Source organism: Photorhabdus sp. CRCIA-P01 (assembly GCF_003545805.1).
Classification (GTDB): domain Bacteria; phylum Pseudomonadota; class Gammaproteobacteria; order Enterobacterales; family Enterobacteriaceae; genus Photorhabdus; species Photorhabdus antumapuensis.
On the sequence record NZ_NMQR01000025.1, the window covers coordinates 1 to 57,671 of the forward strand.

Sequence of the window (57,671 nt, forward strand, 5' to 3'; positions counted from 1 at the left end):
ATTAAAAACTATAAAAGAATAATGTTATTAACTTTACATAAAATTAATCTCTAAAATTAATTAACATTATTTCTTATATAATACAGACATATATTAAACATATTATGAAAAGTAAAAAAACTTATTTATTTTTTATAATAAAACAAAAATAAGAAATTAATAAATTAATTTACAAACAAAATATAAAAATTAACCATCATACTGATTTAAAAGAAAAATAATTATATTTTTATTTTTAAAATAATAATTTTCCAATAACTTGGACACCATTAGAATGACTATAACCGACTTTTCTAATCAGCATGACACATTCACCCACCGCCCCCACTATCTCACTCAATTCAGCAATAAAAGAGAAAATAAAAAAATTTATGTTCCCCTCTTGACCAGAAACAATAATTACATTAATTTTATTTAATATTAGAAAGAACATCATTAAACTTCATCACTTCAGCACTGTAGTGGAACTGAATGAATTTAACATAAATTTATAACAATAATTGATTATATACCTAATAGATTTCGAGTTGCAGCGCGGCGGCAAGTGAACGAATCCCCAGGAGCATGGATAACGATGTGACTGGGGTGAGTGAAAGTAGCCAACAAAGCAGCAGCTTGAAAGATGAAGGGTATAGTAATAGTTAATTAGCTAGAACTAGCATTAACTATTCATTAATTTTAAAGAGATTTTAAGGTTAATCGCTGACATCAAAACAAAAAACATAAAATATTCTAACATCTTAAAGCATTTTTTCTCATCAGGATTATCGAGGATTTCCTGACAAGTTAATAACACCTCTACCGTCTTTATTCATCACCATTAACCCTAAAATAATCAAAACATTATGATGGAGGTAACTGCAAATGAAATGGTATGTCAAAGAAGCCCTCGAAATCAATCAGGCTATACCATACGAGGAATCAATCAATATCGAAGCGGGTTTTGGACCAACAGGGCTTCCACACATAGGAACTCTTTGTGAAATCCTCCGTGCCAATCTCATCAAAACTGAATTGGAGAAAGCAGGCAGAACAGTTAATTTTTATCTCATTTCAGATGATTTGGACCCTTTCAGAAAAGTGCCATTGAATATTCCAAATGCTGAACAATTAACGCCTTATCTAGGTCAACCGATAAGCAGGGTGCCGGACCCTTTCGGAAATTTCCCGTCATTCTCTGAAATGGCGGAATATCAACTCATGGAACTTGCCAGAGAATATGAAATAGAGTGTCAGCTAGTCAGAAACTCTTTAGCCTATCAAAATGGCGATTACAATGACGAAATCAAACTATTCCTGCAAAATTTCTCAGTGCTAAACCAAATATGCAAGGAATCGACTGGATCTTTAAGACAAAGAACCTACAGCATGATCATGCCCATTTCCGAAAGAACTGGCGCCGTACTGGAACATATTATCGTCACAGACGTGAACCCTGCTTCAGGAGAAATAACCTATTACATACCGGGTGATGAAGTCATTAATAAACCCGGTTATGAATATGGAGTAGAAATTCAGGAACTCTATAAAAATGAAATATTAGATCAAGAGCAAACTATTTCGGTACTAAACGGTAAATCTAAACTCCAGTGGAAAGCTGACTGGGGTATGCGTCTCCTTGCCAGAAACATTCATTTTGAAATGCATGGTGAAGATTTGCTAGTTTCTGCCGCTGTTGCTCGCCAGATCGCGGGAGCACTAAACAGGCCAATTCCACGTTTTTACAAATATGGGCTTTTCCTTGATGATTCAGGTAAAAAAATATCGAAGTCGAAAGGAAATAGTTTCTCTTTAGATGATATTCGCCATCTGCTGACACAAGACGCAATTCGTACTTACCTCTCAAAAGAGCCACAGAGATCGTCTAAATTTTATGTAGCGCTGGCCCCACAGCTAAATGATCAAGTTAATATTTCGCAAAAAGAGGGAAAAAGACTGTCTTTTTCGAAGATAGCAAGAATATTACACGCTTCAAAACCGGCAAGTAAACTTGCGGCTGAAAATTTTCTAAATCACTATAAAAAACCGGGAGAATCCATTTCAGGTCAAGAATTAGAAATAAGTTATAATTATTATATCAGGACATGTAAAAATGAAAATCAAGGGTTACAAAATATTAAAGAGGAAAAGTATTTCTCAGCCATTGCCAACTCAATAAGTTCAGGAAAAACATTCACTAAAGATCAACTTTTCCAGCATATAATCAGTACATATGAAGACCATTTTTCAGATGATGAATCATCCCAAATATGGCCTCTGCTCTATCGAGGGTTATTTGGTGATACCAAAGGCCCGCGAATTAAAACATGGTTAGATTTAAATTGCATGCAGCATATTTTAACCCATTTTAACAACCCATATAAAAACGCATACCAAAAAAATGAGGAAAATATCGTTAATAACGAAATTAACAAATCTCAAAAAGAGAGATTAATAAACCATAGCATCGAGGAGAACAAAATACATATGACTAAGTTATACAGTAAGATTAATTTCACCGAAATCAGGAGAAAATGTGACGAACTTTCCTCAGCTTTACAGAAGAATAGTGAGGTGTTAGTTGAAGCACTCTCTGGCTATCAGTGTAAAAACGTCACTGAAGATGAAATTCTCCGTTCAATAGATGTCTTGAATAATATTGATAACAACAGAGAATATTTCAGAAAGAAAATTTATGGTGTAACATCATTCCTGCCACTTAACCAACCCATTTACGCTTCTGTATGTTTTGGTTTTATCCCTTCACTTATGGCAGAAAACGTGTGCATACGCCCCCCGACAGCAATGCATACACATTACAAAAAATTTGAGGAGGTTATTAATTTATCCGCATTTTCTCCGACATTATCTATTTCTTATGAAGATAAAGAGCTATTTTTAAGTCAACGAGTAAAAATAACTGATGCAGTGATCTTTACGGGAACGCCAGAGAATGCGCTCAAAGTACGTAAGCATTTCAGAAAAAACACCTTATTTATTCTTAATGGCGCTGGTCATAATCCACTTATTATCTCAAAAGATGCAGACATTAATCTGGCTGTTGAAAGTGCAAAACGAGTTGTGCTTTACAATCAAGGGCAAGATTGTGCTGGTCCAAACGCCATATTAGTACACAATGATATATACGATCTATTCAAGCAACGATTAATCTCTGATTTGAAGAATATTGAAGATAGAGTTGGACCTTATAGTGACTATAAGAATATCGTCGGTCCCAATAGCGATATTGATCACAGTATAAAAATTGCCTCAGTATTTAAAGCCAATAGACCCTATTGCACCTATGGAGGAGAAGTTAATCCCATTAATGGCATGATAAAACCGACGATTTTCGAGAAAGAATTATCGTTAGGTGGCAATTATAAAGAATTTTTTGCCCCGGTTTTCTTCTTACAAAGATATTATCAGGATCAAGATTTAATCCATTATTTTTCTGATCCTTTGTATTCTACTAATGCTATGTATATATCTCTGTTTGGTACCAGTGACTATATCTATCATCAACTTAGCGAACGCCTTCACCTGCCAGATAGTATTCTGAGTAATACTGACTTACATCTGGAAGAACACGGTTATCTTCCCTATGGTGGTCAAGGGTCCGCCGCTTCATGCCTTTGGTATGAAGGTAATAGGATTAGCGGCAGTACGTTGCCACAACGTGATATATACCATTATTTAATTGAACCCTTTGATACCCTTCCCACGCCAAAGAGTGAAAAGCGCCACTGTGTTCAAGCAGGAATTTGAACTACTCCGGTGAATCCTCACTTCATCGGATGACCCTGACAGCGCCGTACTTCTAAAAGTAAGCACGGCGTGTCTCAGCGCTTGATGGAGATATAATGCCAATTAGCCGCAACTGTTTTAGCCCAGTTCGATGAGCTATAAATACCTATACCTTTAAGAGAAAAGCCGCCAATCCGAATAATTGACACAAGAGACTAGGGCTTATCTCTATGATTCGCTATCATGCTGACTTATGTTTGCAATGCTCACCGATTCATTGAGCAAAAAATATGGGGTATTTTTATGTTGTGGTTCAAAAATTTAATGATTTACCGTTTAAACCGGGAAATTTCACTTTCCGCGGATGAACTGGAAAAACAATTAAGCCCGTTAGCATTCACCCCATGTGGCAGTCAAGATATGGCGAAAACAGGTTGGGTGCCGCCAATGGGTTCACACAGTGATGCCTTTACCCATGTCGCGAATAATCAAATTCTGATTTGCGCCCGTAAAGAAGAAAAGATGTTGCCTTCACCGGTTATCAAACAAGCACTACAAGCAAAAATTGAAAAACTGGAAGGAGAACAACATCGCAAGCTTAAAAAAACAGAGAAAGATTCTCTGAAAGATGAAATATTGCATACCTTGCTACCACGGGCATTTAGCCGATTCAGCCAAACTTATATTTGGATCGATATCGCTAATAACCTGATTGTTGTTGACGCTGCCAGTGCTAAACGAGCCGAAGATAATTTGGCATTATTGAGAAAAAGTCTGGGTTCTTTACCTGTTGTTCCCCTGACATTTAAAGACCCAATAGAATTAACCCTGACAGAATGGGTACGTTCCGGTGACTTACCAACAGGTTTTGCTTTAATGGATGAAGCTGAACTAAAAGCCATGCTGGAAGAGGGCGGCGTGATCCGTTGTAAAAAACAAGATTTGGTTTCTGACGAAATCGCCACCCATATAGAGGCTGGCAAATGTGTCACTAAACTGGCGCTTGATTGGGAAGAGCGTATTCAGTTTATGTTGTCAGATGATGGCGCTTTCAAACGCATAAAATTCAGTGATACTTTGCGTGAACAAAATGATGACATTGATCGAGAAGATTTTGCCCAACGGTTTGATGCTGACTTTATTCTGATGACCGGTGAATTAAGTGCATTGATTAAAAGCACCATTGAAGCACTCGGCGGTGAAGCAGAAAAATAATCACACAATTCATACAATAATCGCCAGTCTATTGCTCGTTCCCCCTTACTGGCGATAATATCAACCTATTTCCAGCGCCAATAATAACGTTAAAGCTATCCACGGTAAGCCAATTAAGGTATGCAATGAATTCAGCTAAAAAAGGCCATCAACCTCCTTTCTCAATTACAGCTAAAATGATCCAATTAGTTGCTGAAATTAGCGAGAATATCGGGCGGTTAAGTACAGAACAGGAACAAATAAAAACCCTGCGATTAAGACGTATCAATCGAATACGAACGATTCACGGCTCACTGGCAATTGAAGGTAACTTACTTAATGAAAGCCAAATCACCGCCATTATTGAAGGAAAGCGAGTCATTGCGCCAATCAGTGAAATACAAGAAGCGCGTAACGCTATCTTAGCTTATGAAAAGCTTAACCATTGGCATTTCACATCAGAACAAAACTTACTAGAAGCCCACTATATCCTGATGAAAGGATTGCTAGATGATGCTGGCAGTTATCGACACGGTGGAGTCGGTGTGATGGATGGAAAAAAGGTCATTCATATGGCACCACAGGCAAATCGGGTTCCAAAGCTGATGGGTGACCTTTTTCACTGGTTAGGCTCTACTGATATTCATCCACTTATTACCAGTTGCGTTTTCCATTATGAATTTGAATTCATTCATCCGTTTGCGGATGGAAACGGCAGAATGGGCAGGTTGTGGCAGACACTAATTTTAAATCACTGGAACCCATTATTTGAATTTATCCCCGTTGAAAGCCTGGTTTATGAACATCAAGCTCATTACTATCAGGCAATTAATCTCAGTAGACAACTCATTGATTGTGCGCCATTTATTGAGTTTATGCTGCACATGATCCGTGATGCAATTCTGACATCTACCCATCAGGCTACCCATCAGGCTACCCATCAGGCTACCCATCAGGCTACCCATCAGGCTACCCAACAAGTTAAACAACTAATTATGGTATTGAAAGGGGAAATGAACCGTGGGCAACTGCAATCAGCCCTTGGATTAAAAGATCGTAATTCATTCCGTCAGCGCTATTTGCAACCCGCTCTAGAAGCGGGATTAATTGAAATGAGCCATCCAGAAAAACCTAGCAGCCCATTACAACGCTATCGTTTGACAGAAAAAGGGGTGAATTTAAAAACTCACCACAAATAGCGAAAAGTAACCAATCCCTACCCTATCGGAGACTTCGATGAAAACCTGCACAAATAAAATAGGACTATAATATTTACTTAAATATCAATATATTAAAAAAATAATTCAACCACATCAGCGAAACACTTACTCCTTTCACTATTTCGGCCAAATTCATTAAGTAGACATCAAAACCATAAATATAGTGCTTTAATGTCCACTTAAAATAACTATAATCAAGTGAACATCAAAACCACAAATAAATAGAGTTATTGTCTAGTTATGGATAGATCTACTGCACTTAAACGTTTTATTGACTGGGACAAAAAAGGGCGATATGTCTTCACCTTTGCCGATCTCAGAAAAATCTTTCTTGAAGATAGCCCCAAAACACTCCAAGCGGGCTTAAATCGTCTAGTTAAAGAATCGATGCTTTCACGACCTGTACGCGGAGTTTATCTGTTTAACTTTGCTCATAGTCACGATAGTTACACCATTGAACATATTGCCAAAGCTCTACGACGTGGTGAGTACAATTACGCATGGTCCGATGCAATTGCTGCTGATGAAACCGGGTTGGATGTTTTTCCTGAATCCTGTATCTGGAATATGGAGCAGATTTTATCCCAAGATTTCTATCCAGAATAATCTTACAAATTTATTGAATACACGAATTATTAATGCTAGGTAAAGCCGATGTTAATAATGTACCTTACTTTTAGCCATATTTATTATATATACCCGTCATCTTTCAAGTTGCCTCTTTGTTGGCTGCTTGAAAGATGAAGGGTATAGAATTAATGATGAATTAGCTCTAATGAATACAGTGTTACCGTTGAAGGTTTCGCGCCTTTATCTACCAACGTTAATTTATTATTAGCTATAGACACATTAATCTGGCTGGTCACCTCTGGTGGTGTCATTTTTTCCAGCGGTCCGCCTTCTTGAATACGATACGCTTTAATTTTAAATTTCTTGCAACCTATATGATCAATCACCACTGTAACGCCCTGGTCGCTATCAGTATAATCACGAGTTTTAGGTCTTAAAAGAGAATCTTCAGGAAGTTGCTGTACCGGATCCTTTTGCACTACCGCATTATTAGATTGAATGGTTGTCGGATCAACACCACCAAACCATTTATCCTGACTACAGGTATCCGTCAATTGATCTAATGTTCGGCTCGTATCCAAATAGTATTGCCGATATAAATCCGCAGGAACTGGCGCTACATTACCATCGGAGAAACTCTTATCCACTTTATAATTTGCCGCGAGGATATTAATTTTATTACCCGATTTATTTTCGGCAGCCAAAACCGTTAAGCCGGTTGCAAAATCTTTCTGACCACTTAATATATAAGGTGTTTTTAATATTTTAGCAAAAAGACCAAAAGATTGAGCTGAATAGGTACAGAAATTTCTAACGCTTGGGTTTTTAGGATTAGGCTGATCATTAAACAAACCAAAAGATAAACCATCACCCCGATAATAATGAGCCAGGTCAACTTTGGTATATTGCATATAAATCAACGAGGAAGCGATATAGGCTGCGTTTTTAGGACTCTGCACTTTTGTAAATGTATTTCTCGACCCAAAAGGACTAGAGTTCCACTCAGTACAAATACTCTCTGTTTTAGTAAAGTCATAAGTATGCAAACTTTTCTGAATCGTATTACCCATATCAATAATGTTTTGCGGGTCTCCAGTATCAACGTATCCATGCCAAGAAAAGAAATCTAACGGTACATTATTATCCCGACAATATCGGAAAAATCCATCAATATAATGTCCTCCTGCATGATTACTAAACGAAATACCTGCACCACCAACTTTAGCATCAGGATCAATCGTTTTAATTAATCTCACTACTTTTTCATATAATTGATAATACTTTTGTGGATCATCAGTATTCCAGAAAAACAGTAAATCAGGCTCGTTCCAAATTTCCCAATAGCTTATTTTTCTCGGCAATCCAATGCTGGCATAGTTTACACCATAACGATTCACCAAGGTTTTAACTAATATTGCATAAATATCAAAATCCTCTGGTATTTCATAACCGCCATCAAGTGAACGCCCAATACGAAACATAAGTTGTCGCTGAATATTATCTGGATTAAGATCTGCTTGATTATTCAGAACATCACGCAGATAAGCATCCGTCATTTCATAATTGGTATCTTTTAATGCAAGACTCACATCATGATTTCTCATTCCGATAGCCGCATTGGGAAAAATAGTTCTGACATTTGCAATATCAGCAACAAGCTTTTTAGCTGCGGGTTTATTTTCCTCTGGCACATTGACAATCATTTGATTTTGATTATTTTTCCTATCCACCTGGAAATAATTATCCATATCCCCAATACCAAAGCCGTCATGAAGCCGGACATGTGTAATTCCCATCTGATTAAATTCATTATCTAAATCAGGGAAACCCGGCGCCAGAGATTTAGGAAGACCATTGACACCATTAACCGCTTTAAGACGTGAGTTATACCCTGCTGATAAATCTCGATGATTTTTATTAAATGAAAAAACTTTAGTCATAATACCCTCTATATTAATTAAGAAATTGTATCCCTATAAACCAAAAATAATATCAAAGAATAAATACATTTCTCTGACAACTCAATAACAATAAATGAATGGAAGACTTATATAATAGTTAAATATCACTTTTAACTACGCCTTAAAATTCCAAGCTATTACTTTGAATTTATTAAATTAACCAAACAATTACATTAATACCCTTCATCTTTCAAGCTGCTGCTTTGTTGGCTGCTTTCACTCACCCCAGTCACATCGTTATCTATGCTCCTGGGGATTCGTTCACTTGCCGCCTCGCTGCAACTCGAAATCTATTAGGTAAATACAATTATTTTCGATAATAAAATTCACTCTGCAACTTATTTAACAACATCAGCATCAAAAGAGAAAAACAATATAAAAATCAATCATAAACTGATATTAATAACAATAGTTAAATAGAAAGCAATAAAATCATATAGAGAGAAAACCATATTAAACAATATCGCAAAAAACCATCAATATATATTATAGACACATTTTAAATCATATAAAAATAATAAAAAAATCCGAAAATTATAAACAAATACATATTAATCAATAAATTATTATTAAATAGGCTCTTTTTAGAGCCTATCAAATTAAAATGATTTTATTTTTCATTGATTAATTGATCGGAGGGGATAATTTACTATAATATTTCCATCACATATAAAATCAATTATTATCTAGCTCTAATGAATATAATGTTACCGTTGCAGGCTTTGCTCCCTTATCCACCAACGTTAATTTATTATTAACTATAGATACATCAATCTGGTTAGTCACCTCTGGTGGTATCATTTGTACCAGAGATCCACCGTCTTGAATACGGAATGCTTTAATCTTAAATTTTTTATAACCTATATGGTTAATGACTACGGTAACACCCTGGTCGCTATCAGTATAATCACGACTTTTAGCTCTCAACATATTATTATCCGGAAATAGCTTAACAGGCTCATGTTGCACTACCGCATTATCAACGTGAATGGCTGTCGGATCAACGCCACCAAACCATTTATTCTTACTCCAGGTATCTGTTAATTGATTCAGTGATCGGCTAGCATCCAAATAGTATTGTTGATATAAATAATCAGGAGCTGCATCACCATCGGCAAGACTCTTATCAACTTTATAATTTGCGGCAAGGATATTAATTCTATTGCCCTCGGCATTCTCGGTTGCCAAAACAGTTAAACCTGTGGAAAAATCCCTATTACCGCTTAAAATATAAGGTGTTTCGAACATTCTGGCAAACAGGTAAAAGGATTGAGCTGAATAGGTACAGAAATTTTTGACACTCGGATTTTTAGGACTGGGCTGGTTGTTAAATAAACCAAAAGATAAACCATCCCCTCGATAATAATAAGCTCTGTCGGCTTTTATATATTGCATATAAATCAACGTAGAAGCGATATATGCCGCATTTTTAATACCCTGCACTTTTGTATATGTATTTTTTGTCCCAATAGGACACGAAGTCCATTCAGTACAAAAACTTTCTGTATCGGTAAAACCATAAGTATGCAAACTTTTTTGAACTTTATTCCCCACATCAATAATGTTTTGCGGATCTCCAGTTTCAACGTATCCATGCCAAGAAAAGAAATCTAATGGTACATGATTATCTCTACAATACCGTAAAAACCCATCAAGGTAATCTTCTTGTGCTCTATCAGCAAACGCAATACCCGCACCACCAACTTTAACCGAAGGATCAACCGCTTTAATTATCCTTGCAATTTTGGCATATAATTCATAATATTTTTTAGGATCATTATTATTCCAGAAAAAAAACAAATCAGGTTCATTCCAAACCTGCCAATAGGTTATTTTTCTTGGCAAACCGATTCTGGCATAGTGTAAAGCGTAGCGATTCACCAATACGCTGACTAATATTGCATAAATATCAAAATCCTGTGGTATTTCATAACCACCATCACCGGAACGCCCAATACGAAACATGATTTTTCGCTGAATATTATCAGGATTCAGATCGGCTTTATTATTCATGATATCGCGCAGATAAGTATCAGTCATTTTATAATTAGCCTCTTTTAATGCAAGGCTAATATCATTATTTCTCATCCCGGCAGCCGCATTGGGAAAAATGCTTCTGATATTTGAAATATCAGTGAGCAGTTTTTTAGCCGCAGGTTTATTTTCCTCTGGAACATTAACAATAATTTGATTTCGATCACTGACTCGATCCACCTGGAAATAATTATCCATATCGCCAATACCAAAACCATCATGCAGCCGGATATGGGTAATTCCCATCTGATTAAATTGATCATCTAAATCAGGGAAACCAGGTAACAAAGATTTAGGGACACCATTAACACCATTAACCTCTTTAAGCAATGAGTGATGCCCTGCTGATAAATCTCGATGATTTTTATTAAATGAAAAGATTTTAGTCATAATAAACCTCTATATTCATTAAGAAATAATATTGCCATAATTAAAAAATAACATATAAGAATAAATATATTCCTATGGAAACTCAACAACAATAAATGAATCGAACACTTAGATAATAGTTAAATATCACTTTTAACTACTCATTAAAGTTATCAGTTATTAATTTAGATTTGGTTTATTAACCAACTAATTACATTGATATAATTACCAACAACAATAAGAACAACACTGTAATCTACTTGATAATATCAGAATTAAAATAATCACAAAAATAAAGTTCCTAGTAAGAAATTGATAATAATAATTATAAAATAGCACAAAGTAAAACCATATAGTCAGTAAACTTTACCAATGAATATATAATTGCAAGTCATTAATATATGCTATAAATATACTTAAAGTTTTAGTCATTTAATAAAACCCCTTGCAATTTTAAATTATTTATTACCAAGCAATATTAAAAAATAAAAACAAATAACTACATTCATAAGAATCGCACTGCTAATTTTATTATCTATAGAAAAAATTATCAGATAATAATAAAAAATACCAAACAGTTARTATATGTGAAATATATTCTTGCATTTTATGCAAAGCACTTATACGTTAAATATAGATTTACAAAGTTAAAAAAAGAATGAAATATAAAGCTCACACATAATGAGGTAACAATAGTGATGACCAAGAAAAATGCTTTATTGACTGGTGCAACAGGTTTTATCGGTGCATATGGGCAGGGAGCGTGAAACAAACAGCCTTGGAATACCAAGGCCGTTTAGAGTGCAGTTAAATAACCAGTGCCTTCTGGTCAATTAAATTAAGTATACGCAATGCAGCGCCATTAGGTTTTATTTCACCTCGCTCCCATTTCGATACGCTTTCTTTTGTCATGTTTAATATCAAAGCAAGCGAAGATTGGGAAATGTTGTGTTGAGCGCGGATCCGCTTAATATCATCCCCTGTCATAGAGAGTATATTTCCGTATTTTTCTTTTAGCTCTCTGTCTTTAATTCTGGCTTCAATACGGCGAACTGACTCACCATCTGTTAAACCCGCAGCCTCAATTTCCTTAGCGAAATCAAGCAGTTCATTCATTTTACTGGTCATCTTTAACCTCCACCAATAGTGATAGCTCAATCATTTTATTAATTTGGGTATCATTAAAATCTAACAAATCCTTAGCAAGGTCTTTATAGGAAGCCAATACATCATCTTCAATTTCCTTTGCGCCTTTGGAGCTTAAATCAGATTTAGCCCAACCATCTGCAAAGAATAGATGCTTTCCTACTTTGAAGAAAATGATTGTTCTCGCACCACCGCTTTTGCCTTTTCCTAAAAGAGGTATTCTCTTTTTAATTACCCCACCACCCAAATTGGCTTCATAACTGCCCGCCATAACCTCATGCGCCGCTTTTATCAGTTCTGAGCCACTCAGATGAATTTTTTTATCGTTCTTCTTATTGAATATTTTAGTTTTATAAACGGCCACAAAACACCCATACATCAGTAAGTATTACTATAGTAAATTTTACCACAAATTGAAGCTTAGTAAATAGATTATTCATCGACATCCTCCCCCACCTTCACAGGCAAATACGGCATGCCCTGCCGCTAAAATATTACGAGCACCGTTTACATCGGCATTCGTGGTATATCCACATACCTGACTCTCGAACTGACTTTGTGACAGGCGATTTTCTTTTGCTGTATGACCACAGTAACCGCATCGCTGACGGGTATAGGGCCAGTTCCAGCTGTTAAAAAAGCCTTAGCAATATCTGGAACAAGAATTGAAGACATGGATGTTATCGAAATCAATGAAGCTTTTGCTGCACAGACTCTGGCTGTAATGAAAGAGCTTAATATTCAATGGGATGCATCATGTCAACTGTAACGGCGGTGCTATCTCTCTGGGACATCCATTAGGTGCATCTGGGGGACGGATTTTAGCGAATGCCGTCTATCAATTACACCGCCAACAAGGAAAACTGGCCTTATGTACTATGTGCATTGGCGTTGGACAAGGAATCGCGATGATCCTTGAGAAAGTTTGATCACTTTTCTATTAACGCTAAATCGCCTTGGCAAGCCACTCCTGCAATAGTGATATGAATACCGTTAATTTTGCTGGCGGGTGCGCAAGTGCCCGTAATAAATACCATCCTTACGTTCATCAGGATCATTGAACAATGCAATAAGCTCCCCAGAACGAATATCCGATGAAACAACCCAGTTAGGAAGAAGCCCTACTCCAAATCCATTGACGGCGGCCATTCTCAATGTATCAAAATCGTCACTGCGAAAAATCCTATTCTCATTGCTGAGATTGATAGCATCCTGATAGTGTGACCAGCAAATGCCAGCAGGATCATGATGTTTATCAAGCAAATAATGGTTAGATAACTCAGAAAGTGTTGTCGGAGCCCCGTACTTCTGGATATAACCTGGACTGGCGCAAACAACCCAAGTCTGTGTGGCGATCCGTTTTGAATAAAGCGAACTATCTTTTAATTCACCAATCCGAATAACCGCATCGAGACGATCCCTAACGGGATCAGTCAATCTCTCTGTTTGATCAAGTTCAACCTGAATTTTGGGATATTGGGTGAATAGTTCTTCCAGCATGGGAATTATATGGTGACGCCCAAACGTTGGCAGACAGGCGACACGCAGTACCCCTTGCGGTTCTCCATCCAAAGCCGCTAACTCAGCCTGGATATCGACAAGATTATCGATAATATCTTGCGCTCTTGAAAACAAAATCTCGCCTGCGTCAGTCATTGATAAACCACGGGTAGAACGCAAGAAAAGTTTTACCTCCAACATCTGCTCAAGGCTGTCTATCTGACGTGTAATAGATGAAGCTGCCATGCCCTGTAGACGAGCAGCAGCTGAAAAACTCTGTGAACGGGCAACATTAACGAATGTTGCCAGAATATCGGTACGTAACAAATCTTTCATCATAGATTTTACCTATATATGATTAAACGTATCTGATATTACAAGCAAGGTATGGAATTTGATAGCGCTATCAATTTTGCATTCTATGCAAAGCAATTTCGCTTGCCATCTTTATTCCCGCAATCCTGAGATAGTGGCAGAATTCTTTTACGGTAATACAGATCAAATGCTGGAGGTTTTCGTGTCAAACACAGCAATCAAACTCGATCCTACTTCTTCTATTTCTCTCATATTGTTATCTGCCGCTTGCGGTTTTGCTGTGGCTAATCTTTATTATAACCAGCCATTATTACCGGCAATAGGCATAAGCTTTGGCATTGATGGCGCAACATCCGGTTGGATCGCCACGTTAACGCAAATTGGTTACGCTGCGGGGCTTTTCTTTTTTGGCCCTCTTGGGGATACATTAAGTCGTCGTAAGCTTATTTTCTGCCTACTAATCGGCAATATAGCCAGCCTTATCTTATGTGCCACCGCACCGAATTTTATATGGTTTTTGACCAGTAGCCTGATATTAGGGCTAACCTCTATTTCAGCACAAATTATCATTCCGGCAGTATCTGGGTGGGCAGCGCCAGAAAAACGTGGCCGGGTTGTAGGAAATCTGATGAGTGGCCTTTTCGCGGGAGCACTGCTTGCCAGAACCTTGAGTGGTGCAGTCGGAGAGCATTTCGGCTGGCGTGAAATGTTTTTACTGGCAGCTTTAATAGACCTGTTCCTGTTTTTTCTGGTCTGGTTTGTATTGCCACAAATAGAAACACCACCCACGATAACTTACAGCCAACTTCTTATTTCACTCGGTAAATTAGTAAAGCAACAATCCCTTTTGCGTGAAGCGGCATTATCCGGTTTTTTACTGTTCGCCGCTTTTAATACGTTGTGGGGTTCTCTGGCCTTATTGCTTTCTCAACCACCTTACGGATGGGGAAGCGATATTACAGGTCTCTTTGGTTTGACGGGAATTGTGGGAATGCTAGCTTCACCAATAATAGGTTCATTGACAGATCACTTTGGTGGGAGAGCTATTGTTGCCACAGGTGCTTTATTAGTGACATTAGCCTTGTGTCTAATTAGCGGCACGAGCCACAGTATTCTATTTTTATTCGCCGGTATTATTCTGTTGGATCTTGGTAGCCGAGCGTGTTTAGTGGCAAATCAAACACGGTTATATACATTATTACCTGATGCCCGCAGCCGACTAAATACCGTATTTATGACCTGTTATTTCGCCGGCGGCGCAATAGGTTCCTCTTTAGGCGCTGTCGCCGCCTGGTATTTTTCTTGGTATGGCGTCGCTTTCAGCGGCGGAGGATGCGCATTATTAGCCGTTCTGAGGGTTCTGTTTAGCTCAAACAGCAGATAGAAGTTACGTCAGTGAAAATCATACATCCAATCATAACCCATAAGTTATACATAACTCTTGAGTTATGCCTCAAGATGCGATATAACCTCCTCCGTTAAAGGAGGCTGAATGTTTGAGTTGATATTTCACCCTGATGCTTTAAATGAAATTCGGGCGCTCGATAAACCAATGAAAGCAAAAGTATTAACGGCACTTGATAAACTAGAAGCAAAAGGCAATGCATTACGTTATCCCAATACTGATATTATTCGTGAGGGATTATTTGAATTGCGAGCTGGCAAGAAAGATATTACGCGAACTTTTTTTGCCTTCGCCAAGGGAAAGAAAATTTATATCTTACGTACATTTATAAAGAAAACACTAAAAACACCACCCACCGAAATAGCCATAACCTTAAAAAGGCTTGAGGAGTTGAATGATGAGCATTAAAGGTGTCCCATATTCCGACGTTAAAGCTGAACTGCTTGCTGATCCAGAAGTTCACACCCTTTATATGGCTGAGAAAAAAGAAGAAGAGTTGAAGGAGCTTCTTCTTAATATGCGTAATCAGGCAGGATTAAACAGCACCCAAGTTGCCGAACGGATGGGGATCACTCAACCCGCTGTAAGCAAACTGGAAAGAAATGCTGGGAAGGCCAGTATCTTAACACTTGAGCGCTATGCTGCTGCTTGTGGAGTCAGTTTAAGTATTAGCTTTCAAGTCTAATTGAAAGGGCAGGTAAAGTTGCTACCCTTAGTTACTGAACCAAGTTATTAGCAATCCGAGCCCAATGATGAGGTTTATCTGTTCCCACCGAAAATTTCATTTACCACTTTTTTCCACCAATGCTTCCTAATCTCAACCGCGCTTTCCAGCGCGGTTATTTCGTGGAAGAATCTCTAACCCGATGAAACCGCTTCCATCCCTACCAAGCCCACTTTCAGATAGCCCGATTTACGCAAAGAATCCATCACACTCATCAGTGTTTCATAATCCACGGTTTTATCAGCTTGAAAGAAAATGGTTGTCTCTTTATTGGATTGGGTGGTCTGATCCAATACCGCCGCCAAAGTATCATAATCGACCTGTTGATCTCCGACATAAAGCTGGCGATCAGCTTTAACCGTCAAGAATACCGGTTTTTCTGGACGCGGCTGCGGTTTTGCCGACGAAGCAGGTAGATCCACTTTAATATCAACGGTTGCCAGTGGTGCTGCTACCATGAAGATAATCAACAACACCAACATCACGTCAATAAATGGTGTGACGTTGATTTCGTGCAATTCGCCGCTATCGCCCAGATCTTCATTAAGACGTATTGCCATAAATCACCTTGTCTTGCTATTTGCTAAATCCAAATCACGGCCAAGCAGTAATAATGACTGTGCCGCCATGTCACCAACCTGACCACGGTAAGCCGAGATCATACGGGCGAAGATGTTATAAATTACAACGGCAGGGATCGCTGCGACCAAACCAAGTGCTGTCGCTAACAAGGCTTCCGCAATACCCGGCGCTACAACCGCAAGGTTAGTTGTCTGTGAGTGGGCAATACCAATAAAACTATTCATGATGCCCCACACCGTACCAAATAGCCCAACGAAAGGAGAAATCGCACCAATGGTTGCCAGATAGCCATTACCACGCCCCATATGGCGGCTGATAGCCGCAACGGAACGTTCCAGACGGAACGCGGCACGTTCTTTCGTGCTATTCAAGTCAGTGCTCTCAGAAGATAATTGACGTTCTGCCTGTACTTCACTCAGCAACAAGCGGCTGATACTGTGTTTGCTGAAACCTTCGGCAATTTCCGCAGCCTGATCAAGGCTATTCACGTTCGTTAAAGCAAATTGCTCTTTACGTAAACGACGGCCAGCAGCCAGCAGTTCAGTACCTTTTGAGAAGAATAGAGCCCAAGTAATAACAGAAGCAATCACCAGGCCGATCATAACAGTCTTAACCACAATATCAGCGTTCTGATACATGCCCCAAATAGACAGATCGGTAGCAAAGCCACTGGAAAGGCTAGCTTCATCAGCAGTAACTTTAGCTGCAACCTCATCCGTTGCAACCGGCGTAACTTGGGTGGATTCTGTCGCGGATGCCGTTTGCGGCGCAATCTGATTTGCAGATAGTGCAGTTGCATCCGTCGTTGCCGAGGTGGTAGCCGGGGTAGATCCTACAATCTGTACAGCTTTTGCCGTGGTATTGTTATCTGTTGCAGATGCTGGTGCTGTATCAGCCAATGCTGAACCTGTCAGCCCGAACGCTAATATTATTGAAGCAGTCAAATTTCGCATCAGTTGGCCTTTACTCCCTTTGCTATAAACCTTGTTATTTAGCAGTGAATTACTTTTCGTCATCTCACTAACCTTATTTGTACTGAGTCTTCACTCATCTTCACCAGACTGAATGAACATGCAGGCTGATAATATCAAACATTAAGTGATTTGATAGTAATTATCATTATTGTTTAATAAAAAAGTATTACCCCTTCACAAAATAAAGTTAGAGAGCCCCTACTCACAGGTAATGAGATGAATTTTCGTCAAGTTGTCTTAATCCCTTTGTACAAAAAGGGCTAAATCTTTTAACGTGTTAACTCTATTTTTTTACACCATTTCAAAAATTGAAGTGTTAAAGGCGGCAATGGATCATGGCAGAAAAAAAACTGGAAACTTTACTGGTCAATGCAGGTAGAAGCCAAAAATTTACTCAAGGCGCAGTCAATCCCATCATTCAGCGAACTTCATCGGTAATTTTCGATTCTGTCGCCGCCAAAAGACATGCGACGCAAAACCGGGGCAAGTGCGAACTGTTTTATGGCCGTCGTGGTACACAGACTCATTTTTCTTTCCAAGCAGCAATGGCTGAACTGGAAAGTGGCGCAGGCTGTATGCTTTACCCTTCTGGGGCTGCCGCGATTAGTCATGCCATTCTCGCTTTTGCCACCGCCGGTGATCATATTCTATTAACCGGTTCAGCTTATGACCCGACGCAAAGCTTCTGCGATAAAATATTGTCACGGATGAATATTACCACCGATTATTTCGATCCTATGATTGGCGAAGAGATTGCTGATCTGATTAAGCCCAATACCAAAGTGGTGTTTCTTGAATCCCCTGGCTCTATTACGATGGAAGTACAGGATATTCCCGCGATTGTCCGTGCGGTACGACGCGCCAATCCAGATATTGTCATCATGATCGATAATACTTGGGCGGCAGGTGTGTTGTTTAAAGCGCTAGAATTCGACATCGATATTTCGATTCAATCGGGCACCAAATATATTATTGGTCACTCAGACGCAATGTTAGGTATTGCTGTCGCTAATGAACGTTGTTGGGCGCAACTGCGAGAGAACTCCTATTTGATGGGACAGATAGCAGATGCCGATACGATTTATATGGCCAGTCGAGGATTACGTACTTTAGCCATTCGTCTGAAACAACATGAAAAAAGCAGTATTGAAATAGCACGCTGGCTGCAACAACGAACCGAAGTGGCCGCTGTCTATCATCCCACTCTGCCTTCCTGCCCCGGTCACCATAACTTTATCCGTGATTTCAGTGGCAGTAGCGGCCTATTCTCTTTTCAATTGAAAAAGAAGTTAACTCCCCAACAATTTACGGATTATCTGGATAATTTTCACCATTTTAAAATGGCATTTTCATGGGGCGGTTTTGAATCCCTCATTCTGGGTTATCAACCAGAAGAGATAAAAATAATACGCCAGTACGGTTCTCCACCAAGAACAGGCACCCTGTTTCGCCTGCATGTCGGTCTGGAGAATGTTCAAGATTTGATTGATGATCTCGCTGAGGGGTTTAAGCGAATTTCTATTTATTAATCTTATTGTTATTCAATGCAATAAACTGAAAAACTTAACGTTTAGAAGTCATAATGAAGTGATAATATAGATATATTGCCAGTACAATGCATTTGCATTACACTTCGTTAAACAGATTCTCAAATCAGCATAACGAGGTAAAAATATGCACGCATTACCACGTGTTGAGTTCGAAGTTGGTGCCGAATCCAAGCTTACCCGTCGCAACCAGACAACTATCCCAACGTCTGTTCGTAAAGCGCTTAAGCTAAAACCAGGCCATGACAGTATCACATATAAGATTTTATCTTCTGGTGATGTACTTATTAGTCGTAAAAACAGCGAAGAAGAAAAAGATCTTGTCATGGAGTCATTTCTGAACTTTCTGGCGAAAGACATTAAGAAACATCCTGAGCAAGTACAACAATTGGATGAACAACTCATTAACCGGGCGATGTCACTTACCGCTGGAATAGACATAGATCTGAACAATCCATTATCCGATGACGATGAGTAAAGAACTATGTACGAGCGAGTATGTGTAATAAATGGATGGGCTCTTTTTGCTCATCCGTGCTTTATAGAACAATTAAAACAAGCAATAGATAAGGTAGAACAACTTCAACAGAAATATCCAAACGACTACCTGAAAAAAAATGATACAAAACGCTTGGCTGCAATCATAAAACTGGTTACTGAAATTATTCCCAGTAACCCTGCTAATATAGCCTTTCGTTTGGGTGACACATTAGGTGGAAAAAGAAAACACTGGTTCAGGGCAAAATTTTTCCAACAATACCGTCTTTTTTTCCGTTTTCATGCCGAGAGTAAAATTATTATCTTTGGCTGGGTGAATGATGAGAGCACAAAAAGGGCATATGGCGATAAGCATGATGTTTACAAAGTATTTGGTGAAATGCTTAATGCGGGACACCCGCCAGATGACTGGAGTTCTCTTTTAAAAGAATCTACTGATTCACCACACTTAACTAAACTTATTAATGAACATCAGCCATAGTTTCTCCCAATAAGGGATAAAGCCAAGCCATGCTTAAGCTTTTACTGTAAACTGACTTTATATATACAGATGCAATAAATTTATCTTATACCTAATAGATTTCGAGTTGCAGCGCGGCGGCAAGTGAATGAATCCCCAGGAGCATAGATAACTATGTGACTGGGGTGAGTGAAAGCAGCCAACAAAGCAGCAGCTTGAAAGATGAAGGGTATATAACAGTCACAGGATAAGCAATGGAAGTACTAAACGGGATCATGCAAGCATTATGGCAGCATGACTTTTCTAAACTTGCCAACCCCGATGTTCTCTGGATTATCTATGGCATTCTATTCGTGACACTGGTTCTGGAAAATGGCTTATTACCTGCCGCTTTTCTACCCGGGGATACTCTGTTAATCCTTGCCGGTGCATTAATTGCCAAGGGAGTCATGAGTTTTATTCCAACCGTTTTTATACTAACCGCGGCGGCAAGTATCGGTTGCTGGCTCGGCTATCTTCAAGGGTTATGGCTTGGTGATACCAAACGAGTTAAGGATTGGCTGGCACAACTTCCTATTCAGTATCGCCAACGAGCTAACGAGCTGTTTTTCAAACATGGTTTGGCCGCTTTACTGATTGGCCGTTTTTTGGCTTTTGTCCGCACTCTGTTACCAACATTGGCGGGTATATCCGGCCTTGACAGTAAACGCTTTCAAGTTTTTAACTGGTTGAGTGGCCTGCTATGGGTTGTCATCGTGGTCGGTTTTGGTTATCTCCTCAATCAGATCCCGTTTATTAAAAATCACCAAGATCTGGTGATGAATATTTTGATCATTTTACCCATAGTGGTGTTGTTAAGTGGTTTAAGCGCCTCTCTATTAATGTACTGGCGCCACAAGAAAATCTCGGCGGCAAAACGTAAATAAAAGTCATTATGGTTTACAAGCAGCAACAGGATTTTTATCCTTAACTTAATGTACCAGTATTATATGAACCAAGGCTCAGCCACTAAGTGATATTCTTGGTATTGATGCGTCACCAATCCGGTTAATTCATGTATTTAGCCATGTATTGACATAATACATGGCTTAGATCACGCCAATTGTATTACTTTCTTCAATTACGCTTAATATCAACTTAATATCAATCGCCATAATTTCAACTGATATTTTAAGTCTATCTTTTTATAGGAGTTAGTAATGGATAATCAACCTATTATCAGACTTGCTGATGGGAATCACATGCCACAATTGGGGCTTGGATCATGGGCCGCAGATGACCAACAGATAGCAGAAACAATCCATGCCGCACTGGGTATCGGTTATCGGGCAATTGATACCGCCGCTATCTACAACAATGAGAAAGGCGTGGGCAAGGCGTTACAAGAAACAGATATCCCCCGTGCAGATATTTTTATTACAACCAAATTGTGGAATGACAGACACCTTGATGCCCGCGCTGCCTTGGCTGAAAGTCTAGAGAAGTTGCAACTGGATTATGTTGATCTTTACCTCATTCACTGGCCTGCACCACCGCAAGATCAATACGTTGGTACTTGGCAACAATTGATTGAATTGCAGAAAGAGGGGCTTATTCGCAGTATCGGTGTTTCTAATTTCCAACCTGAACATATCCAGCGACTGATCAATGAAACCGGTGTTCATCCCGTCATTAACCAGATTGAGTTGCACCCGCTGTTACAGCAACGTCAGCTTCATGCCTGGAATGCCACACATAATATCGTTACTGAATCCTGGAGTCCGCTGGCACAAGGCGGTGAAAACGTATTTGATAATCAACTGGTTCAACATCTGGCACAAAAGTATGGCAAAACACCCGCGCAGGTTGTTATCCGCTGGCACATTGATAACGGCATGATTGTGATCCCAAAATCAACCACGTTATCGAGAATTAAAGAGAACTTTGATGTGTTCGACTTCAAATTAGAAAAAGAAGATTTGACCGCGATGACTACGCTAGATATCGGTAAACGTCTGGGACCAACCCCTGAAACATTCGTTGATTTCAGTGAATTCATTCAGCTTCTTGATCAAAATAACGCTAATAATCAGTGCTGAAAAACGGCTGATAAAATTGATAGGGTGAAATTGATAGGGTAATAGCGGGCAAAGCCGAGTTAAAACGTGCGCGGCATCAACGCCGCGCCCTGATTTTGCTCAACTATTTTCATGGTTCTACCGATTATCACTCACCTGGGCTCGCATTTATTGATTGGCCGGTATAGTCACTAACTGCCCAACAGAGCCGCGATCGGCCATTTCCAGAATCTGGCTGTAATACAGGAATGGGAAGTGTTCATAAGATGGCTGGTTCATGTAAACCAGTAATTCCACTCGCCCATCAACCCAAACAGTATCCTTCCAACCATAATCTTGCGGTTGAGGTGCCTCACCGTTGTGGTTAATCACCTTAAACTGTACACCTTCAATATGGAATGGTTGTGGAGCAGAGGCATTTACGATCCAACGCTCCCACGTTCCTTGCTGGCTAGTAATATCCACCCGATTCATATCCCATAACGCACCGTTTATTCCAGGCGTATTGTCATCAAGATAAATTTCCCGGTTACGGATTACATTGGACACTGGCGTAATATCATCAACCAGACGAGATGGGAGATTATCTGTCACCAAAGATAATAAACCGGTTGCTTTAATGGTCAGAACAGTGCTGGAAATCAACACCGTGGATGGTTCAAACAACCCACGTAACTTATCAAGTACCCCGGCTGATTCACCGGCGGTAACAACTACTTCATCCTCTTTGGACATATCAATTAATACCTCACGCCGTTCTCCTGGCGCAAGGGAGAGTTGCTGAACAGCTATCGGCGCAGGTAACAGCCCCAAATCAGCGCCTATCATATAGAAAGGACGGCCATCACCGATCTGTAACTGATATCGACGGGCATTGGATGCATTGAGTAAACGTAAACGGATCCAGCCACGAGATACCTCAATAAAAGGATTCTGTACGCCATTAACTAACAGAGTATTACCGATAAATCCACTATCAGAGGCCGACTGATACTCAGGAACCCCAAAGTTATCCAACCGTTTATCTTGAAGAATAACCGGGAAATCATTAACACCATAGTGTTTCGGCAACGGCAAATGGCGGCTGGTTTCATCTTCCACCAACCACATGCCAGCCAACCCCTTATAAACATGTGGTGCCATCCGATTAGGTGTATTGGCATGATACCAGCAAGTTGCCGCCTGCTGACGAATAGGCAACACTGGCGACCAGTCAGACCCCGGAGAAATCTGACGGGCAACCCCACCGGTCAACGTACCCGGTAATTGTAATCCGCTGACAGTCATCGAAACCGGTTCAGCTAACCGATTACTGTATATCAGTTTGACATCATCGTTTTTATGAACCCGTACAGTCGGACCAAGGTATTGGCCATTAATTCCCCATACACTGGTTTTATATTGTCCATCAAAAGTCCAATGCGCTTTTTGTAAAGTCAGAAATAGCGGCTGCCCACCACGGGATTCCAATAAAGGGGGAACCGGCAAAGCAGTCTGCTGATTTTTGCTGGCCCGAACCAATAGAGGAGCGGCTCCGATACACATCGCCAAGCCTGATACCTGAATAAATTGGCGCCGACTAAATGACATATTTTCTCCGCGACAAACCTAATTAAATTCCGGGTTTATATGCCTCAAAAATAGTTGAGACACTGCAATCATTCACCCCGGCAGCGAATAACTCATTATTGAAGTTATTAAAGCTTATTATCCTTTTGATTGCGCTTAACAAAAACATTATTTATCAAGCGCTCATCATAACGCGAATATGAAGGGAATTAAACTATCTGAATGCATTACACGAATCTCTCCCTGTCAGTGATCAGTACATGTCATTTCCGACTAATAATAAATTGTGGTCATGGACAACGAACAAAAATCCTCACATATACTAAATATGTGAGGATTAAAGTACGCTTAAAAGCTATCGCCTTTGTCAGTCCCACACTTTATTATGAAAGAGTGGTCAAAAATAACCTATTATGAGTACTTGCCCTGCTTCTCCATTGCGGCCAATTCCTCATCCAACGCTGCTATTTTAGCTTTCATCACTTTATGACAATATTCTGCCAGCTCACGCACCTGCTCTTTGGTATATCCAGAAGTATCAATGGGGGGCAACATTTCAACAATGACGGAACCATTATTCCAGCGATTCAGCTTAATATTGCCATTAGTGATGGAAGAAACGCAGACCGGGACAATCGGCACTCCCGCCGAGATCGCAGCATGGAAAGCGCCGGTTTTAAACGGCAACAAACCACGACCACGACTACGTGTCCCTTCCGGAAACATCCAAACAGAAAGACGACGATTTTTAATCTGCTCCACAACCTGGGTAATCGTCCCATGTGCTTTAGCGCGGTTAGCGCGATCAATCAGAATATTGCCAGCCAACCAATAAAGCTGACCAAAAAATGGGATCAGCACCAAAGTTTTTTTACCTACCGTCACCGTGCCCGGCTGAACCGCATTGGACATGGTTATCATGTCATAGTTGTTTTGGTGGTTACCAATGTAGATACTCGGACCATAATGCCTGGCTTCAGCAGGAATACGTTCAATAATTTTGACACCAAATATTTTCGACAACCGGCCAAACATATTACCAAACACCATAACATGGTCAGGGTGACGTGGTCTGAATAAACAGTAAATAGCACCAGAGACACACACTACAATCGAAAACAGAATAACAATAATGCCGCGAATAATTGCTAACATAGTCCCCTCTTATTTAACGGGCCCCTTTAGGCCCGTTAGGTATATTTAATCCCACTATTTAGTTACGCCAATAGCAGATGGTGTTTCAACCTGAACCCGTTCAATATGCTGCAACCCACGAGGCAGAGGTGTTCCCTTACGACCACGTTCTCCACGGAATTTCTGAAGATCTTCGGGACGCAACGTCAATTTACGTTTTCCAAAGTAAAGTGTAATAGACGATTGTGGCGATAGTATCAATAACCAACTCAACAGGTCATTTGCCGCGGTTGACTGAACAGAAATTATCTTATTCCCTTTCCCTTTTGAAAGTTGCGGCAAATCTGCAACCGGGAACATTAACATCCGGCCTGCGCTGGTCATTGCCAGTAACATATCATCCTGCGGGTTATTAATTTCCAGCGGCGTCATGACGCAAGCATTTTCCGGCAATGTAATCAGTGCTTTACCCGCTCGGTTTTTAGCAACCAAATCACTAAAATTACAGATAAAGCCATAACCGGCATCAGAAACCATCAGAAACTTCTGTTCATCCGGCGCCATCAGTACATGTTCTACCGTTGCCCCGGCGGGTAAAGTCAATTTGCCCGTTAGTGGTTCCCCCTGCCCTCTGGCAGAAGGCAAATCCCGCGAATCAAGCGAGTAACTGCGACCTGTTGTATCAATAAAAACCACCGGCTGATTGCTCTTACCACGAGCCGCACCACGGAAGCTATCGCCTGCTTTGTAATTTAGCCCGGCCGGATCGATATCGTGGCCTTTCGCACTACGTACCCAACCCATCTCGGACAATACGATGGTCACCGGCTCACAAGGTGTGATGTCATGCTCACTCATCGCTTTGGCTTCATCACGCTCTCTCATTGGAGAACGACGCTCATCACCATAAGTGGCCGCATCAGCCACGATCTCTTTCTTCAACAGCGTGTTCAGTTTGCGCTCAGAACCCAGAATCGCCTGTAACTTATCGCGCTCTTTTGCCAGCTCATTCTGCTCGCCACGGATTTTCACCTCTTCCAGTTTAGCTAAGTGGCGTAATTTCAGCTCAAGAATGGCTTCCGTTTGCGTCTCACTTAAACCAAAACGTGACATTAATACCGGTTTTGGCTCATCTTCACTACGGATAATGTGAATGACTTCATCAATATTGAGAAATGCGATCAGTAAGCCTTCCAGCACATGTAAGCGCTTAAGGACTTTTTCCAAACGATGGTTCAAACGCTTACGAACCGTTTCCCGGCGGAATACCAACCATTCGGAGAGGATCTCAACCAGCCCTTTCACGGTCGGACGGTTATCCAATCCGATCATATTCAGGTTGACGCGATAACTCTTTTCCAAATCCGTGGTCGCAAACAGATGATTCATCACCTGCTCCAAATCAACCCGGTTTGTACGAGGGACAATAACCAGACGAGTGGGATTTTCATGATCAGATTCATCACGTAAGTCATCAACCATAGGCAGCTTTTTAGCCCGCATTTGGTTAGCGATCTGTTCCAATACTTTGGCACCAGAAACCTGATGTGGCAGCGCGGTGATCACCACATTGCCATCTTCTTTTGACCAAACAGCTCGCATCCGTACCGAACCACGGCCACTTTTATAAATTTTACGGATATCTTCGTGCGACGTGATGATCTCCGCTTCGGTCGGATAATCAGGACCTTTAACATGTTCCATCAGATCATCAAGGGAACTCTGTGGCTTATCCAGCAGCATAACCAGTGCATTCGCCACTTCACGGGCGTTATGAGGCGGGATATCCGTCGCCATCCCCACCGCAATACCGGTGGTGCCATTCAGCAGAATATTTGGCAAACGCGCCGGCAACATTTTCGGTTCCTGCAACGTGCCGTCAAAGTTCGGTACCCAGTCAACAGTGCCGTGACCTAATTCCGTCAGCAACAATTCTGCATATTTGGACAGACGGGATTCGGTATAACGCATCGCGGCGAAAGATTTAGGATCATCCGGCGCCCCCCAGTTCCCTTGTCCATCCACCAGCGGATAACGGTAAGAGAATGGCTGTGCCATCAGCACCATAGCTTCATAACAGGCACCATCACCATGTGGATGGTATTTACCCAATACATCACCCACGGTACGGGCGGATTTCTTAAATTTAGCGGTATTGTTCAGCCCAAGTTCTGACATGGCATAAACAATACGGCGCTGAACCGGTTTCAAACCATCACCGATAAAAGGCAGCGCCCTGTCCATGATGACGTACATGGAGTAGTTCAAATAGGCGTTTTCAGTAAACGAGTGGAGCGGCAAACGCTCCACGCCATCGTGAGTTATCTCACTCATTCATTAATTTCCTCAGAATCTTCTTTGACTATCCCTGTGGACGCTACACTTCAATTTCCACGGTATCACCCTTATCTTGCAGCCAGTTACGGCGATCTTCTGAACGCTTTTTCGCCAGAAGCATATCCATCACAGAGAAGGTTTCCTGATAATTTTCATCATTGATAGTCAATTGCACCAGACGGCGGGTATTCGGGTCTAACGTCGTTTCACGCAGTTGCAGTGGGTTCATCTCACCCAACCCTTTAAAGCGCTGTACGTTAGGCTTACCCCGTTTGCGGCTTAGGCGATCCAGCACCGCCATCTTCTCTTCTTCATCCAGTGCGTAATACACTTCTTTGCCCAAATCGATACGATATAAGGGCGGCATTGCCATATAAACATGGCCATTCTTAACCAATGTTGGGAAGTGGCGGACAAACAATGCACACAACAGCGTCGCAATATGCAAGCCATCTGAGTCGGCATCCGCCAGAATACAGACTTTACCATAGCGTAACTGGCTGAGATCGTGGCTATCCGGGTCGATGCCAATAGCGACTGAAATATCATGGACTTCCTGTGACGCTAACACTTCATCCGAAGAGACTTCCCAGGTATTCAGAATTTTCCCTTTCAACGGCATGATCGCCTGATACTCACGATCACGGGCCTGCTTCGCCGAGCCGCCCGCAGAATCCCCTTCCACCAAAAATAACTCCGTGAGATTCAGATCCTGTGATGTGCAGTCAGCCAGTTTTCCCGGTAACGCAGGACCACTGGTCAGTTTTTTACGCACAACCTTTTTCGCGGCGCGCATTCTGCGCTGTGCGCTGGCGATCGCCAGTTCAGCCAACTGCTCTGCTTCCTGAACGTTCTGGTTCAGCCATAAGCTGAAAGCATCTTTGACAACACCAGAAACAAAGGCGGCAGATTGGCGCGAAGAGAGGCGTTCTTTCGTCTGACCAGCAAATTGCGGATCCTGCATTTTTACCGACAGAACATAAGTACAGCGATCCCAGATATCATCGGCAGAAAGCTTCACACCGCGTGGCAGGATATTGCGGAATTCACAAAATTCACGCATGGCATCCAGTAACCCTTGACGCAGCCCGTTTACATGGGTACCGCCCTGCATCGTCGGGATCAGGTTCACATAACTCTCAGTCAGGAGATCCCCCCCTTCCGGCAACCAGAGCAGCGCCCAATCAACCGCTTCGGTCGCACCACTGAAAGTACCGACAAAAGGCGCTTCCGGCAATGTTATCAGGCCATTAACCGCAACCATTAGATAGTCAGTCAGACCATCGGCATAACACCATTTCTGTTCGGTATCGTTAATCTTATCTTTAAAAACAATTTCCACTCCCGGACATAAAACCGCTTTCGCTTTCAACAAATGGGTCAAACGGGAAACCGAGAAACGTGGGCTGTCAAAGAAACTTTCATCAGGCCAGAAGTGAACACTGGTACCGGTGTTACGTTTACCGCAACTGCCAATCACGGCCAACTCTTGTACTTTATCGCCATTTTCAAAAGCAATCTGATAAATTTGGCTGTTACGGCGAACGGTGACTTCAATCCGCTTGGACAAAGCGTTAACCACCGAGATCCCCACACCGTGGAGACCTCCAGAAAACTGATAGTTTTTATTCGAAAACTTACCACCGGCATGTAAGCGGCTCAGGATCAATTCAACCGCTGAAACCCCTTCTTCTGGATGAATATCAACCGGCATGCCACGGCCATCATCAATGACCTCCAGTGACTGATCGCTATGAAGGATCACTTCAATATGTTTAGCGTGACCCGCTAAAGCTTCGTCCACGCTGTTATCAATCACTTCCTGTGCCAAATGGTTCGGACGCGTTGTATCAGTGTACATTCCCGGACGACGGCGAACCGGTTCCAGACCACTGAGAACTTCAATGGCATCTGCGTTGTAACTAGATTGAGTCATGTTGTAATTCTGTTGGTTGCTTCTTGATTAAAAGGCTAATCAGTTTTGTATACTGGTGATAATACCAGTCGTTCAAACATTTTTGGCAAGTTTTTTCTCGCCATCACTAGAAAGCCCAAGAAAGTTGATGATTTGTGGGAAATAGTGTTCAAATCCGATAAAGGCATGATTACCACCAGATTCAATAGTTTGCTTACATAATACCAGATAAGCCACCGCCTGGCGGTAATCCAGCACCTCATCTCCGGTTTGTTGCAATAACCAGATGAGATCCGGTGACTCCAGCGGTTCAATCCGCATGCTTTTGAGATCATGAATATGGCGCGGTTCCAACGTATATCGTTGGTTAGTATAGGGGTTAATATTTTCCCCGAGATAATCCCGCAGTAATTCAAACGGACGCACAGCTGGATTGACAACCACAGCGGGCAAGCTGAAACATTGTGAAAGCCATATCGCCAAATAACCACCGAGAGAAGAACCAACGATACCCAAATCATCCCCGGCATGCTCCATCACCAGATTTTCTAGCAGCTCGGCCACTTCTTCAGGATAAGGGGGTAACTGAGGCACCAGCATGTCAATTTCAGGATGATGCTGATGCAGCCACGCTTTTAAGGCATTGGCTTTTGCAGACTGCGGGGAACTATTAAAACCGTGCAAATAGAGTAACGTTGACATCAGGCCGTGCCCCTCGATTGTGCATAAATACCACCGGCCACTATGCTCCCGTGCGACACGCCACAGATGGTGAGGCTTAGCAAATCCAATAAGCAGAGAGTAACACAGCAACACAAGGAGACAAACACAACCTAATATCCATCCGAATCTAAATCAGGGCAGAACTCATTACTTTCCAGTCTATAGACCTGAGTTGTCAAACTAAATTCGCCATTATCGGCAACAGACAGTTCGAGATAACGCCATCCCGGAGCAACGGTATCAAGCATAAAATTGGTACAATGTGGTTTGAATTGCACACAGGTTGATGGTGTCGCCATCATACGGATGCCATTCCAATCTAGATCCATCTCCTGATGTATATGCCCACAAAGCATCGCCTTAACCCGTGAATAACCTCGCAAATATTGTGCCAGAATATGTGAATTGCGCAAACTATGCTGATCCAGCCAGGTACAACCTGATGGTAATGGATGATGATGAAGCAGAATCACCGTGTAACGTTCAGGATGCCTATCCAGGCACTTTTTCATCCATTCAAGCTGATATTCCGACAACTCCCCGTGAGGAACGCCCTGCACCTGACTATCAAGCATCAAAAGTTGCCAGGGCTTACCGACTAAAATCTGTTTCGACGGAGAAACGCCAGCCGCCGCCAAGGCATCCACCATCGCAGGCTGGTAATCATGATTACCGGGCAACCAGACACAAGGTGCCGGTAAACGGGCAATACCATCAGCAAAATGTTGATAAGCTTCCAGCGACTGATCCTGCGCCAAATCACCTGTCGCTACGATTAAATCAATATCAGCATTTTGCTTGAGGATGGCATCCAACACCGCTTGGTAACTGCGATAAGTATTGATACCCAATAAAGTATCTTCTTTGCCGGCAAAAAGATGCGTATCTGTTATTTGCAATATTTTGGCTGTGGTTCCCTCTACCACAGGCAGTTCAAACTGGCTTTCCAAATGGTTTCCTTGTCCTATAAGTCATTGGCGAGCATCATAACTCGTTTTAACGCAAGAGATCTGCTGACTGGCACACACTTCCCTTTTCTCGGTTAAAAATTAGGAATTATCTGAATTCCATTCTTTTTTTAACTTTTCATGGTGTAATGCCAGCCATTGTATCGCAATAACTGAAGCAGCATTATCAATAATTCCCTCTTCCGTCCAATGATAAGCTTGTTCACGACTGACTACATGCACCCGAATATCTTCATGTTCACCAGATAATCCATGAATACCAGTAGCTGTCGTGGCATCCACTTCCCCCACCATCACAGAGATACGTTCCGTTGTTCCTCCAGGGCTGGAGAGATAACTCAACACCGGTTTGCAACGTTTAACTTCGATTCCTGCCTCTTCCATTGTTTCGCGGCGCACCACCTGTTCCACATCTTCGCCCTCTTCAATCATACCGGCAACAATTTCCAGTAACCACGGTGTTGCTTTCGTCTCTATTGCCGGAATACGTATCTGCTCTATCAAGACAACCTCATCACGACGTGGATCATAAGGCAACAGTGCACCAGCATGGCCCCGTTCAAAAACTTCACGGCTAACCTCTTCACTCCAACCACCGGCAAACAGGCGATGACGGAAACGGTAATTTGTCAGTTTAAAGAATCCATTGTATAAATTTTTTTTCGTGATAATTTCTACATCCTGTTTACCTAACATAGCTGGCATTGACCACTTTTTATTCATAAAATTTTCCTAAATAGTTCCTGACTTGCTAACCGCTAAGATGATATTAATCAAGCAGAGTTAAAAAATTCATCCTTTGGTGGTGTAAAGTTAAATTAAATTAAGGCAATATGGCACAAACAGCTATCTTTGGCTGATAGCATACTCTGCTAGAATCAGTGATATTTCGTTTTTCATCAAGGCAACTAAGCAAAATAGCTGCACAACAAGGAATGCAAATGAAGAAACTGCTCTCCCTTTTTATCGCTATGAGCCTAGCGGGATTTAGTTCGGTTAGTCAGGCTGAAGATCTTTTACAGGTTTATAAGCGAGCAAAAGAAAGTAATCCTGAACTACGTAAATCGATGGCTGAACGCAATGCAGCTTTTGAAAAAATTAATGAATCCCGTAGTTCATTATTACCTCTGTTGGGATTAAATTCAGGATACACCTATAACAGTGGTTACCGCGATAAACGTGATACAGAAAGCAATACATTGAGCGCGACACTTACGCTGACTCAAACCATTTTTGATATGTCTAAATGGCGCCAATTGAACTTACAAGAAAAAACGGCAGGTATTGCTGATGTTACCTATCAAAGCAGTGAACAAAAACTGATTCTGGATAGTGCAACAGCTTATTTCAAAGTACTGCGTACCATCGATACACTCTCTTACATTGAAGCCCAGAAAGCGGCCATTTATCGCCAGTTGGATCAAACGACTCAACGTTTTAACGTCGGTCTGGTTGCCATCACCGATGTCCAAAACGCCCGCGCTAACTATGATAATGTGCTGGCTCAGGAAGTTGCCGGTCGAAATGATCTGGACAACGCATTAGAAGCCCTGCGTCAAGTTACGGGTACTTATTACCCACAGTTAGCCTCGTTGAATATCGATCATTTCAAAACACAGAAACCAGACGCAGTGGATACCCTGCTTAAAGAGGCGGAAAAACGTAATTTGAGCCTGCTATCTGCCCGTTTAGACCAAGATTTAGCTCGTGAGCAAATCAAAGCTGCCCAAACCGGCCATATGCCAACCATTGAACTAGGCGCTTCCACCGGCGTTTCAAACAGTCAAATTCACGGCTCTGGCTATAAGGGCAACAAACCTGGCAATTCCTATGATGGCGACAACAGCGTTGGCCTGACACTTCGCCTGCCAATTTATAGCGGCGGTGCAACCAGTTCCCGCGTTGAACAGGCACAATATGGTTTTGTCAGCGCCAGCGAACAATTAGAGAGCGCCTACCGCAATGTGGTACAAATTGTCCGTTCTTCCTTTAACAACATATCTGCTTCCATCAGCAGTATCGACGCCTATAAACAACTTGTTGTTTCCGCGCAAAGCTCGCTTGATGCAATGGAAGCGGGTTATCAAGTTGGTACACGTACCATTGTTGATGTACTGAATGCGACTACGACGTTGTACGATGCCAAACAGAAGCTGTCCAATGCCCGCTATGATTATCTGATTAATCAACTGAATATCCAGCACGCAATTGGTACGCTAAATGAGAAGGATTTAGTTGCTCTAAATAATACGCTAGGTAAACAGCTCCCAACTTCCGCTAACAGCATTGTTCAGGAAACGGCAACGCCAGCAACCTCTGGTCGTAACTGATTCAAACCTTCACTTTCACTAATTAACGGCCCGCCATCAAGCGGGCTGTTTTATTTATTACCCACTACAATTGAGCTCTGAAAGAATAATCAGATATTTTTCTTAATATTCATTACGGCACTATTTTTCTAAAAAATAGATATTTTTTCAACATTAAAACCAGATTAAACGAAATACCAGATAATCAATATCCAACAACCTCTTTGTCAGACAAAAAATCAAGCGAGCAATTCGAAGGTTTATGCTTTAATTTTGTTCATCTTTCCCCTATCCTTAGAGCTATTTCATTAAAGAATCACAGACACCTAAAATCTGGGTATACGACTATGACAATAAAGCGGACCAAAAATATTAACCACGACACATTCCGTAAAGCCTGGCGCAGTTATCGCCTTGCGCCTGTGGCAATCGCTGTCAGTGCGGTTTTCATGTTATCTGCCTGTGAACAGAGTGATGAAACCGTCTCTCTTTACATGAATGCAGATGATTGCTCTCAGGCAAACCCATCACAAAGTGAACAATGTAATCTGACTTACAACAACGCGTTGAAAGAAGCGGAAAAAACAGCGCCTAAATATGCGACCAAAGAAGACTGTATCGCTGAGTTTGGTGAGGCACAATGTACTCAGGCTCCGGCACAGGCGGGCCTTGGCAACAGTGCACCGGATGGCTCCAGCACAGCTGCGAATAGCAATGCACAAGCCCAACCGCAGCAAAGTGGCAGCTTCTGGATGCCTCTGATGGCAGGTTTTATGATGGGGCGTCTGATGGGCGGCGGCGCAGCACCATCACAACCGCTATTTAGCTCCAAATCTGCCACCAGCCCGGCAAACGGTAAATTTGTTGATGCGACAGGCAAAAGCTATGGCCCTGCAACGGCTGGTGGCCGTTCCATGACGGTTCCTAAAACCGCTATGGCGCCAAAACCCGCCACGACAACAACTGTCACCCGTGGCGGTTTCGGTGACTCTGTTGCAAAACAGTCAACCATGCAACGCAGTTCCTCTTCTGGCTCCACTTCACGTTCAATGGGAGGCTAATCACGGATGAAACGCATTGCTATCACTGAGCGCCCGGACTGGCGCGAGAAAGCGACAGAATATGGTTTTAATTTTCACACCATGCATGGCGAGCCATACTGGTGTGAAGATGCTTATTACCAGTTTTCTCTTGCTCAAATTGAAGAAATCGAGAATACCACTGCCGAGTTGCATCAGATGTGTTTGCAGGTGGTAGAGAAAGTCGTCGACAGTGAAGCACTGTTGACTAAATTTCAGATCCCAAAACATTGCTGGGATTTTGTCCGCAGTTCCTGGATTACCAGCCAGCCGTCACTCTATTCCCGGTTGGATTTGGCTTACGATGGTAAAAGCCCGGCAAAATTGTTGGAAAATAATGCCGATACGCCAACTTCACTGTATGAATCCGCTTTTTTCCAATGGATCTGGTTGGAAGATCAGATGAATGCCGGTTTGTTGCCAGCACATGCCGATCAATTCAACAGCATGCAAGAACAATTGATTGAACGCTTTGCTCAGTTGCGTGATGAACATGGTTTTGGCTTACTGCACATGGCCTGCTGTCAAGATACGCAAGAAGATCGCGGTACCATTCAGTACTTACAGGATTGTGCGCTGGAAGCCGGTGTTCCGACTGAATTCTTGTTTATCGAAGAGATCGGTCTAGGTGAGAAAGGCCAGTTTACTGATCTGCAAGACCAGGTGATCAGCAATCTGTTCAAACTCTATCCTTGGGAGATGATGTTTCGTGAGATTTTCGCTACCAAACTGGAAGATGCCGGCGTCCGCTGGTTAGAACCTGCCTGGAAGAGCATTATCTCCAACAAAGCATTACTGCCAATGTTATGGAAGATGTTTCCGAATCATCCAAACCTGTTACCCGCTTATTTTGCTGATGATAACCATCCAGCAATGGACAGCTATGTTATTAAGCCGCTGTTCTCACGGGAAGGGGCGAATATCCGTATCATTGAGAATGGTAAGGAAATTGCCAGTGCTGATGGCCCTTACGGTAAAGAAGGCATGATCATTCAGCAATTCCATACGCTACCAAAATTCGGTGACAATTATACGCTAATTGGTAGCTGGCTGGTAAATGATCAGCCTTGCGGTATTGGTTTGCGGGAAGACAGTGAACTCATAACTCAGGATTTATCTCGCTTCTATCCACATATTATTTTGGATTAATATCCAGACAAGGGAGGAATGAGGAAGATCGTAAAATACCGCAAATTCCTCCCTTGAAAACCCGATGAAAAAACATTGTACCCTTACAAGCTTATAAAAAAGGATAAATAATATGGCGAACACAATATATTTAACCATCACAGGTAAAAAGTAAGGGCTGATATCCAGCGGTTGTTCTACCTATGATTCCATCGGAAATAAATATCAAACTGGTCATGAAAATGAAATTTATGTTTACTCATTTGATCATGATATCAGCAGGTAACAAAATGTTAATCACTCACCTATTTCAATCACTAAACCAATAGATAAATCCTCACCGCTATTAGGTAATGAAATTTTTAGTGGTGGAACATCAATACATTTTCACGCAATAAGCAAGCAAAGCTCTGTCACCTATCATGCCTTAAAAAGCAAAGAATCTGACCGTTATTGATGCCATAGTGGTCAATAACGATTATTGGGAGTTCTTATGTCCATATCAGCAAAACAGACGATTACCGCGCAAATACCTATCAAACTAGCTACAGCCATAAACGACTTAGCCAAAGAGTTAGACCGCTCAAAATCGTGGATCATTAAAGAGGCTCTTACCTCAATGATTGAGGAACGTGAGCGTCGCCACCAAATGATTTTGTCTGGCCTTACGGATGTCGATACAGGCCGTATTGTTAGCCATTCAGATGTTATTAATTTCGCATCCAAGCTAAAAACATCATAAGCATGGAAATTTATTGGACACTCAAAGCCCAAGAGGATTTGGAGCGCATCTACCTCAACAAAGCCTGCATCCATTAATTTATGGGCGCAGCCCTTTCCGCGGACAAGGTGGCGATGATCTCGCCGCCGGAGGTCCTAACAAAAGGGTAAAAAACTTCAACCAATACAGCACAAAAATTGACTATTTAACCAACTTGCACAGATAACATACTCAATGACCCGGACTCAATACCATCAACAGGAACGGAAACCGTCTCTTTTCCATCCCACGTCCCCATGATATACAGCAACGGCAAAAAGTGCTCAGGAGATGGGTTCGATAATAGGCCATCTTCTCTGTCCAATGCATGAATCAAAGGGTAAGGTTGCTCATAACTGGTAAGGTTATCACGCACATAATGGTTAAATGATTCCGCCCAAAGGTATGGTTCAGCATGAGGTTCCTGCCGCTTCGTGGCACGAAGATTGTGTACAACATTACCACTCCCCAAGATCAACACACCTTCATCTCGCAAAGCAGACAACTTTTTGCCTAATTCGTAGTGGTACGTCGCTGGCTTGGCATCATCTATACTCAGTTGAATCACAGGAATATTGGCCTGAGGATACATCTTAATCAGAATACCCCAAGTCCCATGATCCAATCCCCACTGATGATGATCGGCATAAACTTCCACAGGTTCCAGCATCTCTTGTACTAAAACCGCCAGTTCAGGTGATCCCTTCGCCGGATACTGAGTTTCATGCAATTCCTGTGGAAAGCCACGGAAATCATGGATAGTCTTCGGCTGAGTCATGGCTGTTACCGCTGTACCATTAGTGTACCAATGAGCAGAAATCGCCAGAATCGCTCTGGGTACAGGCAGCCTTTCACCAAGTTCACGCCACACATTAGTATAGCGATTTTCTTCCAGTACGTTCATTGGGCTGCCATGACCAACAAACAGTGCCGGCATTCTGGAAATATTCATAACGACCTCTCACACCAAATATATACCCTTCATCTTTCAAGCTGCTGCTTTGTTGGCTACTTTCACTCACCCCAGTCACATCGTTATCTATGCTCCTGGGGATTCGTTCACTTGCCGCCGCGCTGCAACTCGAAATCTATTAGGTATAGGTAATTTTAATACTTGCGGACAGGTTACGCCTTTCAGATAAGTAAAACAGTGGGCTAAAGATGATAGAGTTTTTCAAAAAAACTGAAAAGCCACAGCTTGCGCAAACTGTGACTTTAGAGAATGCGTACGTTATAACCGATATTTCAGCCGATTATCAGATAATTACGTTTCAACTGGCTTTCTGATCCACTGCCTGACAATAAGCCACCAAATCTTCAATGGTTACCACCGGCATATCATGCAGTTTCGCAAATTGCACCACCTCAGGAGTACGTGCCATTGAGCCGTCATCATTGGTTAATTCGCACAATACACCTGCTGGTTTAAAACCGGCCAAACTGACTAAATCAATGGTTGCCTCAGTATGCCCTTGACGAACCAACACACCACCTGGTTGGGCACGCAGTGGAAACACATGTCCCGGTCGGTTCAAATCACTTGGCTTGGCATTATCTGCAATCGCTGCACGAATGGTCGTGATGCGGTCAGCCGCGGAAACCCCCGTCGTTACTCCCTGAGCGGCCTCAATGGTTACGGTGAATGCAGTCTGGAATGGGCTAGAGTTATTTTCTACCATCATGGGCAATTGTAATTGCTGGCGGCGCTCTTCTGTCAGACATAAGCAGACAATACCACTGCCATGACGGATAGTCAGCGCCATTTGCTCTACGGTCATTGTTTCGGCCGCAAAGATGATGTCACCTTCATTTTCACGATCTTCGTTATCCAGCACCATCACCCCCTTTCCATCACGCAAAGCGTTAATGGCGTGTTCAACACGTTCTGATGATGTGCCATATTCAGAAAGTAGCGTCTGATTCATGGTAAAGAAACCTCATTAAAATTTATGGATTACCAGAATCAGGGCGGTCTTGAGGAGTTCTCGCCATGGCACAATATTCATAACATAATATTCATAACACAATATTAAATGTCATAGCCGGAACAACAGACGAGCATAGAGCTCGACAGATGCCGTTATTCTCTCCCATCCGGACTATCACCGTCGGCTCCAGAATTACACTGGATCTGCTGACCTCCGCTTTATCGTGAAGATAACCACAAACGGAGCGCTCGCGGGCTTCACCATGCCACCCGAAAGATGGATTGATGTTTACCGCCGGTGGGGACTTTCACCCCGCCCTGAGATAAGCCAGTGAACTATAACGCTAATATTTGCCGGCGGCAATCAACAAAATCAAATGTGAAACCTGGCTCACAATGGTTTGTGGTTTTACTATCTGGTATTACACTATTCGGAAATTATTTATGTCATAAAAAAGGATGCATCATGCTCGATCCCAAAAAAATTGAACAAATTGCCCGCCAGATCCAAGATTCTTTACCAAAGGGGGTTAAAGAGTTTGGTGGTGATGTAGAGAAAAAATTACGGATGATTTTGCAATCCCAACTTGGCAAGCTTGATTTAGTGAATCGTGAAGAATTTGATATTCAAACTCAGGTTCTGTTACGTACCCGTGAAAAATTGACCGCGATGGAACAGCGTTTAAATGCACTAGAAGCGAAGTTTGAGAATAATAATGCTCCATCTGCTAATAACACAGCAAAAGAAGAGTAATTATTACCACACATAAAAACAACCGTGATAATGAGCAGATATCACATTCTGCTCATTATCACATCCACATTAATTAGAGATTAAATGCTGTTCTTTACCATAATGCGCAGAACGTGGGCCATAAAGCAAACTATGACTACCACCAGCTGTCAGTAAGCGATTACTTGTAATGCCAGCAATCTCATGACCTTTATCCATAATGGTATTAGCAATTTGTGAAACTACAGCAGATACCAACATGCCAATAAGGCTATTCGAACTGCTTTGATTTTCAGTCGATGAGGCAAATGCCCGTCCATGCCACAATTGTTTTCCATTACGCAAATCCACCAGCTTCGCTGAAGCCGCTACACGAGTATCGCTGTTAATAATCTGATATTGCGTACCATATTCTTCAATATCCAAATAGAGCGCCGAATCCGCACCAAAAATATCATGCAACTTTTTATAACTAATATTCTGAACATCCTGTGCCGCTGTCACACCATTTTGCTGAAATGTCTCTTCCACAACAGCAACCGGAAAAACGTAATAGCCCGATTCCGCTAATGGATATGTCACATGAGAAATTAGGCTGTGCCCTGCTTTAACTTCCAGAGATTTGTTTACCGCCGGCAGAACCAGAATGGATTTGGGTTTGCTTTCTTTAAATGCAGTGTAATCATAAGGGACAGATTTACTACACCCTGTCAGCACAAATGCCGCCAATAGACTTAATGCGACGAGAATACGGTTCATTGCATAGTTCCTTTATTTTTACTTAATAGAAAATCCATAAATGGCGCTGACTCAGGAAACAATTTTTTCTCTATTTCAAACTGATGAAATGCTTCTGGAACACGACCTGTTTTGCTATAAAGCAAGCCCATCTGTGCATGCAACCCAGGCGGTACAGGTTTATCTTTCGCTTTCGCTCTTTCAATCACTTGCTGCAAAGCCTGTAATTGCTCCTCAAACCCCATCTTATCCTGCTGATAATACTGATAAACTGTAGGCTGGTATTTATCCCACTCATAAATTGTTTTTGGCTGGGTGACGCAACCCGCTAAGGTCATGGCTGCCAGCAATAAGCCCACTTTTTTCATTAACATCATGAATATATATCCCTATATTTCTTAATTAGATGGCTTCCATGCACCGGTTTCAATACTTTCAACCAGACGGTTTACTGCTTCACGAATGGCCAGATCCAGTACCTTACCATTCAGTGTGGAATCATAGCTGGCAGTGCCACCAAAGCCGATAATTTCACGGTTGGATAATTTATACTCCCCTGCCCCTGCCACAGAGAAAACCACTTCGGAAGTTTCTACGTTCACCACATTCAGCATAACTTTAGAGTAAGCCACCTGTGATTTACCACGCCCTAACAACCCCCATAACTGATGATCACCCACTTCTTTGCGGCCAAATTCAGTCACGTCACCGGTAATAACGTAAGCAGCACCTTTCAACTTCTGCGATTTACCTTGTAAACCCGCTTCTGCTTTCAGTTCCGCCATATTCGTACGTTCCAGCACCGTAAAGCGCCCCGTCTGCTGTAAGTGCGAGACTAAAATCGTTTTAGATTGATTACCAAGGCGATCAACTCCGTCGGAGAAAATGCCATTTTGATAACTGGAACGGTTTTCAAACTTACCAATCGCAATTGGACTACGAACACCTTGATATACCGTATTATAAGAATTAACTTTTTGTATCTGGACGGTATTAGAAGATTCAGTTGTACACCCTGCTAATATTGCCGAAGCCAAACAAATTGAAGATAAAATCAACTTACCTTGCATAAGAACTTATTCCTGCGTAAAAAATTCATCCGTTTATCTACTAACTTTAAGATGTAAAAGTTGTAGATAACATATTTCATTAAAAAATCATTTATATCAGAAATCATTATGAATAAGCCGACGTTACGTGACCAGCATTTTATGCCACAAAGATAAAAAACTATCTGTTACATCACATTTCTTCTGGTTAATCCCCCACCTATCAGAGAATAAAATTATATTAACTTAAATTATTATAATATCATATCGTCAATTATATTACTCGCACCCGATATTACAAATATCCACATTATTTATGATGAAATATCACTCAACTCAGCACGGATTAAATAAAAAATAGCCGGGAAGATTTCATATCTTGCCCGACTTTCATTCTAATAATATGATCAAATAAATAATTTACAGTGATCAATGCAATAATATCTTCTGGCTATTTTCAATGACAAGCTAAAGCATTATTTACTGATTTTTAATTACCTTGATGATATTGGTTGTCGAAATACCATCTTCAAAGTTCAACACTTTGACTTTTCCGCCCGCAGCCCAAACTTCTTCACTACCAGCAATTTCTTCCGGTTTATAATCGCCCCCTTTTACCAATACATCAGGCAAGACATCCGCAATCAATCGCTGTGGTGTATCCTCTTCAAACGGCACAACCCAATCCACAGCGCCCAGGGCAGATAACACAATCATTCGTTGCTCTAATGGATTAACAGGACGGTTCTCACCTTTCAGCCGTTTAGTTGATGCATCACTGTTAACAGCAACAATTAACCGATCACCCAGTTTACGGGCATTCTCCAGATAAGAGACATGACCTGCATGCAGAATATCAAAGCAGCCATTAGTCATCACGATCCTTTCACCGCGTTGACGAGCATTAAAAACAGCCTGTTTAAGCTGAAATTCGGTCATCACACCGAAACCCGTTTCAGCGCGTCCACGGATAGCATTCTCCAGTTCAATCGGCGAAACGGTCGACGTTCCCAGTTTGCCAACCACCACCCCCGCGGCAGCATTCGCCAGGAAACAAGCTTCATTCAGTGGCTTTCCAGCCGCAATCGCCGTTGCCAGCACGCCAATAACCGTATCACCGGCACCCGTAACATCAAACACTTCCTGCGCCTGCGTAGGCAAATGCAGTGGTGGTTGATCAACACTCAATAAACTCATCCCCTGTTCAGAACGGGTGATCAGTAATGCCTGAAGATCTAAATCTTTAACTAGCCGGGTACCTTTCTCAACCAATTCATTGTCATCTTTGCAGTGGCCCACGACCGCTTCAAATTCAAACAAATTTGGCGTTAGCAAAGTTGCACCACGATAACGCTCAAAATCACTACCTTTCGGATCGATTAATACCGGGACTTTGGCCGCGTTTGCCAGTTTGATCATTTCCTGAACCTGACTTAGCGCACCTTTGGCGTAGTCAGATAGAACCAATGCCCCAATATGAGGTAACGCCTGTTCAATGCGCTCAAACATTGGCTGCGCATCGACGTTATCGAAACCTTCTTCAAAATCCAGGCGAATTAACTGCTGATTACGGGAAAGTACCCGTAGTTTAGTAATTGTCGGATGGGTCGGCACAGAAACAAAATCACAACGCACCTTAACTCTGCCCAGTTTCTCACTCAGCGCACGTGCTGCGTCATCAATCCCAGTCAAACCGATTAAATGTGAATTTGCCCCAAGAGCCGCAATATTCATAGCAACGTTGGCAGCGCCTCCCGGACGCTCCTCAATGGTATTGACTTTTACAACAGGCACCGGTGCTTCCGGTGAAATCCGGCTGGTTGGTCCATACCAGTAGCGATCTAACATAACATCACCGACGACTAAAACCCCTGCACAGTGAAAATCCGGGAGTGTCATTTTCATCCCTTGCTCCAAACATTAGATATTAGTTGGTGCCAAATATTATCATACGCCTGGGAAATCCCTACACCAAACCGATAAAACCCGTTATTGTTCCCCCAACCACTGGTGCCAACTACAACGTACCCGTTCCTGTTGCTCACTGAAACAGTGGGTTGATACTCGACTGGAAAGCGTCTGTAACGCCAGATGATGTAATTCATCACGCATAGAAACGTAAGCCTGTGTTAATGCGGCTGCCTCATCTTCATCCATAATGTCATAAGCCGCCATTAATTGAAAAATCCGCACATTATCCGACCAACGTACCAAACGCTCATTTTCAGCTGCGTAGCGAAGCACCAAATATTGAGCGATAAATTCGATATCTGTGATTCCCCCCGAATCAGCTTTAATATCAAATTGATCTGAATGGTGACGACCTAAATGTTTATGCATCTTTTCCCGCATTTCCCTTACCTGCTGGCGTAACAAAACGGGTTCTCGTCGCGTACATAACGTCTGATGGCGTATCCGCTCAAAATCCCGATGCAAGTTTTCATCACCAAATACCATACGAGCACGTACCAACGCCTGATGTTCCCAAGTCCACGCTTGATTCTGCTGATAATCAGCAAACGCACCGATGGTACTGACTAACATGCCTGATTCCCCTGAAGGACGCAGACGGACATCCACGTCATACAACACTCCAGAGGAGGTTCGAGCACTGAACAAGTGCATAATTCGTTGGGCAAGACGCAAATAAAATTGCCGGGCATCAATCGATCGATCACCATCGGTCATTACATCCATCGGGCAATCAAGCAGGAAAACCAAATCAAGATCAGAACTGTAACCCAACTCCCAACCGCCCAATTTGCCATAACCAATCACAGCAAATCCCCATCCCTTCCGCTGACTCAGATGTGATGGAACACCATAACGTTTTGCCATTTTCCCCCACGCCTGTAGAACAACCGCTTCAATAATCGCTTCCGCCAGATAAGTGAGATGATCACTGACCTTCATCACCGGCAACACACCCGTGATATCTTCCGCCGCAATCCTCAGTAATTGCGCCTGCTTAAACTGGCGGAGTGCCTCTAATTGCTGCTCTTCATCATCTTCAGGTATCCGCAACAAATATTGTCGCAATTCATCCTTGTAGGCATTCAATGGCAAAGGTTCATACAGAAATTGAGGATCAAGCAGCTCATCCAACAACAATGGGTGACAGGCAAGCTGAGTCGCGATCATCGGTGAAGCCGCACACAACCGGATAACATGTGTCAGTACAGCGTCCGATTCCAATATCAGTTCCAGATAAGTTGTACGGCTGACAATACTTAACAACAACGGAATAACCCGCTCTAGCACTATATTAACATCCTGATTATTAACATCTTGATTATTGACATCCCGATTGGCATCTTGCCGTAAACAGACTTTTGCCAACAAACGTGGCATCAGATGGTCGAGCACATCACGCCCACGAGGGCCAATGGTTCTTTTGCCCACATCATGACGGAACACAGAAATAATATGCAATATCTGCTGAGCAATCACTTCACCCAAGTGCGGAGCGAGTATGATTAACTCTTCTTTTTCGAGATTTTCCAGCCACAGACTTTTAAATGGCACATGACCAGGTTCCTCTTCACTATTATCACTGTCATCGCCAATTAATTGCGTAAAAATAGCCCGAACAGCGCCCATCTTGCCGTTTAATTCAATTACCAGAGCGTCCCAACTTTCAAATCCCATGCCCCACGTCAGTCGTGAACGATTCAGCTCATCTTCTGGCAGAGTCTGAGTTTGTTGATCGTTAATTGACTGTAAAAGATTTTCTAGCCGCCGCAAAAAGAGGTAACCTCCAGCCAGTTGTTTCACCTGCAATGGTTGTAAAAGCGCCAACTGCGCTATTATCTGAAGAGTTGGTAACAACGCCTGAGATTGCAAACACAGTTCACGTCCACCACGAATCAGTTGGAATACTTGAGCGATAAATTCAATTTCACGGATACCACCAGCACCCAGTTTGATATTGTCTTTCAAGCCACGGCGACGCACTTCCCGTTCAATCATGCCTTTCATATTTCTCAAGGATTGGATCACACTGAAATCAATGTAACGGCGAAAGATAAACGGTCTCAGCATCCGGCGCAGCTCTTCACCATACGCTTGGTTGCCCGAACCCATAATCCGTGCTTTCACCATTGCATAACGTTCCCAATCACGCCCTTGCTCTTGATAGTAATCTTCCAGTGCAACAAAACTAAACACCAATGGGCCACTATCACCGAACGGGCGCAAGCGCATATCTACCCGATACACAAAACCATCCACAGTTTGCTGATCGAGCACTTTGATAAGACGCTGCCCCAGGCGGGTAAAAAACTGGGTGTTATCCATTTCACGCCGGCCACCTTGGGTCACGCCGTTTTCAGGATAGACAAAAATCAGATCAATATCAGAAGAGAAGTTCAACTCACCACCGCCCAGTTTTCCCATACCGAGAATTAACAGCGGTTGTGGGTCGCCCCGCTCATTACAAGGCGTTCCCCAATCCTGACAACAACGCTGATACAACCAATCACGGGCAGCAATAATCAACGTTTCAGCCAACATACTAAGCTGTTGCAGTGTCTCCTGAGTCGTAATGCTATGTAGCGCCTGCGACCAGGCTGTTCTGACCAGAATCTTGTTACGGAACTGGCGTAAAACCTGCATGAGGGTATTTTCATCCTCTACTGATACGAGTAACTGTTGCAGCCATTCAGCATATTGATGCCACTCCTGCGCTTCAGGTGGATGTTGGCGGATCTCAGCTAACCATTCAGGATGAGTTTGCAGGTTTTCAACAACAAAATCACTCAGTGATAATATGGCCTGCTCATGAGCAGCAACAGGCTCAACGTTCAAAGTCAGTTGATGAAAATGTTCAGTCACACGCTGTAACTGGGCCAGAAGCGGAGTTGAAAGTGGCAACATAGAGAATTCCTGTTATTTAAGCGGAGAGATTGATTAACCACATAGTCAGTGCCAACTTACATTGCAAATAGAGTGAGCTGTGACATAGCGTTTCAGCTTCTGTTTCCGTATCCAATAATTTCTGGTTAATAGCAACTAATTGGTTATCCAACGGTTCCGGCTCACTAGAATATTCGATCATCTGCTGAATCAAAGTTAGTATTTGCTTTAAACCATCCCAACCGTCTGACAAACCGGCCAACCAACGTTCCTCTTGCTCCTGCCAATGTACCAGTATTGCCGTGAGTACCGCAGGCAATGACTGCTGCATATCAATTTCTATCTGAGTTGAAAGTAAAACTGCCTTTGGTTTGCCCTGAGCTAACTGATAACCACGAGCCGCTTTGCTTCTATTTCCTTGCCGCAAGCCGTTTGATTTTGCCAACTCAACCGCCAACGCTAATACATCGGCTATAGTTCCTTGCTTTAACTCCAGTTCAAACTCACAGATTGGCTCATTACGGTCTGCTGCAACAATTTCTCCTTGATCGAGCACTACTTCAATCTCACTTTGTCCATAAGTCACCACCCACTTCTCACGCATAAAGTCAGTACTGAATAACGCCTTCAAACGGGATTGCAATGCTTCCACATCACAATTGTCAGGCCAGATGTGCGGTGGAAACAGAGTCAATGCCAGTTCCGGCTTAGCTAATGGCACATTATATTCCGGCCGCTGATGCAAACCTCCAACCACCTTACCGGCTGTTTTAATCGTCATCTCATATTGATCATCAAAACCACGGATCCGCAACCCCATATCAAGACCGCGCAGTTGGTTATCCGGCGTTTCAAAATAGATATTGTTCAACTTTTGGGGAGAAAAATAGTCATGAGGAAATAACAATAATTGCTGACGAATTGCAGGAATAGCTTGTGGTTTGGCGATAAGTTTTAATTCGATTTCTACACTCATATCTGCACCATTGATGGCAATCTTTGCCCTTCATCTTACCTTGATTTAGCTTTTTGCTACGAATAAAAAGCGGTTTTCATCAGGTAAGATCACCCTGGATGTTAACCCAAGAAAGTTGTGCTTATCGTTGTATGCGCAGACACAGATTGATGACCATCTCAATACGATGGTCAAATAGGGAGTCCTTAAAATATTACTTTTCATCAACCAGATTCCAACACAAGTTGCATTCAAGGCAATTGATTTTTCGTTCCGTTGCTCCTCAAACCCCAATTTTATTTGAGGTATAGAAAATAAAATCTCACATAGGTTATTTGTCCAGTTTGAAACCCTGCTGCTGAATGGTAGAAAGTACATTCGGGTAATAGATATTTTGGTAATAATTGGCGGTATTCGTGCTCCAATTGTTACCGTTGCTACGACCGATATGATGCCAGTACGCCATTAGCGTTTTGTCGTACTGTTCAATCGCTTCTGGCAAGAGTTCACCGCGATAACGTTCGTCATGGCAGAAGCTGTTAAGTGGCAAACGCGGTTTCTGCTGTGCGGCGATATCGACATAACCGATCACGATACCGGCCACGGGAAAAGTCAGTTCCGGCAATTGCAGGAGGTCAATCATCGCTTTTGGATCACGGCGAATACCGCCGATCGGCACGATACCCAAACCGTAAGAACGGGCTGCGATCATCAATGCGCCTAGTGCGATACCAACATCAGTTGAACCTGAGATGAGGCTTTCAATACTCTCATGCGCGACCTGCTGTTTACCGTTCATAGCCATACCGAGACACGTTTTGTGCATGTCCAGCACTATGGTGATAAATATCGGTGCCTGAGCAATCCACGGCTGACCACCAGCCAATTCTGCGATCCTGGCCCGGCGGCGCGCATCACGGGTCACCACCAGTGACACCTGCTGTGAATTCATCGATGTCGGTGCGAGATGTGCAGCTTTAATAATACTAGCCAAAATATCTTCAGGAATAGGTTTGTCGAGATAACTGCGTTCACTACGGTGCGAAGTGAGTAGTTCAATTGTCTGATTCATAATAATTCTGTGAATAAGTGAATTAAGGTTTACTCAAATGTGTAATGGCATTATTTGCCATAAGATATATTGCAAGTAAATTAGTGTTATTACTGACAGGCAATATCTCCAGGCAAAGTCAGCGTGATATTTTTTTCTCTATGTAGCTGCTGAAAAAAGGATAGCTGCTGTTCTAGATACAGTAAACGATGAGGTCTGCCGATAACCGGAGTATGCAGCGGAAAAGCCACTACCGGTGACATATTCTGATTGGCGATAAGAGAAAGCCCGTCAATATAATCCCGCATCGACTGAAAATAATCTCCGGTCGTTAGGCTCTTAGCGCACAGTGATGGAGTATCGTTAACCTCAATGTTATAAGGTACGGAAACCAATGTTCCATGATTACAGGTAATTTTTGTACGAAAATCTGAGCAAGACCAATCAAGCGTATAATAAAAGCCAGACTCAGACAACGCTTTGAGTGTATATTCATTACCGTTAATCCAAGGAGATAACCAACCTTCCACAGAAACGCTGAAAAAATCTTCCAGCGTATTCTTGACTTCCTTAATATAGTTAATTTGCTGATTATAGGTCAGTTCGTGAAAATAATCGGTATTAGTTTTTCCATGAGCCACGATCTCAATATTTTTATAAGATTGTAGCGCTTTTGCCAGAAAAGGATATTTGATGACTATATTGGAATTAATCAATAAAGCTATCGGAACCTGATGAACGGCAAACCTTTCCAGAATATTAAACATCCCCTCATAAAGCCCATACATTCTCCATGAGTGATTTTTAAAATCAGGCGAAAACTTCACATTGGTATATCCATGACCTAAACCGCTGGGTTCACTGTCTTCTATATTAAGTGCAAAGTATACAAACGTCCTTTTTTCATTGTGACTAAGCGGAAGATATTCAATATATTTTATCATAAACACTCCTGATAAACATTCTTATACCACAAATCAAAAACCTTCACAGACCAGAGTTTATTAAAATCATGCATATTCCAATCCTCCACTCGCAGACATTTATTTTTAAGATCATCAAGAAAAAGATAATCATGTACGACTGAATTTTTATCAAACAGAGGCAAGGCAAAATAATTAAATATTTCTTTATTTTTTAGAAAGTGAAATTGAAAAGTAAATGGCTGTTTTTTACGGTAACTAATTTCATGTCCGAGATAGGAGGAAAATATTTTACGTAGCAAATACTTACCAATACCATTCTGAAACTTATCCGCAGAAGAAACCAAAATGGCTAGTTGCATATGGGTCGGATCTAAAAATGGGCTTCTTGTTTCAATACCGTTTTTCATAAAAATTCTATCCATCCGAGTAAGATGATAATTTTTAAAACGTATTTCCATCTCCTTCCGCGTAACAGACTCAATGTCAACCGAGGGAATATTGCCACCAAAGTAATGGGCAATATCATAATCCTTAATCCGAATCTCATCCCGGGTAAATAGAATGAGTGACCGAAAATAAGCTGACCAACCGGTATTCATCAGATCGCTATAACGCGAATAACCGTACCACAGTTCGTCCGCTCCATCACCTGTAATTAAAACACGATGATTTTTATTGATTTGCTTAGCTAATGCTAAAGAATTAACAATAATAGGATCCTGTACTGGCTGCTCCATAGACAAAACGGATTCTTCCAATAAAGAAGGAATCTCATGCTCGTTAAGCAATAAAGGTGTATGTTTAATGCCATACTGACTGGCAAAGACCTTTGCTAACGGTATCTCATCAAACTTATAGCCATCATCACTGCCGATGGTATACGCGTCAAACTCAACATGACTTAACTTTAATAAATAATTAATAATTGAAGAATCTAGCCCGCCACTGAGCAGAGAAGCAATAGGACGGGAATGACGCGACCGCAAAAACACAGCATCAACCAGCGAAGCCATAACTTCCTCATCTTCAACCTGTTTCTTTTCAGTACTAAAGGAGTGATATTTTATTGAAACATGACCTCTTTTATTGCGATCAAACCATAAGAATCCCCCGGCTGGAACCTCAAAAATTCCCTTAATAAAGCTGGATTCATAGCCGGATGATTTAAACATAAAATAATCGGCAATCACATTGAAATTTAATTCAATATCTCTTTTTATCCTCATTAGCCCTAAAACGTTAGAAGAGAAAAAGAGAACGCCATTCTGAATCAAATAATAGAGAGGTTTTTTACCAAGAATATCCCTGGATAAAAAAATGTTATCGTCATCTATCATTACCAAAGCAAAGGCACCATTCAGCTCACGCAGAGCCTTAGTCAATCCCATTCTCCTTATCAAAGGAATGAGAATCTGACCATCACAGCTATTCTCCTCTAAATCGAATAGAGTATACTGCTTTGCCAGACGGATAAAATTGTATATCTCACCATTATAAACAACATGCGTTTTATTCTGAGAATACGGTTGTAATGTATGGTGGCCTTTGCCAGTAATAGAAAGTTGACTAAAAAAAAGGCTAAAATTTTCTGTTATCAGCTCAGATTTAAAATCCGGGCCTCGATCTTTAATGCTATCTTTCAGAATAGAAACGACATTATTATCTAAAAAAATTTTTTCATGGGTTAAATTAAAATAGCCAGAAATTCCGCACATTTTATTTCCTAATCGTAACTGATTTTAAAATAGCTTCCAGAGAAAAGGTCATAAGATATTTTATCTTCAATCTGATAGTTAGCCGGCCCCATATATTGGAGTAACAAAGCATTTTGAATAATATTATTTACAATATTTCTTTCTTTCAGTACCGATGGACCCAAGAAAGGTAGCAAGATTAATACTGAATCCCTGATTAAAGCAGTAGAGAGGTATTTTAAACTGAGGCAATAAGTCAGATCAAAGTATTCTCCCGATATCAGAATGCGTTCAAAACCCCGAATAAAAGCATAAAACTTATCCTCAATTTTTCTATAAACGTCTTTGTCATAGATATACTTATATTCCTGTTCCAGAGTATCAAGTAGTCTGGCAAGCAGACCTAATGCCAATAAGCCAGGATTAATTCCTGATTCATGGTTACTTATTTGTAATTTGGCACCACTCCCACGTCTGCCAAGGAAATACCGACTATCAGAACTTAGGGAAGAAAATACGATTGAACAATTTTGCGCTGATTTAAAACCAATCAGATCAAGAGGAAACAGCTTTAATTTTTCTTCAGGAAACGCGTTGGGAAGACAAATAAACGACTTTCCGCCAAATTCCTTATCATTAACGATAACATGCAGATAACAGGACTCAGAGACACCGGTTGAGATATATTTATTTCCTGATATCAAAACCTTATTACCTAAAGTATTCAGGACCGATGCTGGATTCTGCTCCCCCTCACTCCAAGAAGAAGACATCAAACGCCCACTATGATAAATATTCTGAGCAATTTCCTGGTAAAGACTCTCACTGGCATAGTTATTAAGCCGGGCCGTACATTGAAAATGAAACATGTACAGTGATGCGAGATTAACCGAATAGTAAGAGAGGTAAGGCAACAGACTAACCGCTGGTTTAAGGCCCGCATTCCTGCCACCAAGCTCAATGGGTATCATAAACAATGAAAGTAAAGATTGTCTGTTAAGGTAGTTAATCAATGTAACTGGATACTTATTTTCAAGATCCACGGCTGACATTTCATCCTTAATAGCATGAATATCACCCAATAACTCAGTGTATTCCTGATTAAATTTTTCCATCAGACAAATAACTGATGCCAATGCTTTACCCATCTCACACCACCTCAGAATTAGATGTCACTTTCCTCATCATGAACATGCAAGAGATCAGACAGATAATAGATATCACAATCAGTGATGTTAATCCGATAATGTTCTTGGTTCTGTCAATATCAAAAGTATCTATCATCAGCCCCACAACCAATACCGATATTTGATAAAAACTGGTATAACTCAAACTATGAATATTATAAACTAATGGTAAATTCGTTTCGCTACTATTATTTTGTATAAGCGTTGTATCCAATGGGATAATAATCCCTCCACAAAGCCGCATAAGAAATATAAAGATAAATATCAGATAGATATTATTTATAAACAACGCTGCCGAAAATAGTATCGCCTGAAAAAAATAGGCGATAATAAATAGAATAAAAGCAAACCTTTTTTCACCATCAAATTTAATATTGTAAACAATGATACAACCAGCCAGCATAGATACTGCCTGCACTATATAAAAAGTACTCAGTAATCTCCCTCCCGCCTCATCACTCATAAATATCACAGGCAACAAGACATTCAATGCACCGCCCACTACGCCCCAGCTCAATCCCAAAATAATAATAGAACTTAGGATAGGACTCTGCTTAATCTCATAAAAAAGTTTATAGATCATCTCATTAATTGTGACTTTTTTCTTTATTTTATCATGAAACAACGCTGAATCGCTGTTTATTCCAATCAAAAACAAACACGATCCTATATAACTGATTGCATTAAAAATAAGTGCAGTTTCGATAGAAAAGAGATTAAGCAAAAAAGCACCTATAACTGATCCCAGCCCCATAGCAATAAAAGATCCACTATTCAAAACCGCGTTAATTTTACTCCTGGTATTGATATCATAGAGCTGAGTTACCTTTTTAATATAAGAAGTCCTAAATGCTGTGCTGACAATACCAATTAGCATATTAATCAAAAAAATATAATAAATTGATTGCAACGACAGCAACATACAAAGAATCAAAATAGCCCGCAATATATCCCCATAAATCATGGCCGTTTTATTGTTGATTCCAGTCAGAAACCGGACAATGAACGGCGAAAAAAGCAGAGATGGTAAAGCCGAAGACAAAATAAAAAGGCTCACCATCAACCCGGACTTTGTCGAATTATAAATATAAAGTAATATAGAAACCTGAAACACCCAATCACCAACAGCTGAGATTGTCACAGCGGGAAATAGGAATTTCAGATTATTATCTTTAACAAAAATCATAATATCTTCCTAATCCCGGATATATTTTATAAATCCCCGCTCAATTTTATCATTGAGATCATCAATGCTATCCTTGATGTACGAAATACCAAATTTTTCAATTAGCTGTAACAATATTGTCTCATTATTATTCTCTATCAAGAAAGACAAAATATCCCCCTTGGTTAACTTAGTGAAAGAGGTCGTTTTGGGAATGCTGGGGTGTTTGACAATTAATATTTTTGCCGACTCCTCGTCTTCTGAAAAGGTAATATTTAGATAATCCTTTAACGAAGCTCTGACTTTGATAATGTCACGATGCTGTGACAATACCAACTTATCATTAACGGATAGATTTTCTATATATTCCACTGCCGGTTCATTGTAGTTAACCCAGCAGATACATGTATTTTTATAACAAAAATGAAGAAGTTCAAAAAGATAACTAGGATAGTTGTAACGAAGTAACACATCGGAAAAATAGTGATAATATTGTTTAGCATCAAAAATTTTATTCACCGAACCGGTTTTATAGAATTCAGTAAATCGCAGAGCATAGTCGTCATAGTCGAGATATTTTTTTATTTCCCGTACAAAAAATCCAAACTCGCCATCCCGACGCACAATTCTCTCTTCTTTTACCTGAAAACTTAGCTTAGAAATGCTGTTAAGATCCAAATCTTTCAGATAAGAAATTTCTTCTGATGATAAAGGAAAATCATTCAACACAGCATATTCACTGTCGATAACCTGATTCAAAAATACCTTATCACGGATCATTTTAGCCATGATATTTTGAACATCCGCTAACATAATGCCACCTCTAATGAATGAGAGTTTCAGGCAAGAAGAGTTCTGGCCCATTCAATCGTATCCCGCAGATATTCTGGCTCAGCCAGCTGTGGGGTAATAGCTTCTAGCTCGAAGAAAATAAGCGGCCGGATATCGTAGTGTTTCAATATTTGCTCCAATCGGCTCTTCAGCCAGATGTCACTTTCAATATATTCCTTTGGTGCATTTTCCATTTGTTGCTGATTATTCACATACATATGAACCTGATCGACCATAGAAAAATCTATGTGCGACAAATATTCATCAGGATCGATGTCTGTACCATATTTGTTACTGTATGCAATATTTGAAAGACTCAAATGCATTCTTGCACCAGATTCCTTAACTGTCTGATTAAAGAAATCCACCCGATTTTTTATTGATATTCCTCTCAATCCATAAGATAAAATTGGATTCTCAATCAGAATTTTTGCTGATAGTTCTGCTTGTAGCATCCTGATATTCCCTACAATCCTCTTTTTTTGCTCAGGTAATTCCGGTGGAGGAAAAAAGATACCAAACTCATCACCTCCCGGTGCATTCAAGATGGCATGATGTTCTGTCACAGAGTACGGCTTTACAGCTTCAACCTGTTCTTTTAGCATGCGCAATCCAGGTCTAATCGCATCACTGTCTCTCCCTAAATCCATTACCGCAGTATGCAGGCAAAAAGGCTTGCTTTTCCATTTCACAAAACGCTTCAAGCTTTCCACCTCCGTGTTAAAATGAAGGGCTAGTACTTCATAAGCATCCGATTTCCCACCACATGCTTCAAATTTTTCATCAAAGTCGATGTAATCTTGATGAAAGTGTAAAAAATAGCCTACGCCTTCCATATTAATCATCCTCAAGAAGATTAGTTGTAATTTGTGAACTGAACAGAATCTCCATACCTTCTTCTCTCAGTTCAAAAGGAAGTTCGATATGTGATTCCATATTTCTGCATATATATTTCTTTCTTTCTAACTTCATCCCGAAATATTCCAGATAACAGGATATAATATATAAGCTACTCACTGGGAATGAACGATGAAAATCGCCGTTATAGCAGAGAAGACAATGGAAAAAATTATCCTCACGTAAGAATGCTATAATCTTATAACCTAATTTATCTAATGCCAGACGTAGTAAAATTTCCTTTAATCTTTCCATAGAGCCAGTTTCAGATAAAAAGCTCCCAATATCAATTAAGCATATTTTATTGCCCGATGTAATATCTACCCTTACATTTTCAATATTATCATAGATATCATTACAATGATAAACACGATGTTTTTTTATTGTATCCATCAATAAACATTTTGATATTGAAACCAAATGACCTTTATTATTTCCATTGATATATTTTAGTATCCATGACGAATTTGTTATCTGATTAGTGACGATGCAATCTCTGTTTTTATTTATATTTTTACCTTCCAACATAGAGTATAAGTAAGAAACAACCGCAGCATTTGAGCATTCCATAGAATCATAACACATTTCACCTTTCTTGTTTTTTTGATAAAAGAAAAATGTAATGCTGTTATTCCATTCATTAACTTCAGAGACATAAACAAATTTCATATCCTGATAATGAATACCAAAAGTCGTATCTTCCATGAGGATTGTTTCATCATCAGAAACGAACAAAGTAGATGTGCCACTTCTTATTTTAACTTTCTTTTTAAAATCTAAAGCTGGACATAAAATCATTCTTACAATCCTCGTAGCATAAAATGTATATCTGCTTTATCTCAATAACTCTTCATAACATAGGATCTTACCGACCCTATGTTATTCTTCAGTCCACACTTGAAAATTGAATAAATGAGACCACCTGAATTGATATTCAATGACAGTTCATTTAAACGTTTATTGTGGTAATTTATATTTTAGATTTTAGAATATTCTTCTGTACACTACGCGCTACAGAAAAATTCATAATCTGCATATTTTTCTGTACACTACGAGCTACAGAAAAAACAGTGAAGCCACTATTTTTATCAACACTACGTGATACAGAAAACGAAGAGCTATTCATATTTTACTCCAGTTAACTAGTATAATTCGAGTTAAGTTTACAACATAAAACTTTCTGAAAATAAATTTTACACACTACCCCATCACGCTATTTTGCAATGGTTTTATAAAATTAGGTTACAAGTTTGTTAATGTCAAGTTAACCCTGTTACATGGATTTTATGTTGCATAAAACATAATTATGATTAAGGAATTTAGTCAAGCCTTCAATCCATTGAAATGATGTATTGCAGTAATTTTAAGAATCTTCAAAGAGTTATTATCACGTTATTCTGCTCGATAACTCTATTCCTTCAACTATCAAACTAAACCGATTGTCCACAAATCCTTCCAATCTTTCATTAAAAATAAAAAATTTATGCCTCTTTGCCATCAGCAGTTAATTGAAAACGGATTACTCAAACGCCAAATGATTATGGTGAACTGTTGGCCATCTTCATCACCCATGTCCGTTGCAATATGAAAGCAAAAACGTTATCACTCTGGGATAAGCTGATGTTAAGAAGGCGTTTCCTGATAGAATTGGTCGTTGATCAGCTAAAAAATATTTCTCGAATAGAGCATTCAAGGCACCATAGCCAACTCGGTTTTTTGCTGGAAGTCGTATCAGGATTAATTGCTTATACCTTCCAACCTAAAAAAACCGAGTTTAAATCTACGCGTTTATGACATTGCTATTCTTAAACAAAGCTGAGGTTACGCAATAAATTGATGCGGATAACTGGACCTGAAACGCTAAGTAAAAAGTTAAAATTTTCTCTTTTCTGAAAGTTATGATAGTAATTAGCAAAATACGTGCTGTTAAATAAGATTCCAAAATAATGCTACATCTTAATACTACTCATAATTTTATGTATAACAATGGGTTGAAGAAAGTTATGGGTAGCAGAATAATGAAACGTTATTTAAACAAACAACCAGTAAGCCCCATATTCGACCCGTTAAGATAGTTCCTATTTTGGTTTACCGATTGCTCTAGCAAACTTAACTCTTTACTATCAAATTCTAAACTCACCATAGATAAAGAACAGTTGAAATCACAATGCGAAAACTACATTTACTTCTCACGGCGCTAATAAGCCTCAGCTTTTCGCTCACTACCCACGCGGAAGGAAAGCGCTATGTATCTGATGAGTTATCTACCTACACACACGCCGGGCCGGGTAACCAGTATCGGATTGCCGGTACACTGAATGCCGGTGATGAAGTCACATTGATAAGCATCAATCGGGATAGTAATTACGCTCAAGTTAAAGATGATAAAGGCCGCCTTGTCTGGCTACCCGTTAACCAACTCAGTAATAAACCAAGCCTACGCACTCGCCTCCCAGAGTTGGAACAGGAAGTGAAAACATTGACGGAGAAGTTAGCCAATATAGACAATAACTGGAATCAGCGCACTGCCGACATGCAACTGAAGGCTGCCAATAGCAGTAGCATTGTTGCAGAGCTGAAAAAAGAGAATGAGAGGTTGAAAAACAAACTGACGGTAGCAGAAAAAAAGCTTGATGCGGCAAATCTGCAACTTGATGACAAACAACGCAATATCATTCTGCAATGGTTTATGTACGGCGGTGGTGTTGCAGGCGCTGGTTTAATCTTTGGGCTATTACTGCCACATATGATCCCTCGCCGTAAGCGTAATGACCGTTGGATGAGTTGATAAGGAACATATCAGGTGAGAGTCTATCTGGTTGGTGGCGCAGTACGTGACCACCTGCTAAATTTTCCTGTGGAAGAGCGGGATTGGGTCGTTGTGGGAGGAACACCAGAAGCGCTGTTATCCCAAGGATATCTGCAAGTTGGCAAAGATTTCCCCGTGTTCCTACATCCCCAAACCCATGAAGAGTATGCCTTAGCACGCACTGAGAGAAAATCCGGCCTGGGATATACCGGTTTTACGTGTTATGCAGCGCCGGATGTCACACTGGAAGACGATTTGCAGCGTCGTGATCTGACAATTAATGCGATCGCTCAAACACCCGCTGGTGAACTGGTCGATCCTTATCATGGTGTTGATGATTTGAACAACCGTATTCTACGCCATGTTTCTGATGCTTTCTCTGAAGATCCGCTAAGGGTATTACGAGTGGCTCGTTTTGCCGCCCGTTTCGCCCATTTAGGGTTTACCATCGCGCCAGAAACACAAGCATTAATGTCAAATATGGCAATTAACGGCGAGTTATCAGCACTCACACCAGAACGTATCTGGAAAGAGACCGAGAAAGCCCTTGCCAGCCATTCCCCTCAGATCTTTTTTCAGGTTTTACGGGATTGTGGTGCATTGGCGGTGTTGTTTCCTGAAATTGATAATTTGTTTGGCGTTCCCGCACCA

General features: G+C 41.2%; 50 protein-coding genes, 4 pseudogenes and 1 riboswitch (1 of these 55 running past the window's edge). Of the genes and pseudogenes, 22 read left to right on the forward strand and 32 right to left on the reverse strand.

Annotation, left to right across the window (positions count from 1 at the left end; genetic code table 11):
* Window positions 1-235: 235 nt before the first annotated feature.
* Entirely contained in the window at window positions 236-436 is a 201-nt protein-coding gene (locus D3222_RS14980; protein WP_157975341.1) for a hypothetical protein, read from the reverse strand.
* Window positions 437-864: 428 nt separating this feature from the next.
* Here D3222_RS14980 and D3222_RS14985 point away from each other — a divergent pair, with 428 nt between their 5' ends.
* The 4 genes from D3222_RS14985 to D3222_RS26065 all read left to right on the forward strand — a co-directional run bounded on the left by D3222_RS14985 (window position 865) and on the right by D3222_RS26065 (window position 6,746).
* The gene (locus D3222_RS14985; protein WP_118986870.1) at window positions 865-3,747 is read left to right on the forward strand and encodes an aldehyde dehydrogenase family protein; all 2,883 of its coding nucleotides are present in this window, start codon (window positions 865-867) and stop codon (window positions 3,745-3,747) included.
* Window positions 3,748-4,029: 282 nt separating this feature from the next.
* Entirely contained in the window at window positions 4,030-4,941 is a 912-nt protein-coding gene (rdgC, locus tag D3222_RS14990) for a recombination-associated protein RdgC (RefSeq protein WP_118986871.1), read from the forward strand.
* 125 nt (window positions 4,942-5,066) lie between these two features.
* Window positions 5,067-6,119, forward strand: coding sequence for a Fic family protein (locus D3222_RS14995; protein ID WP_118986872.1), 1,053 nt, complete (start codon window positions 5,067-5,069; stop codon window positions 6,117-6,119).
* Between the two features lie 261 nt (window positions 6,120-6,380).
* Window positions 6,381-6,746 (forward strand): DUF29 domain-containing protein, encoded by a 366-nt coding sequence (locus D3222_RS26065; protein WP_232832538.1) that lies wholly within the window; start codon window positions 6,381-6,383, stop codon window positions 6,744-6,746.
* A gap of 149 nt (window positions 6,747-6,895) precedes the next feature.
* Here the strand turns inward: D3222_RS26065 and D3222_RS15005 are convergent, their stop codons facing one another.
* The 5 genes and pseudogenes from D3222_RS15005 to D3222_RS15025 all read right to left on the reverse strand — a co-directional run.
* A complete protein-coding gene (locus D3222_RS15005) occupies window positions 6,896-8,650 on the reverse strand; it encodes a GH39 family glycosyl hydrolase (RefSeq protein ID WP_118986873.1) in 1,755 nt (584 codons plus the stop codon).
* 696 nt (window positions 8,651-9,346) lie between these two features.
* Window positions 9,347-11,095, reverse strand: a complete 1,749-nt coding sequence (locus D3222_RS15010) for a GH39 family glycosyl hydrolase (protein WP_118986874.1) — start codon at window positions 11,093-11,095, stop codon at window positions 9,347-9,349.
* A 786-nt stretch (window positions 11,096-11,881) separates the two neighbouring features.
* Window positions 11,882-12,202, reverse strand: a complete 321-nt coding sequence (locus tag D3222_RS15015; protein WP_118986875.1) for a helix-turn-helix domain-containing protein — start codon at window positions 12,200-12,202, stop codon at window positions 11,882-11,884.
* Entirely contained in the window at window positions 12,192-12,584 is a 393-nt protein-coding gene (locus D3222_RS15020) for a type II toxin-antitoxin system RelE/ParE family toxin (protein ID WP_118986876.1), read from the reverse strand. The genes D3222_RS15015 and D3222_RS15020 overlap by 11 nt, the downstream gene beginning before the upstream one ends.
* Window positions 12,585-12,656: 72 nt before the next feature.
* Window positions 12,657-12,836 (reverse strand): annotated as a pseudogene (locus D3222_RS15025) (zinc ribbon domain-containing protein); the annotation flags it as partial.
* Between D3222_RS15025 and D3222_RS15030 the strand changes: the two are divergent.
* A pseudogene (locus D3222_RS15030) lies at window positions 12,813-13,149 on the forward strand (3-oxoadipyl-CoA thiolase); the annotation flags it as partial. The pseudogenes D3222_RS15025 and D3222_RS15030 overlap by 24 nt on opposite strands.
* A gap of 64 nt (window positions 13,150-13,213) precedes the next feature.
* On the opposite strand, the gene D3222_RS15035 reads toward D3222_RS15030, so the two are convergent.
* Window positions 13,214-14,059: a LysR family transcriptional regulator gene (locus D3222_RS15035; protein ID WP_232832539.1), complete on the reverse strand. Its 846-nt coding sequence runs from the start codon at window positions 14,057-14,059 to the stop codon at window positions 13,214-13,216.
* 178 nt (window positions 14,060-14,237) lie between these two features.
* Here D3222_RS15035 and D3222_RS15040 point away from each other — a divergent pair, with 178 nt between their 5' ends.
* The 3 genes from D3222_RS15040 to D3222_RS15050 all read left to right on the forward strand — a co-directional run bounded on the left by D3222_RS15040 (window position 14,238) and on the right by D3222_RS15050 (window position 16,125).
* Window positions 14,238-15,419, forward strand: a complete 1,182-nt coding sequence (locus D3222_RS15040) for an MFS transporter (protein ID WP_232832540.1) — start codon at window positions 14,238-14,240, stop codon at window positions 15,417-15,419.
* Between the two features lie 108 nt (window positions 15,420-15,527).
* Window positions 15,528-15,848: a type II toxin-antitoxin system RelE/ParE family toxin gene (locus D3222_RS15045; RefSeq protein ID WP_118986877.1), complete on the forward strand. Its 321-nt coding sequence runs from the start codon at window positions 15,528-15,530 to the stop codon at window positions 15,846-15,848.
* Window positions 15,838-16,125 carry a helix-turn-helix domain-containing protein gene (locus tag D3222_RS15050; protein ID WP_118986878.1) on the forward strand — a complete coding sequence of 96 codons (288 nt, stop codon included), beginning with the start codon at window positions 15,838-15,840 and terminating at the stop codon, window positions 16,123-16,125. Before D3222_RS15045 ends, D3222_RS15050 begins: the two co-directional genes overlap by 11 nt.
* Before the next feature lie 173 nt (window positions 16,126-16,298).
* Here the strand turns inward: D3222_RS15050 and exbD are convergent, their stop codons facing one another.
* Together exbD and exbB are read right to left on the reverse strand one after the other, a co-directional pair.
* Window positions 16,299-16,724: a TonB system transport protein ExbD gene (gene exbD / locus D3222_RS15055; protein ID WP_118986879.1), complete on the reverse strand. Its 426-nt coding sequence runs from the start codon at window positions 16,722-16,724 to the stop codon at window positions 16,299-16,301.
* A gap of 3 nt (window positions 16,725-16,727) precedes the next feature.
* Window positions 16,728-17,699: a tonB-system energizer ExbB gene (exbB, locus tag D3222_RS15060; protein ID WP_118986923.1), complete on the reverse strand. Its 972-nt coding sequence runs from the start codon at window positions 17,697-17,699 to the stop codon at window positions 16,728-16,730.
* A 356-nt stretch (window positions 17,700-18,055) separates the two neighbouring features.
* Between exbB and metC the strand changes: the two genes are divergently transcribed.
* From metC to dkgA, 5 genes are all read left to right on the forward strand, one after another.
* Window positions 18,056-19,249, forward strand: a complete 1,194-nt coding sequence (gene metC, locus D3222_RS15065) for a cystathionine beta-lyase (protein ID WP_118986880.1) — start codon at window positions 18,056-18,058, stop codon at window positions 19,247-19,249.
* A gap of 145 nt (window positions 19,250-19,394) precedes the next feature.
* Window positions 19,395-19,745 (forward strand): type II toxin-antitoxin system PrlF family antitoxin, encoded by a 351-nt coding sequence (locus D3222_RS15070; RefSeq protein ID WP_118986881.1) that lies wholly within the window; start codon window positions 19,395-19,397, stop codon window positions 19,743-19,745.
* 6 nt (window positions 19,746-19,751) lie between these two features.
* Window positions 19,752-20,246, forward strand: coding sequence for a type II toxin-antitoxin system YhaV family toxin (locus tag D3222_RS15075; protein ID WP_118986882.1), 495 nt, complete (start codon window positions 19,752-19,754; stop codon window positions 20,244-20,246).
* A gap of 233 nt (window positions 20,247-20,479) precedes the next feature.
* A complete protein-coding gene (locus D3222_RS15080; protein ID WP_118986883.1) occupies window positions 20,480-21,151 on the forward strand; it encodes a DedA family protein in 672 nt (223 codons plus the stop codon).
* A 273-nt stretch (window positions 21,152-21,424) separates the two neighbouring features.
* Complete coding sequence (gene dkgA, locus D3222_RS15085) at window positions 21,425-22,303, forward strand: 2,5-didehydrogluconate reductase DkgA (RefSeq protein WP_118986884.1); 879 nt, start codon at window positions 21,425-21,427, stop codon at window positions 22,301-22,303.
* A 147-nt stretch (window positions 22,304-22,450) separates the two neighbouring features.
* Here the strand turns inward: dkgA and ftsP are convergent, their stop codons facing one another.
* The 7 genes from ftsP to nudF form a co-directional block, all read right to left on the reverse strand.
* Window positions 22,451-23,872 (reverse strand): cell division protein FtsP, encoded by a 1,422-nt coding sequence (gene ftsP, locus D3222_RS15090; protein WP_118986885.1) that lies wholly within the window; start codon window positions 23,870-23,872, stop codon window positions 22,451-22,453.
* Window positions 23,873-24,262: 390 nt separating this feature from the next.
* A complete protein-coding gene (locus D3222_RS15095; RefSeq protein WP_118986886.1) occupies window positions 24,263-25,006 on the reverse strand; it encodes a 1-acylglycerol-3-phosphate O-acyltransferase in 744 nt (247 codons plus the stop codon).
* 54 nt (window positions 25,007-25,060) lie between these two features.
* A complete protein-coding gene (gene parC, locus D3222_RS15100; RefSeq protein WP_118986887.1) occupies window positions 25,061-27,319 on the reverse strand; it encodes a DNA topoisomerase IV subunit A in 2,259 nt (752 codons plus the stop codon).
* A gap of 43 nt (window positions 27,320-27,362) precedes the next feature.
* Window positions 27,363-29,258, reverse strand: coding sequence for a DNA topoisomerase IV subunit B (parE, locus tag D3222_RS15105; protein ID WP_118986888.1), 1,896 nt, complete (start codon window positions 29,256-29,258; stop codon window positions 27,363-27,365).
* Between the two features lie 72 nt (window positions 29,259-29,330).
* Entirely contained in the window at window positions 29,331-29,939 is a 609-nt protein-coding gene (gene yqiA, locus D3222_RS15110; protein ID WP_118986889.1) for an esterase YqiA, read from the reverse strand.
* Between the two features lie 131 nt (window positions 29,940-30,070).
* On the reverse strand, window positions 30,071-30,910 hold the full coding sequence (cpdA, locus tag D3222_RS15115) for a 3',5'-cyclic-AMP phosphodiesterase (RefSeq protein ID WP_118986890.1): 840 nt from the start codon (window positions 30,908-30,910) through the stop codon (window positions 30,071-30,073).
* 99 nt (window positions 30,911-31,009) lie between these two features.
* Window positions 31,010-31,651: an ADP-ribose diphosphatase gene (nudF, locus tag D3222_RS15120; protein ID WP_118986891.1), complete on the reverse strand. Its 642-nt coding sequence runs from the start codon at window positions 31,649-31,651 to the stop codon at window positions 31,010-31,012.
* Between the two features lie 218 nt (window positions 31,652-31,869).
* Here nudF and tolC point away from each other — a divergent pair, with 218 nt between their 5' ends.
* The 5 genes and pseudogenes from tolC (at window position 31,870) to D3222_RS15145 (ending at window position 36,186) form a co-directional block, all read left to right on the forward strand.
* Complete coding sequence (gene tolC, locus D3222_RS15125) at window positions 31,870-33,258, forward strand: outer membrane channel protein TolC (protein ID WP_118986892.1); 1,389 nt, start codon at window positions 31,870-31,872, stop codon at window positions 33,256-33,258.
* A gap of 326 nt (window positions 33,259-33,584) precedes the next feature.
* Window positions 33,585-34,298 (forward strand): DUF1190 family protein, encoded by a 714-nt coding sequence (locus D3222_RS15130; protein WP_118986893.1) that lies wholly within the window; start codon window positions 33,585-33,587, stop codon window positions 34,296-34,298.
* Window positions 34,299-34,304: 6 nt separating this feature from the next.
* Window positions 34,305-35,465 carry a glutathionylspermidine synthase family protein gene (locus D3222_RS15135; protein WP_118986894.1) on the forward strand — a complete coding sequence of 387 codons (1,161 nt, stop codon included), beginning with the start codon at window positions 34,305-34,307 and terminating at the stop codon, window positions 35,463-35,465.
* 157 nt (window positions 35,466-35,622) lie between these two features.
* Window positions 35,623-35,805: pseudogene (gene tssD / locus D3222_RS26480) on the forward strand (type VI secretion system tube protein TssD); the annotation flags it as partial.
* A gap of 132 nt (window positions 35,806-35,937) precedes the next feature.
* Entirely contained in the window at window positions 35,938-36,186 is a 249-nt protein-coding gene (locus tag D3222_RS15145; protein WP_118986895.1) for a CopG family ribbon-helix-helix protein, read from the forward strand.
* Window positions 36,187-36,370: 184 nt separating this feature from the next.
* Here D3222_RS15145 and ygiD read toward each other — a convergent pair whose 3' ends face one another.
* Window positions 36,371-37,156: a 4,5-DOPA dioxygenase extradiol gene (gene ygiD / locus D3222_RS15150; protein WP_118986896.1), complete on the reverse strand. Its 786-nt coding sequence runs from the start codon at window positions 37,154-37,156 to the stop codon at window positions 36,371-36,373.
* A 319-nt stretch (window positions 37,157-37,475) separates the two neighbouring features.
* The gene (gene ribB, locus D3222_RS15160; protein ID WP_118986898.1) at window positions 37,476-38,129 is read right to left on the reverse strand and encodes a 3,4-dihydroxy-2-butanone-4-phosphate synthase; all 654 of its coding nucleotides are present in this window, start codon (window positions 38,127-38,129) and stop codon (window positions 37,476-37,478) included.
* A gap of 153 nt (window positions 38,130-38,282) precedes the next feature.
* Window positions 38,283-38,460, reverse strand: a riboswitch (FMN riboswitch).
* 137 nt (window positions 38,461-38,597) lie between these two features.
* Here ribB and ubiK point away from each other — a divergent pair.
* Complete coding sequence (ubiK, locus tag D3222_RS15165; protein WP_118986899.1) at window positions 38,598-38,885, forward strand: ubiquinone biosynthesis accessory factor UbiK; 288 nt, start codon at window positions 38,598-38,600, stop codon at window positions 38,883-38,885.
* A gap of 69 nt (window positions 38,886-38,954) precedes the next feature.
* Here ubiK and D3222_RS15170 read toward each other — a convergent pair whose 3' ends face one another.
* From D3222_RS15170 to D3222_RS15235, 14 genes are all read right to left on the reverse strand, one after another.
* A complete protein-coding gene (locus tag D3222_RS15170) occupies window positions 38,955-39,623 on the reverse strand; it encodes a DUF799 domain-containing protein (protein WP_118986900.1) in 669 nt (222 codons plus the stop codon).
* Window positions 39,620-39,979, reverse strand: coding sequence for a DUF4810 domain-containing protein (locus D3222_RS15175; protein ID WP_118986901.1), 360 nt, complete (start codon window positions 39,977-39,979; stop codon window positions 39,620-39,622). Before D3222_RS15175 ends, D3222_RS15170 begins: the two co-directional genes overlap by 4 nt.
* Before the next feature lie 21 nt (window positions 39,980-40,000).
* A complete protein-coding gene (locus D3222_RS15180) occupies window positions 40,001-40,672 on the reverse strand; it encodes a CsgG/HfaB family protein (protein WP_118986902.1) in 672 nt (223 codons plus the stop codon).
* Between the two features lie 459 nt (window positions 40,673-41,131).
* Window positions 41,132-42,556: a bifunctional D-glycero-beta-D-manno-heptose-7-phosphate kinase/D-glycero-beta-D-manno-heptose 1-phosphate adenylyltransferase HldE gene (hldE, locus tag D3222_RS15185; protein ID WP_118986903.1), complete on the reverse strand. Its 1,425-nt coding sequence runs from the start codon at window positions 42,554-42,556 to the stop codon at window positions 41,132-41,134.
* A gap of 84 nt (window positions 42,557-42,640) precedes the next feature.
* Window positions 42,641-45,526: a bifunctional [glutamate--ammonia ligase]-adenylyl-L-tyrosine phosphorylase/[glutamate--ammonia-ligase] adenylyltransferase gene (gene glnE, locus D3222_RS15190; RefSeq protein ID WP_118986904.1), complete on the reverse strand. Its 2,886-nt coding sequence runs from the start codon at window positions 45,524-45,526 to the stop codon at window positions 42,641-42,643.
* Window positions 45,527-45,542: 16 nt separating this feature from the next.
* The gene (locus D3222_RS15195) at window positions 45,543-46,481 is read right to left on the reverse strand and encodes a CYTH domain-containing protein (protein WP_118986905.1); all 939 of its coding nucleotides are present in this window, start codon (window positions 46,479-46,481) and stop codon (window positions 45,543-45,545) included.
* A 310-nt stretch (window positions 46,482-46,791) separates the two neighbouring features.
* On the reverse strand, window positions 46,792-47,532 hold the full coding sequence (locus D3222_RS15200) for an NADPH-dependent oxidoreductase (protein WP_118986906.1): 741 nt from the start codon (window positions 47,530-47,532) through the stop codon (window positions 46,792-46,794).
* An 89-nt stretch (window positions 47,533-47,621) separates the two neighbouring features.
* Complete coding sequence (locus D3222_RS15205; RefSeq protein ID WP_118986907.1) at window positions 47,622-48,455, reverse strand: hypothetical protein; 834 nt, start codon at window positions 48,453-48,455, stop codon at window positions 47,622-47,624.
* Entirely contained in the window at window positions 48,452-50,152 is a 1,701-nt protein-coding gene (asnB, locus tag D3222_RS15210; RefSeq protein WP_118986908.1) for an asparagine synthase (glutamine-hydrolyzing), read from the reverse strand. The genes D3222_RS15205 and asnB overlap by 4 nt, the downstream gene beginning before the upstream one ends.
* Window positions 50,153-50,160: 8 nt before the next feature.
* Window positions 50,161-51,279, reverse strand: a complete 1,119-nt coding sequence (locus tag D3222_RS15215) for a hypothetical protein (RefSeq protein WP_118986909.1) — start codon at window positions 51,277-51,279, stop codon at window positions 50,161-50,163.
* A 1-nt stretch (window position 51,280) separates the two neighbouring features.
* Window positions 51,281-52,504 (reverse strand): MFS transporter, encoded by a 1,224-nt coding sequence (locus D3222_RS15220; RefSeq protein ID WP_118986910.1) that lies wholly within the window; start codon window positions 52,502-52,504, stop codon window positions 51,281-51,283.
* A 9-nt stretch (window positions 52,505-52,513) separates the two neighbouring features.
* On the reverse strand, window positions 52,514-53,296 hold the full coding sequence (locus D3222_RS15225) for a hypothetical protein (RefSeq protein WP_118986911.1): 783 nt from the start codon (window positions 53,294-53,296) through the stop codon (window positions 52,514-52,516).
* A gap of 26 nt (window positions 53,297-53,322) precedes the next feature.
* On the reverse strand, window positions 53,323-54,150 hold the full coding sequence (locus D3222_RS15230) for a multinuclear nonheme iron-dependent oxidase (RefSeq protein ID WP_157975342.1): 828 nt from the start codon (window positions 54,148-54,150) through the stop codon (window positions 53,323-53,325).
* Between the two features lies 1 nt (window position 54,151).
* The gene (locus tag D3222_RS15235) at window positions 54,152-55,009 is read right to left on the reverse strand and encodes a hypothetical protein (protein ID WP_118986913.1); all 858 of its coding nucleotides are present in this window, start codon (window positions 55,007-55,009) and stop codon (window positions 54,152-54,154) included.
* Between the two features lie 765 nt (window positions 55,010-55,774).
* On the opposite strand from D3222_RS15235, the pseudogene D3222_RS15240 reads away from it, so the two are divergent.
* The 3 genes and pseudogenes from D3222_RS15240 to D3222_RS15250 all read left to right on the forward strand — a co-directional run.
* Window positions 55,775-56,030: pseudogene (locus D3222_RS15240) on the forward strand (transposase); the annotation flags it as partial.
* Window positions 56,031-56,378: 348 nt separating this feature from the next.
* Entirely contained in the window at window positions 56,379-56,999 is a 621-nt protein-coding gene (locus tag D3222_RS15245) for a TIGR04211 family SH3 domain-containing protein (protein ID WP_112878319.1), read from the forward strand.
* Window positions 57,000-57,014: 15 nt separating this feature from the next.
* Window positions 57,015-57,671: the 5' portion of a multifunctional CCA addition/repair protein gene (locus D3222_RS15250; RefSeq protein ID WP_118986914.1), read on the forward strand. Its footprint extends 594 nt past the window's final position; only the first 657 of its 1,251 coding nucleotides appear in the window; it begins with the start codon at window positions 57,015-57,017; its stop codon lies beyond the right edge, outside the window.

What these genes read in the sequence shown, in the direction of transcription:
- D3222_RS14980 (WP_157975341.1), bottom strand. Translation starts at nt 436, where the DNA reads ATGATGTTCTTTCTAATATTAAATAAAATTAATGTAATTATTGTTTCT.
- D3222_RS14985 (WP_118986870.1), top strand. Translation starts at nt 865, where the DNA reads ATGAAATGGTATGTCAAAGAAGCCCTCGAAATCAATCAGGCTATACCA.
- rdgC (WP_118986871.1), top strand. Translation starts at nt 4,030, where the DNA reads ATGTTGTGGTTCAAAAATTTAATGATTTACCGTTTAAACCGGGAAATT.
- D3222_RS14995 (WP_118986872.1), top strand. Translation starts at nt 5,067, where the DNA reads ATGAATTCAGCTAAAAAAGGCCATCAACCTCCTTTCTCAATTACAGCT.
- D3222_RS26065 (WP_232832538.1), top strand. Translation starts at nt 6,381, where the DNA reads ATGGATAGATCTACTGCACTTAAACGTTTTATTGACTGGGACAAAAAA.
- D3222_RS15005 (WP_118986873.1), bottom strand. Translation starts at nt 8,650, where the DNA reads ATGACTAAAGTTTTTTCATTTAATAAAAATCATCGAGATTTATCAGCA.
- D3222_RS15010 (WP_118986874.1), bottom strand. Translation starts at nt 11,095, where the DNA reads ATGACTAAAATCTTTTCATTTAATAAAAATCATCGAGATTTATCAGCA.
- D3222_RS15015 (WP_118986875.1), bottom strand. Translation starts at nt 12,202, where the DNA reads ATGACCAGTAAAATGAATGAACTGCTTGATTTCGCTAAGGAAATTGAG.
- D3222_RS15035 (WP_232832539.1), bottom strand. Translation starts at nt 14,059, where the DNA reads ATGATGAAAGATTTGTTACGTACCGATATTCTGGCAACATTCGTTAAT.
- D3222_RS15045 (WP_118986877.1), top strand. Translation starts at nt 15,528, where the DNA reads ATGTTTGAGTTGATATTTCACCCTGATGCTTTAAATGAAATTCGGGCG.
- D3222_RS15050 (WP_118986878.1), top strand. Translation starts at nt 15,838, where the DNA reads ATGAGCATTAAAGGTGTCCCATATTCCGACGTTAAAGCTGAACTGCTT.
- exbD (WP_118986879.1), bottom strand. Translation starts at nt 16,724, where the DNA reads ATGGCAATACGTCTTAATGAAGATCTGGGCGATAGCGGCGAATTGCAC.
- exbB (WP_118986923.1), bottom strand. Translation starts at nt 17,699, where the DNA reads ATGCGAAATTTGACTGCTTCAATAATATTAGCGTTCGGGCTGACAGGT.
- metC (WP_118986880.1), top strand. Translation starts at nt 18,056, where the DNA reads ATGGCAGAAAAAAAACTGGAAACTTTACTGGTCAATGCAGGTAGAAGC.
- D3222_RS15070 (WP_118986881.1), top strand. Translation starts at nt 19,395, where the DNA reads ATGCACGCATTACCACGTGTTGAGTTCGAAGTTGGTGCCGAATCCAAG.
- D3222_RS15075 (WP_118986882.1), top strand. Translation starts at nt 19,752, where the DNA reads ATGTACGAGCGAGTATGTGTAATAAATGGATGGGCTCTTTTTGCTCAT.
- D3222_RS15080 (WP_118986883.1), top strand. Translation starts at nt 20,480, where the DNA reads ATGGAAGTACTAAACGGGATCATGCAAGCATTATGGCAGCATGACTTT.
- dkgA (WP_118986884.1), top strand. Translation starts at nt 21,425, where the DNA reads ATGGATAATCAACCTATTATCAGACTTGCTGATGGGAATCACATGCCA.
- ftsP (WP_118986885.1), bottom strand. Translation starts at nt 23,872, where the DNA reads ATGTCATTTAGTCGGCGCCAATTTATTCAGGTATCAGGCTTGGCGATG.
- D3222_RS15095 (WP_118986886.1), bottom strand. Translation starts at nt 25,006, where the DNA reads ATGTTAGCAATTATTCGCGGCATTATTGTTATTCTGTTTTCGATTGTA.
- parC (WP_118986887.1), bottom strand. Translation starts at nt 27,319, where the DNA reads ATGAGTGAGATAACTCACGATGGCGTGGAGCGTTTGCCGCTCCACTCG.
- parE (WP_118986888.1), bottom strand. Translation starts at nt 29,258, where the DNA reads ATGACTCAATCTAGTTACAACGCAGATGCCATTGAAGTTCTCAGTGGT.
- yqiA (WP_118986889.1), bottom strand. Translation starts at nt 29,939, where the DNA reads ATGTCAACGTTACTCTATTTGCACGGTTTTAATAGTTCCCCGCAGTCT.
- nudF (WP_118986891.1), bottom strand. Translation starts at nt 31,651, where the DNA reads ATGAATAAAAAGTGGTCAATGCCAGCTATGTTAGGTAAACAGGATGTA.
- tolC (WP_118986892.1), top strand. Translation starts at nt 31,870, where the DNA reads ATGAAGAAACTGCTCTCCCTTTTTATCGCTATGAGCCTAGCGGGATTT.
- D3222_RS15130 (WP_118986893.1), top strand. Translation starts at nt 33,585, where the DNA reads ATGACAATAAAGCGGACCAAAAATATTAACCACGACACATTCCGTAAA.
- D3222_RS15135 (WP_118986894.1), top strand. Translation starts at nt 34,305, where the DNA reads ATGAAACGCATTGCTATCACTGAGCGCCCGGACTGGCGCGAGAAAGCG.
- D3222_RS15145 (WP_118986895.1), top strand. Translation starts at nt 35,938, where the DNA reads ATGTCCATATCAGCAAAACAGACGATTACCGCGCAAATACCTATCAAA.
- ygiD (WP_118986896.1), bottom strand. Translation starts at nt 37,156, where the DNA reads ATGAATATTTCCAGAATGCCGGCACTGTTTGTTGGTCATGGCAGCCCA.
- ribB (WP_118986898.1), bottom strand. Translation starts at nt 38,129, where the DNA reads ATGAATCAGACGCTACTTTCTGAATATGGCACATCATCAGAACGTGTT.
- ubiK (WP_118986899.1), top strand. Translation starts at nt 38,598, where the DNA reads ATGCTCGATCCCAAAAAAATTGAACAAATTGCCCGCCAGATCCAAGAT.
- D3222_RS15170 (WP_118986900.1), bottom strand. Translation starts at nt 39,623, where the DNA reads ATGAACCGTATTCTCGTCGCATTAAGTCTATTGGCGGCATTTGTGCTG.
- D3222_RS15175 (WP_118986901.1), bottom strand. Translation starts at nt 39,979, where the DNA reads ATGATGTTAATGAAAAAAGTGGGCTTATTGCTGGCAGCCATGACCTTA.
- D3222_RS15180 (WP_118986902.1), bottom strand. Translation starts at nt 40,672, where the DNA reads ATGCAAGGTAAGTTGATTTTATCTTCAATTTGTTTGGCTTCGGCAATA.
- hldE (WP_118986903.1), bottom strand. Translation starts at nt 42,556, where the DNA reads ATGAAAATGACACTCCCGGATTTTCACTGTGCAGGGGTTTTAGTCGTC.
- glnE (WP_118986904.1), bottom strand. Translation starts at nt 45,526, where the DNA reads ATGTTGCCACTTTCAACTCCGCTTCTGGCCCAGTTACAGCGTGTGACT.
- D3222_RS15195 (WP_118986905.1), bottom strand. Translation starts at nt 46,481, where the DNA reads ATGAGTGTAGAAATCGAATTAAAACTTATCGCCAAACCACAAGCTATT.
- D3222_RS15200 (WP_118986906.1), bottom strand. Translation starts at nt 47,532, where the DNA reads ATGAATCAGACAATTGAACTACTCACTTCGCACCGTAGTGAACGCAGT.
- D3222_RS15205 (WP_118986907.1), bottom strand. Translation starts at nt 48,455, where the DNA reads ATGATAAAATATATTGAATATCTTCCGCTTAGTCACAATGAAAAAAGG.
- asnB (WP_118986908.1), bottom strand. Translation starts at nt 50,152, where the DNA reads ATGTGCGGAATTTCTGGCTATTTTAATTTAACCCATGAAAAAATTTTT.
- D3222_RS15215 (WP_118986909.1), bottom strand. Translation starts at nt 51,279, where the DNA reads ATGGGTAAAGCATTGGCATCAGTTATTTGTCTGATGGAAAAATTTAAT.
- D3222_RS15220 (WP_118986910.1), bottom strand. Translation starts at nt 52,504, where the DNA reads ATGATTTTTGTTAAAGATAATAATCTGAAATTCCTATTTCCCGCTGTG.
- D3222_RS15225 (WP_118986911.1), bottom strand. Translation starts at nt 53,296, where the DNA reads ATGTTAGCGGATGTTCAAAATATCATGGCTAAAATGATCCGTGATAAG.
- D3222_RS15230 (WP_157975342.1), bottom strand. Translation starts at nt 54,150, where the DNA reads ATGGAAGGCGTAGGCTATTTTTTACACTTTCATCAAGATTACATCGAC.
- D3222_RS15235 (WP_118986913.1), bottom strand. Translation starts at nt 55,009, where the DNA reads ATGATTTTATGTCCAGCTTTAGATTTTAAAAAGAAAGTTAAAATAAGA.
- D3222_RS15245 (WP_112878319.1), top strand. Translation starts at nt 56,379, where the DNA reads ATGCGAAAACTACATTTACTTCTCACGGCGCTAATAAGCCTCAGCTTT.